50 protein-coding genes and 5 tRNA genes (2 of these 55 running past the window's edge) are annotated in these 56,426 nt (G+C 72.0%); 26 read left to right on the top strand and 29 right to left on the bottom strand.

The window, feature by feature from the left end:
- The 3 genes from ACPXBU_RS21285 to ACPXBU_RS21295 all read right to left on the bottom strand — a co-directional run.
- Positions 1-846 carry the beginning of a M36 family metallopeptidase gene (locus tag ACPXBU_RS21285; RefSeq protein WP_425759330.1) on the bottom strand. Its footprint begins 2,058 nt before the window's first position, so only the first 846 of its 2,904 coding nucleotides appear in the window; the start codon lies at positions 844-846; its stop codon lies beyond the left edge, outside the window.
- A gap of 235 nt (positions 847-1,081) precedes the next feature.
- Positions 1,082-1,663 (bottom strand): TIGR03086 family metal-binding protein, encoded by a 582-nt coding sequence (locus ACPXBU_RS21290; RefSeq protein WP_425759331.1) that lies wholly within the window; start codon positions 1,661-1,663, stop codon positions 1,082-1,084.
- Between the two features lie 80 nt (positions 1,664-1,743).
- Positions 1,744-2,346, bottom strand: a complete 603-nt coding sequence (locus ACPXBU_RS21295; protein WP_393375905.1) for a TetR/AcrR family transcriptional regulator — start codon at positions 2,344-2,346, stop codon at positions 1,744-1,746.
- 453 nt (positions 2,347-2,799) lie between these two features.
- On the opposite strand from ACPXBU_RS21295, the gene ACPXBU_RS21300 reads away from it, so the two are divergent.
- From ACPXBU_RS21300 to ACPXBU_RS21320, 5 genes are all read left to right on the top strand, one after another.
- Positions 2,800-2,872, top strand: a tRNA-Gly gene (locus ACPXBU_RS21300).
- Positions 2,873-2,906: 34 nt separating this feature from the next.
- Positions 2,907-2,977: transfer RNA gene (locus tag ACPXBU_RS21305), tRNA-Cys, on the top strand.
- Between the two features lie 13 nt (positions 2,978-2,990).
- Positions 2,991-3,062, top strand: a tRNA-Val gene (locus ACPXBU_RS21310).
- Between the two features lie 195 nt (positions 3,063-3,257).
- A complete protein-coding gene (locus ACPXBU_RS21315) occupies positions 3,258-4,229 on the top strand; it encodes a glycosyltransferase (protein WP_425759332.1) in 972 nt (323 codons plus the stop codon).
- 137 nt (positions 4,230-4,366) lie between these two features.
- Positions 4,367-4,948 carry a TetR/AcrR family transcriptional regulator gene (locus ACPXBU_RS21320; RefSeq protein WP_425759334.1) on the top strand — a complete coding sequence of 194 codons (582 nt, stop codon included), beginning with the start codon at positions 4,367-4,369 and terminating at the stop codon, positions 4,946-4,948.
- A 110-nt stretch (positions 4,949-5,058) separates the two neighbouring features.
- Here ACPXBU_RS21320 and ACPXBU_RS21325 read toward each other — a convergent pair whose 3' ends face one another.
- A complete protein-coding gene (locus tag ACPXBU_RS21325) occupies positions 5,059-5,301 on the bottom strand; it encodes a DUF6458 family protein (protein ID WP_357070106.1) in 243 nt (80 codons plus the stop codon).
- 148 nt (positions 5,302-5,449) lie between these two features.
- Between ACPXBU_RS21325 and ACPXBU_RS21330 the strand changes: the two genes are divergently transcribed.
- Positions 5,450-5,522 (top strand) — tRNA-Gly (locus ACPXBU_RS21330).
- 26 nt (positions 5,523-5,548) lie between these two features.
- Positions 5,549-5,623 (top strand) — tRNA-Val (locus ACPXBU_RS21335).
- Between the two features lie 84 nt (positions 5,624-5,707).
- Here ACPXBU_RS21335 and ACPXBU_RS21340 read toward each other — a convergent pair.
- From ACPXBU_RS21340 to ACPXBU_RS21355, 4 genes are read right to left on the bottom strand one after another with little or no spacing between them, the layout of a single operon-like run.
- Positions 5,708-8,455 (bottom strand): FtsX-like permease family protein, encoded by a 2,748-nt coding sequence (locus ACPXBU_RS21340; protein ID WP_425759335.1) that lies wholly within the window; start codon positions 8,453-8,455, stop codon positions 5,708-5,710.
- Positions 8,452-11,619 (bottom strand): permease, encoded by a 3,168-nt coding sequence (locus tag ACPXBU_RS21345; RefSeq protein ID WP_425759336.1) that lies wholly within the window; start codon positions 11,617-11,619, stop codon positions 8,452-8,454. The genes ACPXBU_RS21340 and ACPXBU_RS21345 overlap by 4 nt, the downstream gene beginning before the upstream one ends.
- Positions 11,620-11,626: 7 nt before the next feature.
- Positions 11,627-12,349, bottom strand: coding sequence for an ABC transporter ATP-binding protein (locus tag ACPXBU_RS21350; protein WP_425759337.1), 723 nt, complete (start codon positions 12,347-12,349; stop codon positions 11,627-11,629).
- Entirely contained in the window at positions 12,346-13,278 is a 933-nt protein-coding gene (locus ACPXBU_RS21355; protein WP_425759338.1) for an ABC transporter ATP-binding protein, read from the bottom strand. Before ACPXBU_RS21355 ends, ACPXBU_RS21350 begins: the two co-directional genes overlap by 4 nt.
- Before the next feature lie 307 nt (positions 13,279-13,585).
- On the opposite strand from ACPXBU_RS21355, the gene ACPXBU_RS21360 reads away from it, so the two are divergent.
- Positions 13,586-14,233 (top strand): TOPRIM nucleotidyl transferase/hydrolase domain-containing protein, encoded by a 648-nt coding sequence (locus ACPXBU_RS21360; RefSeq protein ID WP_425759339.1) that lies wholly within the window; start codon positions 13,586-13,588, stop codon positions 14,231-14,233.
- Between the two features lie 10 nt (positions 14,234-14,243).
- Here ACPXBU_RS21360 and ACPXBU_RS21365 read toward each other — a convergent pair whose 3' ends face one another.
- The 4 genes from ACPXBU_RS21365 to ACPXBU_RS21380 all read right to left on the bottom strand — a co-directional run bounded on the left by ACPXBU_RS21365 (position 14,244) and on the right by ACPXBU_RS21380 (position 19,564).
- On the bottom strand, positions 14,244-15,089 hold the full coding sequence (locus ACPXBU_RS21365) for a universal stress protein (RefSeq protein ID WP_393375926.1): 846 nt from the start codon (positions 15,087-15,089) through the stop codon (positions 14,244-14,246).
- A gap of 10 nt (positions 15,090-15,099) precedes the next feature.
- The gene (locus ACPXBU_RS21370; RefSeq protein ID WP_425759340.1) at positions 15,100-17,493 is read right to left on the bottom strand and encodes a phosphoketolase family protein; all 2,394 of its coding nucleotides are present in this window, start codon (positions 17,491-17,493) and stop codon (positions 15,100-15,102) included.
- A 61-nt stretch (positions 17,494-17,554) separates the two neighbouring features.
- Positions 17,555-18,406 (bottom strand): universal stress protein, encoded by an 852-nt coding sequence (locus ACPXBU_RS21375; RefSeq protein WP_425759341.1) that lies wholly within the window; start codon positions 18,404-18,406, stop codon positions 17,555-17,557.
- A gap of 273 nt (positions 18,407-18,679) precedes the next feature.
- A complete protein-coding gene (locus ACPXBU_RS21380) occupies positions 18,680-19,564 on the bottom strand; it encodes a DUF1963 domain-containing protein (protein WP_425759342.1) in 885 nt (294 codons plus the stop codon).
- A 171-nt stretch (positions 19,565-19,735) separates the two neighbouring features.
- On the opposite strand from ACPXBU_RS21380, the gene ACPXBU_RS21385 reads away from it, so the two are divergent.
- The 7 genes from ACPXBU_RS21385 to ACPXBU_RS21415 all read left to right on the top strand — a co-directional run bounded on the left by ACPXBU_RS21385 (position 19,736) and on the right by ACPXBU_RS21415 (position 26,141).
- Complete coding sequence (locus ACPXBU_RS21385) at positions 19,736-19,972, top strand: helix-turn-helix domain-containing protein (RefSeq protein ID WP_425759343.1); 237 nt, start codon at positions 19,736-19,738, stop codon at positions 19,970-19,972.
- Positions 19,972-20,550, top strand: a complete 579-nt coding sequence (locus tag ACPXBU_RS21390) for a Clp protease N-terminal domain-containing protein (RefSeq protein ID WP_425759487.1) — start codon at positions 19,972-19,974, stop codon at positions 20,548-20,550. The genes ACPXBU_RS21385 and ACPXBU_RS21390 overlap by 1 nt, the downstream gene beginning before the upstream one ends.
- 94 nt (positions 20,551-20,644) lie before the next feature.
- Positions 20,645-21,649, top strand: coding sequence for a diacylglycerol/lipid kinase family protein (locus ACPXBU_RS21395; RefSeq protein WP_425759345.1), 1,005 nt, complete (start codon positions 20,645-20,647; stop codon positions 21,647-21,649).
- Positions 21,642-22,643: a YihY/virulence factor BrkB family protein gene (locus ACPXBU_RS21400; protein WP_425759346.1), complete on the top strand. Its 1,002-nt coding sequence runs from the start codon at positions 21,642-21,644 to the stop codon at positions 22,641-22,643. The genes ACPXBU_RS21395 and ACPXBU_RS21400 overlap by 8 nt, the downstream gene beginning before the upstream one ends.
- Positions 22,644-22,713: 70 nt before the next feature.
- A complete protein-coding gene (locus ACPXBU_RS21405; protein WP_425759347.1) occupies positions 22,714-24,204 on the top strand; it encodes a phosphatase PAP2 family protein in 1,491 nt (496 codons plus the stop codon).
- Positions 24,205-24,223: 19 nt separating this feature from the next.
- The gene (locus ACPXBU_RS21410) at positions 24,224-25,033 is read left to right on the top strand and encodes an endonuclease/exonuclease/phosphatase family protein (RefSeq protein WP_425759348.1); all 810 of its coding nucleotides are present in this window, start codon (positions 24,224-24,226) and stop codon (positions 25,031-25,033) included.
- A 31-nt stretch (positions 25,034-25,064) separates the two neighbouring features.
- On the top strand, positions 25,065-26,141 hold the full coding sequence (locus ACPXBU_RS21415; protein WP_425759349.1) for a hypothetical protein: 1,077 nt from the start codon (positions 25,065-25,067) through the stop codon (positions 26,139-26,141).
- 178 nt (positions 26,142-26,319) lie between these two features.
- On the opposite strand, the gene ACPXBU_RS21420 is transcribed toward ACPXBU_RS21415, so the two are convergent.
- Both ACPXBU_RS21420 and ACPXBU_RS21425 read right to left on the bottom strand, forming a co-directional pair.
- The gene (locus tag ACPXBU_RS21420) at positions 26,320-27,159 is read right to left on the bottom strand and encodes an alpha/beta fold hydrolase (RefSeq protein WP_425759350.1); all 840 of its coding nucleotides are present in this window, start codon (positions 27,157-27,159) and stop codon (positions 26,320-26,322) included.
- Complete coding sequence (locus ACPXBU_RS21425) at positions 27,156-28,118, bottom strand: TIGR03557 family F420-dependent LLM class oxidoreductase (protein ID WP_425759351.1); 963 nt, start codon at positions 28,116-28,118, stop codon at positions 27,156-27,158. Before ACPXBU_RS21425 ends, ACPXBU_RS21420 begins: the two co-directional genes overlap by 4 nt.
- A gap of 377 nt (positions 28,119-28,495) precedes the next feature.
- Between ACPXBU_RS21425 and ACPXBU_RS21430 the strand changes: the two genes are divergently transcribed.
- Entirely contained in the window at positions 28,496-29,914 is a 1,419-nt protein-coding gene (locus tag ACPXBU_RS21430) for a cellulase family glycosylhydrolase (protein WP_425759352.1), read from the top strand.
- A 54-nt stretch (positions 29,915-29,968) separates the two neighbouring features.
- On the opposite strand, the gene ACPXBU_RS21435 is transcribed toward ACPXBU_RS21430, so the two are convergent.
- From ACPXBU_RS21435 to ACPXBU_RS21465, 7 genes are all read right to left on the bottom strand, one after another.
- Positions 29,969-30,289: a DMT family transporter gene (locus ACPXBU_RS21435; RefSeq protein ID WP_234581628.1), complete on the bottom strand. Its 321-nt coding sequence runs from the start codon at positions 30,287-30,289 to the stop codon at positions 29,969-29,971.
- Positions 30,290-30,654: 365 nt separating this feature from the next.
- A complete protein-coding gene (locus tag ACPXBU_RS21440; protein ID WP_425759488.1) occupies positions 30,655-31,914 on the bottom strand; it encodes an RNA polymerase sigma factor in 1,260 nt (419 codons plus the stop codon).
- A gap of 6 nt (positions 31,915-31,920) precedes the next feature.
- Positions 31,921-32,322: a YciI family protein gene (locus ACPXBU_RS21445; protein ID WP_425759353.1), complete on the bottom strand. Its 402-nt coding sequence runs from the start codon at positions 32,320-32,322 to the stop codon at positions 31,921-31,923.
- Between the two features lie 104 nt (positions 32,323-32,426).
- A complete protein-coding gene (locus tag ACPXBU_RS21450; protein ID WP_425759354.1) occupies positions 32,427-34,634 on the bottom strand; it encodes an alpha-galactosidase in 2,208 nt (735 codons plus the stop codon).
- Positions 34,631-35,512: a carbohydrate ABC transporter permease gene (locus tag ACPXBU_RS21455; RefSeq protein ID WP_425759355.1), complete on the bottom strand. Its 882-nt coding sequence runs from the start codon at positions 35,510-35,512 to the stop codon at positions 34,631-34,633. Before ACPXBU_RS21455 ends, ACPXBU_RS21450 begins: the two co-directional genes overlap by 4 nt.
- Positions 35,509-36,465 (bottom strand): carbohydrate ABC transporter permease, encoded by a 957-nt coding sequence (locus ACPXBU_RS21460; protein ID WP_425759356.1) that lies wholly within the window; start codon positions 36,463-36,465, stop codon positions 35,509-35,511. Before ACPXBU_RS21460 ends, ACPXBU_RS21455 begins: the two co-directional genes overlap by 4 nt.
- Positions 36,466-36,486: 21 nt before the next feature.
- Entirely contained in the window at positions 36,487-37,815 is a 1,329-nt protein-coding gene (locus ACPXBU_RS21465) for an ABC transporter substrate-binding protein (RefSeq protein ID WP_393374419.1), read from the bottom strand.
- Positions 37,816-38,100: 285 nt separating this feature from the next.
- Between ACPXBU_RS21465 and ACPXBU_RS21470 the strand changes: the two genes are divergently transcribed.
- Both ACPXBU_RS21470 and ACPXBU_RS21475 read left to right on the top strand, forming a co-directional pair.
- Complete coding sequence (locus ACPXBU_RS21470; RefSeq protein ID WP_425759357.1) at positions 38,101-40,104, top strand: beta-galactosidase; 2,004 nt, start codon at positions 38,101-38,103, stop codon at positions 40,102-40,104.
- Positions 40,105-40,140: 36 nt separating this feature from the next.
- A complete protein-coding gene (locus ACPXBU_RS21475; RefSeq protein ID WP_393374413.1) occupies positions 40,141-40,917 on the top strand; it encodes a DeoR/GlpR family DNA-binding transcription regulator in 777 nt (258 codons plus the stop codon).
- A 128-nt stretch (positions 40,918-41,045) separates the two neighbouring features.
- Here ACPXBU_RS21475 and ACPXBU_RS21480 read toward each other — a convergent pair whose 3' ends face one another.
- Positions 41,046-41,567, bottom strand: a complete 522-nt coding sequence (locus ACPXBU_RS21480) for a hypothetical protein (protein WP_425759358.1) — start codon at positions 41,565-41,567, stop codon at positions 41,046-41,048.
- 244 nt (positions 41,568-41,811) lie between these two features.
- Between ACPXBU_RS21480 and ACPXBU_RS21485 the strand changes: the two genes are divergently transcribed.
- Positions 41,812-42,537, top strand: coding sequence for an alpha/beta fold hydrolase (locus ACPXBU_RS21485; RefSeq protein WP_425759359.1), 726 nt, complete (start codon positions 41,812-41,814; stop codon positions 42,535-42,537).
- A 13-nt stretch (positions 42,538-42,550) separates the two neighbouring features.
- Here ACPXBU_RS21485 and ACPXBU_RS21490 read toward each other — a convergent pair whose 3' ends face one another.
- Together ACPXBU_RS21490 and ACPXBU_RS21495 are read right to left on the bottom strand one after the other, a co-directional pair.
- The gene (locus ACPXBU_RS21490; protein ID WP_425759489.1) at positions 42,551-42,787 is read right to left on the bottom strand and encodes a hypothetical protein; all 237 of its coding nucleotides are present in this window, start codon (positions 42,785-42,787) and stop codon (positions 42,551-42,553) included.
- Between the two features lie 95 nt (positions 42,788-42,882).
- Positions 42,883-43,131 (bottom strand): DivIVA domain-containing protein, encoded by a 249-nt coding sequence (locus tag ACPXBU_RS21495; RefSeq protein ID WP_425759360.1) that lies wholly within the window; start codon positions 43,129-43,131, stop codon positions 42,883-42,885.
- A gap of 328 nt (positions 43,132-43,459) precedes the next feature.
- Here ACPXBU_RS21495 and ACPXBU_RS21500 point away from each other — a divergent pair, with 328 nt between their 5' ends.
- A complete protein-coding gene (locus tag ACPXBU_RS21500) occupies positions 43,460-44,323 on the top strand; it encodes a helix-turn-helix domain-containing protein (protein WP_425759361.1) in 864 nt (287 codons plus the stop codon).
- Positions 44,320-44,529 (top strand): DUF397 domain-containing protein, encoded by a 210-nt coding sequence (locus tag ACPXBU_RS21505; RefSeq protein ID WP_425759362.1) that lies wholly within the window; start codon positions 44,320-44,322, stop codon positions 44,527-44,529. Before ACPXBU_RS21500 ends, ACPXBU_RS21505 begins: the two co-directional genes overlap by 4 nt.
- 45 nt (positions 44,530-44,574) lie before the next feature.
- Here the strand turns inward: ACPXBU_RS21505 and sigJ are convergent, their stop codons facing one another.
- The gene (gene sigJ / locus ACPXBU_RS21510) at positions 44,575-45,513 is read right to left on the bottom strand and encodes an RNA polymerase sigma factor SigJ (RefSeq protein WP_425759363.1); all 939 of its coding nucleotides are present in this window, start codon (positions 45,511-45,513) and stop codon (positions 44,575-44,577) included.
- A 151-nt stretch (positions 45,514-45,664) separates the two neighbouring features.
- On the opposite strand from sigJ, the gene ACPXBU_RS21515 reads away from it, so the two are divergent.
- From ACPXBU_RS21515 to ACPXBU_RS21525, 3 genes are all read left to right on the top strand, one after another.
- Positions 45,665-46,765: an LUD domain-containing protein gene (locus ACPXBU_RS21515; protein ID WP_425759364.1), complete on the top strand. Its 1,101-nt coding sequence runs from the start codon at positions 45,665-45,667 to the stop codon at positions 46,763-46,765.
- Positions 46,766-46,854: 89 nt separating this feature from the next.
- A complete protein-coding gene (locus ACPXBU_RS21520) occupies positions 46,855-47,895 on the top strand; it encodes a HEAT repeat domain-containing protein (RefSeq protein WP_425759365.1) in 1,041 nt (346 codons plus the stop codon).
- A 135-nt stretch (positions 47,896-48,030) separates the two neighbouring features.
- Positions 48,031-48,993 carry a sporulation protein gene (locus ACPXBU_RS21525; protein WP_393374390.1) on the top strand — a complete coding sequence of 321 codons (963 nt, stop codon included), beginning with the start codon at positions 48,031-48,033 and terminating at the stop codon, positions 48,991-48,993.
- Between the two features lie 69 nt (positions 48,994-49,062).
- On the opposite strand, the gene ACPXBU_RS21530 is transcribed toward ACPXBU_RS21525, so the two are convergent.
- On the bottom strand, positions 49,063-49,344 hold the full coding sequence (locus tag ACPXBU_RS21530; protein ID WP_393374449.1) for a hypothetical protein: 282 nt from the start codon (positions 49,342-49,344) through the stop codon (positions 49,063-49,065).
- Between the two features lie 272 nt (positions 49,345-49,616).
- Positions 49,617-51,659: a glycerophosphodiester phosphodiesterase family protein gene (locus tag ACPXBU_RS21535; RefSeq protein ID WP_425759366.1), complete on the bottom strand. Its 2,043-nt coding sequence runs from the start codon at positions 51,657-51,659 to the stop codon at positions 49,617-49,619.
- 190 nt (positions 51,660-51,849) lie between these two features.
- Between ACPXBU_RS21535 and ACPXBU_RS21540 the strand changes: the two genes are divergently transcribed.
- A complete protein-coding gene (locus ACPXBU_RS21540) occupies positions 51,850-52,269 on the top strand; it encodes a hypothetical protein (protein WP_393374448.1) in 420 nt (139 codons plus the stop codon).
- 90 nt (positions 52,270-52,359) lie between these two features.
- Here ACPXBU_RS21540 and ACPXBU_RS21545 read toward each other — a convergent pair whose 3' ends face one another.
- Positions 52,360-54,684: a HelD family protein gene (locus ACPXBU_RS21545; RefSeq protein ID WP_425759367.1), complete on the bottom strand. Its 2,325-nt coding sequence runs from the start codon at positions 54,682-54,684 to the stop codon at positions 52,360-52,362.
- A 144-nt stretch (positions 54,685-54,828) separates the two neighbouring features.
- Here ACPXBU_RS21545 and ACPXBU_RS21550 point away from each other — a divergent pair, with 144 nt between their 5' ends.
- Positions 54,829-55,455, top strand: a complete 627-nt coding sequence (locus ACPXBU_RS21550; protein ID WP_425759368.1) for an SGNH/GDSL hydrolase family protein — start codon at positions 54,829-54,831, stop codon at positions 55,453-55,455.
- Positions 55,456-55,639: 184 nt separating this feature from the next.
- On the opposite strand, the gene ACPXBU_RS21555 is transcribed toward ACPXBU_RS21550, so the two are convergent.
- On the bottom strand, positions 55,640-56,426 hold the 3' portion of the coding sequence (locus ACPXBU_RS21555) for a LolA family protein (protein ID WP_425759369.1). Its footprint extends 341 nt past the window's final position; only the last 787 of its 1,128 coding nucleotides appear in the window; its start codon lies beyond the right edge, outside the window; its stop codon occupies positions 55,640-55,642.

The raw sequence follows: 56,426 nt of genomic DNA on the forward strand, positions 1-56,426 counted from the left end.
GAGGTCGCGGGGCGGGGTGGCCGGGAAGACCGCCCAGCTCGGGTTGTCGGAGTCGAAGTCGACGAGGTCCTCACGGACCAGGACCTGCCCGGTGCCGCCGTCCACGTAGCTGGTGAACGCGGCCGGCTGGTCGGTGTCCGCGCCGATCATGGTGACCTCGTAGGCGGCCCGTGGCCCGTCCAGCGGGGTGGGTACGGCCACCTGCCGGATGGTGTGGCTGGCCACCGCGGCGGCGGTCAGCCCGGCGTCGGCGAGCGCGGCGGCGTACGCCTGCTCGGCGGTGCGGGTGGCCGGCGCGGGCGTGCCGGTGTCGCGGGTCAGCGAGGAGCTGACCGAGAGCACCGTGCCGTTGGCGACCGCGAGGGTGACGAGACCGTCCGGGCCGGCGGGCAGGTCGCCGAAGCGTTGCCGGAGGGTGACCACGGCGCCGCTGCCGATCGGCCGGACCAGCACCCGTTCCATGCTGGCCACCGCGTCGGCGTCCAGGCCGAACAGGTCGCGGTTGGCCCGCAGGTAGGCGCGGGCGGCGGCCTCCGGGTCGGCGGGCAGCCCGGTGGCGAGCGGGGTGCGGCCGGGGCCGAGGGCCTGCGGGGTGCCGAGGCGGTTCCACCTGACGTCGGGGTCGGCGGCGCGGGCCAGGCCGCGCTGGCGGGCGTCGGGTGCCGCCGTACCGGTGCGGTTGTCGGCGTCGGCGGGCTCGTGCCCCTCGCTGAACGGTCCGGACCGGCGCTCGGCGGACGCCGCGCTGCCGGTGGGGGCCGCGGTGCTCACGCCGGTGGGGAGCAACGCGGCGACCGTGGCCGTCGTCGCCAGGACGGCGATGAGCCGGCGTCGCCGCCGGCTCATCGGGGGTGACCATTCGGGTAGTGGCACAGGACCTCCTCGTGGGAGCGGAGGGCCGGTTGTCACCGGCCGTCGATGCGCGATGACGCATGTGCATTTGTGAATATCAGTCAGTTGTGGCGGCGGCAAGGCCCGGGGCCGCCCGACCCGCCTATTGATCGAAATCAGTCGACATGCGGCGACCGGCGGCGAGCGGGCGCACGCCCACTCGCACCGCCGGAGGTGCCACCGCGCCGGGTCAGTCGCCAGGCGTCCAGTCCGGGTCGCGGCCGAAGGCGGCCAGCAGGCGGTCCTGCTCGTCGGCGTCGTCGGGCACCCGTACCCCGGTCTGGACCAGGTTGTCGCGGCGGTAGTCGTCGATCTGGCCGGCGAACCACCGGGCAGCCACGTGCACCGCGTCCGGGTCGAGCCGAGGCTGCGCGCCGATCGCCACCGCCACGTCCCAGCCGTGGACGAGGTGCTCGGCGAGGAGTTGCTGGAGGTATTCCGTGGCCGGGGTCTCGCCGGCGGAGAGGTGCACGGCGCGGTCGAGCGTGCCCGGATGGGTGGCGGCGATCTCGGCCTGCGCGGCCGTCTCCCGCGCCGCCGCGATCGGGTCGTCGCCGAGCTGGTCGCCGTCGAGTCGGTCGCCGACCTCGTCGATGGTCCGGCCGGCGAGCAGCGGGACGCTCCAGCGGCCCTCACTCACCACGTGGTTGACGAGCGTGCGGACGTCCCAGTCGGAGCAGGGTGTCGGGTCGGACCACTGGCCGGGCTCGACCTGGTCCACCCGGTCGACGAATTCGGCCAGGCTCCGGCGGTACGCCTCCAGCAGATCCATGCTGCCGATTGTTCCGGTCGGCGGGGCGGGCCGAGCCGTTTTGCCCGCCCTGGTGACGGCGACCGCGTCGGCCGCCCGGCTCAGTCCAGGTCGGTGAGGTCCAGGCCGAGCTCCCGGGCGGTGACCAGCCGGACCCACTCGCCGAACTGCCGACGGGAGATCACCCGGTCGTGCACCGCGAGTTGGACGGCCAGGCCGTCCATCACCGCGCTGATCCGCCAGGCGGCCCCGTCCGGGTCGGCGCACTGGAACGTGCCGTCGGCCACCCCGGCGGAGATCACCGCGGCCAGGTCCTGTCGCCAGCGCAGGTCGAGCCGGCGGGACACCTTCTCCAACTCGGGGGTGCGCAGCGACTCGGACCAGCCGTCGATCCACATCGACCAGGAGGTCGCCCGGCCGGCCGGCGTGTAGAGCTTGAGGATCCGGCGGAGCTTGGTCAGCGGGGGGGCCGAGGAGCGGGTCACCGCGTCCAGTCGGGCCAGATCCTGCTCGACCGCGTACGCGAAGGCCTGTGCGAGCAAGCGATCCTTCGTGGCGAAGTGGTAGAAAACAAGTGCCTGACTCACGCCGGCGGCCTGCGCCACGTCGGCCGTCCGGGTGTTGGCCAGACCGCGCTCCACGATCACGTCACAGGCGGTGCGCAGCAGGGCATCCAGGCGGATCTCGGCCGCACGTCTCGTCACGACCGTTACCGTAGCCCATCCGACTGAACACGAACAGTTACCGCTGCGGCCGGATCCGCGATGCGACAGTCGGAAGCCGGACACTTCCCTGGGGTGCCGTCAGTCGTTCCTGTGCGAGCGTTCACCGAGGTCCACCGCGAGTGGATGACGTGCGAAGTGCCTGGTCGACGGCGTGCGGCGCACTGATGGCCATCATCGTCCCCGGGCTCCCGAGTGTGACGGTCGGTGGCGGCCGGCAGTACCAGGCCAGCCCCCTAGGAAGCCCAGCGGGTGGCGGCCCCGTCTCCCGCCCGCGCTGGTCTCCGACGCAGCCCGGAAGGGTCTTCGGCGCAGCCCGGGGGGTCTTCGACGTGGCCCGGAAGGGATGGGACGCGCCGGGGTGACCCCGAGTTGGCAGTCTCTCACCGGCTCGGCTAAAGTTCTCATCCGTCACCCGGGAACGTCCGGGGGCGTGCGGACGTAGCGCAGCTGGTAGCGCATCACCTTGCCAAGGTGAGGGTCGCGGGTTCGAATCCCGTCGTCCGCTCGGAGCTGCCGCCACGCGTGACGGGGGCAACCTCGGTGGGGTGGCCGAGAGGCGAGGCAACGGCCTGCAAAGCCGTCCACGCGGGTTCAAATCCCGTCCCCACCTCGGCAACAAGCACGGGCGATTGGCGCAGTGGGAGCGCGCTTCCTTGACACGGAAGAGGTCACTGGTTCAAACCCAGTATCGCCCACAGGATATTCAGGCAGTTGAGCGCCCGTTACCGGCTTTCCGGTAACGGGCTTTCTGCTGTCCAGGCCTCATCGGCCGGCACCAGCCCTGCTGGCCGAGGCGCTCGACGACCGCACGACGCGGGACAGCGCCGATGCGGCCTCGCATGGCACGCTTCCCGCGCGACGATCCATCGACCCTGGGGCGGGGGCGGACCATGGCCGGGGCGGCTGCACCATCCGACAGCGCCGGAGCGGGTCCGGCCCGCGCGCCGACGGTGTCGATCGTCGTGCCGGTGCACAACGAGGAGGAGACCATCGGGCCGTGCCTCGACGCGGCTCTCCGGCAGACGACGCCGGCAGACGAGATCATCGTGGTGGACAACGCCTCCACGGACGCGACGCGGGCCCGGCTGGCCGGGTACGCCGACCGGGTCGTGCTGCTCACCGAACCGCGGCTGGGCGTGCTGGCCGCCCGCAACCGGGGCCTGATGGCGGCCACCGGTGACGTCATCGGCCGGATCGACGCGGACACCAGGCTGCCGCCGTACTGGGTGGAGGAGGTCCGCCGGGTCTTCGCGGACGGCACGGTCGCGGCGGTGACCGGTCCGGTGACCTACTACGACATCCGCTTTCCGGTGGCCCTCAACGCGGTGGACCTGACGCTGCGCCGGGCGTGGACGCTGCCGAGCCGGCGGCGGCTCGACTGGTTGTTCGGTGCGAACATGGCGGTCCGGGCCCGGGCCTGGCACGCCATCCGGACCGACCTCTGCGACGATCGCCGCTACCACGAGGATCTCGACCTCGGCATCCACCTGCGGCGGGCCGGCCACCGGGTGGTCTTCGCCGCCGGGCTCCGGGCCAGCACCTCGGCGCGCCGTTTCCGGAACGACCCGGCCGACTTCTGGGCGTACCTGCGGATGATCGACGCCTCCTACGCCAGCCACTCGCGGGGACGGGCCGGTAGCGCCAGCTACTGGCGGGCCTGGTTGACCAGCCGGCTGATCATGCTCTTCTACCTGCCGTTCCGGGCGCTGCACCGAACCCACCCGGCCTACCGCGCCGCCGCCCCGGCCCGGAAGAACCCGATGGCGGCGGCGCCGTCGCCCGTCGCCCTGGAAGGTGAGGATGCGGAACTCGGCCACCTGCCGGAAGCCGAGGCCGCGGTAGACCGGCTCACCGATCGGTGACGAGGTGAGGGCGGCGGTGTGGGCGCCGCGCTCGCCGGCGGCCCCCTGACCGCGCTCACCTGCGCAAAGAGGTCGATTCGACGACTGTGACAGACGAAACTTTGTCGATCGTTCCAGATTGCGGGTAGCGTTCGCCCATGGCCCGTACCCGCGAATTCGACCTCGACGCCGCGGTCGACGCCGCCATGGACGTGTTCCGGCGCAAGGGTTACGAGGGCGCCTCCATGCGCGACCTCGCCGAGGCGACCGGCCTGGGCAGTGGCTCGATCTACGCCGCCTTCGGCAGCAAGGACGGCCTCTACCTGGCGGTGCTCGACCTCTACCGGCAGCGTTACGCCGCGCCGATGGTCGAGCTGCTGCGCTCCGGCAACGACGCGCGGGCGGTCATCCGCGAGGTGTTCGTCAGCGCGGTGGACGACATCACCGGCGACGGCCGGCACCTGTCCTGCCTGATCGTCGGGGCGTCGATGGAACGGGCACACCAGGATCTGCGGGTCGCCGAGCGGCTCCGCTCCACCACCCAGTCGCTGGAGTTGGCGCTCTTCGACCTGCTCGCCGAGGCGCAGTTGCGGGGCCAGATCACATCCGACCGCAGCGCCAGCGACCTGGCCGGGTTCCTGGTGACCAGCCTGCAGGGTCTACGGGTGATGGGCGCCATCAGCCCGGACCGGGCGGCGTTGACACGGTACGCCGAGGTCGCGCTCACCTGCCTGGACTGACCACCGGGCGAGGTGGACGGCCCGGCGTGCCGGGCCGGCTGCCTCGTCGAGGCGGCCGGCCCGGGCAGCATCTGGTCCGTCGACTGTGCCGGCGGTGGAGTGTGGTCGGGTCACAGCGGCGGGGCGATGTCCCGCCGCTCCTCGACCCGCTGGTATTCCACCGGCTGCTCGGTGGTGGTGACGACCTCGCGGCGGCGGCCCCAGATCAGCGTGGTCATGATCAGGCCGAGGACGCCGGCCCCCATCAGGATCCAGCCGACCACGTCGAGGTTGATGCCGCCGACGCTCGCGTCAAGTGCGAAGGTGAGGATCGCGCCGAGCGCGATCAGGAAGATGCTGGTGCCGATACCCACGACAGCCTCCTTAAGGGGGGTGTGGTGCGCTGTCGAGCCCCTCAGTACCCCGGCGGGGACCAGCGCAACCGCGACCGGGCAGGGTGCCGTGCCAAGCGATCTTGGCATCGGGTAGAGTTCACCTGTCGCCGGCGCTTGCCGGGGACGTGCGGACGTAGCGCAGCTGGTAGCGCATCACCTTGCCAAGGTGAGGGTCGCGGGTTCGAATCCCGTCGTCCGCTCGCGATGCGCCCCACGGGGCCGCCACGGGCGATTGGCGCAGTGGGAGCGCGCTTCCTTGACACGGAAGAGGTCACTGGTTCAAACCCAGTATCGCCCACCAGCTATACAAGCGGTTCGATGACCCGTTGCCGGAAATCCGGTGACGGGTCTCGGCGTTTCTGCTCCCCGCAGGGGAGTCGGTCGACTACTCGCCGGCGCGGAGCACCTCGCTCAGCCGGTCGCGTCGCCGCAGCGCCGACTCCACGGGTACGACAGTGGCGGCCGCCGCGATCAGCGCCACGCCCAGCAGACCCAGCAGCCACCACGGCAGGACCGCCGCCGGATCGGCGGCCTGGCCGGTGAGCAGCCGCAGGTCGAGCGGGCCGAGCGTCAGGCGCGCGAGCAGGGCCCCGAGCAGTGGGCCGCACACCGCGACGACCACGACCGGCGGCAGCAGCTCACCGGCGGCGACCCAGCGAGCGTCGCGTGGCCGCAGACCGAGGGTCCGTAGCCGGGTCAGGGTCTGCCACCGCTGGGCCGCACCGGAGGCGGCGGCGAGCGCGAGGCCGAGCAACCCCAGCGCCAGCAGTACCGCGGCGGCCGTCCACGCCAGCCGGAGCAGGCCCGTGGTCAACGGAGCCGCCCGCTGCGCCCGCAGGACGTCCGTGCGCAGCACGACGTCGGCGGGGACGCCGGTGTTCGCCACGGCCCGCGCCGCGCCGGGGCCGGTCACCCAGACGGTGTTCGGAACGGCGGGCAGCCCGGCGTCGGCGAGGGCCGCGGCGTCCACGATGACGACGTCGTCGGCGCCGCCGACGGAGGGAGCGGTACCGACCACGGTGAGACCGATCGCCGGGGCGCGTTCCCGGGGTAGCTGCAGCCGCGTGCCGGTCGGCAGCTTGCCGTCGCTCGATCGGACCAGCGCGGGGACGCTCCCGGGACCGGACGCCGTGAGCCGGGCCAGCGCCGGCGCGTCGGGCAGCGGAGTGGTAGCCAGCAGGCGTTGGAACGCGGCGGCGTCCACGATGACCAGGCGTGGGGTGAGCAGCCCCGATTCGGTGGAGAGGCGTGCCGAGTCGGTCACCTGCGCGACGACGACCTGCCCCACCCCGGGTGCGGCGGCGATGCGCTCGGCGAGTGCGGGTGTGGCGGCCTCGGCGCCGACGTCGAGGCGGGCGTCCGCCCCGACGGTGCTCCACGCGCCGTCGGCCAGACCCCGGGTGACGGTCGCGCCGAGGATGAGCGCGAACGACGCGAGCGCCGTGGTGCTGACCAGCACCAGCAGCGGCAGCGCTCGCCCGGCGGTTGTGGCCGCCTGGGAGGCGCCGAACACGGCCAGCGGGCGGCGCGAGCGCAGGGCCCCTCGGAGCGCGAACCGCGCCCCGAGGGGCAGGAGCCGCAGCAGGACGAGCGCGCCGACGAGCGCGCCCAGGGCGAGGGCGCTGATCGGCAGGATCAGGTCGCCGGTCAGCTCACCGGCGTCGCCGTCGGAGGCGACGGACAGCAGCCCGCGCTGGTGCAGTGTGACGAAGGCGGCGACCGCGGCGATCAGGACGGCGGCCTCCACGGCGGCGCGGCGCAGCTGGCCGGTGGCCCGGATCCAGCGTCGGGCGGCCCGGTTGGCGGGTTGGCGTCGGTCGCGGCTGGCGCGGGCGGCGGCGAGGGTGCCGAACGCCGGCCCGGCGACGGCACCGGCCAGCACCACGGGCACGGCCCAGGTCCAGGAGACGCCCGGGGCGGCCGCGCGGGCGAGCGCGAGCCCGACGGCGGCGGCCGACAGGGACACGACCGTGGACTCGAGGACCAGTTCCGCACCGAGGTCGGGTAGCGCCGCACCGCGGTGCCGGGCGGCGCTCAGCGCCGGGGTACGGCGGCGGACCAGCAGGTCGGCGGCGAGGAGCAGGACCAGCACCGTGGCGGTCAGGACCCCGGTGAGCAGGACGGAGGCCTGTGCGGCAACCGCGCTGTTGCGGGCGCGGGCGTCGCGCAATGCCGTGTCCAGCTGCGATTCCCACTTCAGCGACTCGTCGCGGGCGATCGACGAGCCGGAGGTTGCCTTGAGCTTGACCACCTTGCCGGCGAGCGCGGCGGTGTCGTCCCAGGTGAGCGCGTCGGGAACGGGTGCGAAGTGGACGGTGCGCCGCAGTTGGTCCTCGTCGACGGCGAGCCGGGCGTCCGGTAACGACTCGCGCGACAGCAGGCCGCCGAACCGGGTGGTCCCCACGCCGTCGGCGCCGGGCACGGGGCGCAGTAGTGACGGGGCGAGTCGCCAGGCGGGGTCGGCGCTGTCCGCGGGTCGGTAGATCCCGCTGATCCGGACGTTCGGGCTGCGACCCTGGCCGTCCGTGACCGGGATGCGGTCGCCGGGCCCGAGGTGGAGTGCGGCGGAGTCCACCTCGGAGAGGCCGACCTGCACCGGCCAGGGCGGTCCGTCGTACGGGGTCTCGACGTAGTCGTCGGCGACGGCGGCGCCGGGCGGGTTGCCGGCGATCCAGGTCACGGCCGGGCCGCCGAGGTCACCGGCCAGGTAGGTGAACTGGAAGGTACGCGGCACGCTGCCGTCGGTGATGGTGAGGATCGGGCCGTTGACGACGGCGACGGGCGGGAGCAGCGCGGCGTCCAGTTCGGGTCCGAGCGCGTTCTCCGTCCGGGTGCGGAAGCTGTCGATCTCCTTGGCGAGGCGGGGCATCCGGACCCGCCCGCCGGTCGGCCCGTCGTCGCGTTCCCAGTTGGCGTGCACGAGGACGTTCGCGTCGGGTCCGGCGCGGCGGACGGTGTCCTGGACGGCGTCGTCGGCGGCGGCTCCGAGCAGCGCCGGCACGGCCCCGGCGAGGAGCGCGACGGCCGCGATGACGGCGGCGGTGAGCAGCAGCGGTCCGGCGTCGGTACGGCCACGGCCGCGGACGCTGGGCCAGTGCGGCGCCGGCCACCGGCGGGTCAGCCACCGGTTCACGGCGCCACCCGCAGGTGCGCGGCGTCGGCCCGGCGGACCTGGACGGTGACCACGACGGTGACCGCCAGCAGGCATCCGGCCAGCAGCACGGCGAGCAGTGCGGCCTCGGCCGGCCACGGCCAGTGGGGCTGGGTGGCCGGGACGGGTGCGGCGCCGGTGTCGGAGCGGACGAGCAGGGGAGCGACGACGCGGGTGGCGAGCGCGCCGACTGCCGCGCCCGCCGCGAGCAGGGGCAGCAGAACGCCGGCGTGCTGGCCGAGCAGCACGGCCCGGATGCCGCGCCGGGACATCCCCAGGCCGCGCAGCCGCGTCACCTCGACGGCGCGGACCTGTAGGTCACAGGTGACGTGCAGGACGACGCCGGCGAGCAGCAGCAGGGCCGCGGCCGGGACGAGGAGCCGCAGCGCGGCCGGCAGCCCGGCGCGCAGCGGGCCGCTGGTGAGGCGGGCGGTCTCCGCCTCGCGGGACGCGACGGTGCCCAGGTGCAGGGCGGTGGCCCGCTCGGCGGCACCGGGGTCGGCTGGGTGGCCGACCCACCAGGCGTCGACCGGGAAGGTCAGGTCGCCGGTGACGGCGCGTGCGCGCGACAGCGTGTCCACGTCCGCCAGGACGGCGACGGCGCCGGGGGCGGACGGTACGGTCGGCACGACCTCGGCGACGACGATCGGGACGGGCGTGATGCCGACCGTGACGCTGAGCTTGCTGCCGTTCTCGGCGCCGACCTCGCTGGCGAAGCGGGCGGAGACGGCGACGGGCACCGGGCCGGGGTCCGGGAAGGCGGTGGCGACGAGGGTCCGGGCCGCGTCCTCGGCGGCGCCGAGGTCGACGGTCGCGGCCATCCGCAGCGCGGTTCCCGCCGGCGTGGCGGACACCCCGACGGTCAGGTCGCTCAGCTTGCTCGGGATCGGCGGCGCGGAGGTGGCGGTCCAGTCCGATCCGTCCGTGGCCCTCTCCACCGACCCGGTGGGCGGCACGGTGAGCGTGACGGCGACGGCGACGGGTCCGCCGACCTCGTCGGTGGTGACCGGCAGGGCGACGGCGACGAGGCGCTGCCCGTCGGCCGTCGCGCAGGCGGGCAGCCGAAACTCCCGGCCGTCGAGCGCTACGGCGGGGCCGGTGCAGGACGTGCGCAGGCCGCTGGCGTCCTGCAGCAGCAGCCGGGGCGTCACGGTGAGCGGGGTGCCGCCGGTGGTGGTCCCGCTCAGGACCAGCGGGGCGCCGGTCGGGATGGCGAGGCCGGTGACCCGGGTGCGTGGTGCCAGCGTGGCGCCGACGTCCGCCCAACCGCGGTCGCCGTCCAGCCGCCCGCGCAGCAGCGCGTCGGCGCGGGTGGTGTCGACGGCGACCAGGCGCGGCGCGACGCCCGCGGTGCCGAGCCACTGACCGACCGTGGTGCCACGGTCGAGGACCGGACTCACGGTGCCCGCGGTGGCCGCGCCGACGACCGCGCCCTCACCGGCCACCGGCGCCGTGCCGAGGGTGAGAGCCAGGTCGGTGCCGACGGAGAGCGCGGCCTGGTCGCGCTGCGACTGGTGCCAGGTGTTGTCGAAGGCGAGGCCGAAGGTTCCGGCCGCGCAGGCCAGTCCGACGAGCAGCCCGGCGGCGACCGCTTGTGGCCGGCGGGCGGCCTCGGCGACCGCGAGCGGAAGCGCCAGCCCGCGGGCGCGGTACGCCAGCCGGTCGGCGCCGCGGAGGGCGGGCAGTACCACCCGGAGGGCCAGGGCGGCGCCCGCGGTGAGTAGCAGCGCCGGTGCGAGCACCCGGACCACGTCGGCGCGTGCGCTGGCGGCGGTGGGCTGCGCGTACAGCTGCCACCAGCCGGCGGCGGCGAATACCGCGAGCATCAGGTCGGCGCCGGATCGGGCCAGCAGTTCGCGGCGGGTGCGCTGGCCGCCGGCCGCCGGGACGGGCCGGATCGCCAGGACGGTGAGGACAGCGGCGAGCACCAGCGCGCCGCCGGTGACCGCGAGGACCTGGGCGCCGGCGATGGCCGGGCGGACGGTCAGGCCGGCGCCGTCCAGCGGCGGCAGGTGGGTCAGGCCGGCGTGCAGGGCCGACGAGGCCGGTATCGCGAGCGCGGCGGCGACGGCGGCGACGAGCCCGGCCTCGAGTGTCGCGGTGGCGGCGAGTTGGCGGCGGCTGGTGCCCAGGGCGGACCGCAGGGCGGTCTCGTCGGCGCGGATGCCCGTGGTGAGCCGGCCGGCGAGGACGAGCGCCGTCGCGGCCAGGACACCGCCGAGGACGGCGATGGCGAGTACGACGGCGGCGGTGACGTGCTGTTGGTCGTCGGCGGACCGCAGGGTCAGCGGGAGTTCGGAGGAGACACGTGCGAGCCGGACGCGGTCGCCGAGGGTGCCCGCCAGCCGGTCGTCGGCATCGCGGACGGCCCCGGCCGCGGTCTCCAGGTCGTGGCGGTTGGGGTGGGACAGGTCCGGGTGGGCGGTGACCTCCATCCGGTCGACGGTGGCGCCGGTGGTGACCAGGTCGGCGAGGTCGACGAGGAACGGGCCGTAGGCGTTGACCGGCTGCAGGAAGCGGCCGTCCAGGTAGCCGGTGGCGGAGCCGGCCGCGGCCAGCGGGTCGCGGTCCCAGCCGCGTCCCGGCAGCGGGCGGACCACACCGACGACGATCACGTCGATGGCCGGGACGGGCGCGTGGGCCAGCTCGGTGCCGAGGCGCACCCGGCTGCCGGGGGTGAGGCCGAGCAGGTGGGCGGTGGACTCCAGCAGCACCGCGTCGCCAGGGTGCTGTGGCCAGCGCCCGGTGAGCAGTTCGGCTCGGGTCGGCAGGTCATCCAGCCCCGACAGGTACGCCTGGGCTCCGACGCTTGTGCCCTTGACGAGCGTGGGCGGCAGTGCCCGCAGCACCGTCGACGCCCGCGCGGTTGTCGTCACCGGGAACGGCGCCAGTGCGGAGGCCACCACGGTACGGGTGTCGGTGGCGACGGACGACGTGTCCGGGCCCTCGATGGCGCCGGTGTAGACGGTCACGTCGACGGCGGCGGGGGCGGCGCGGGTCACGGCGACCTCCAGCGCCCGCTCGGCGGTGCGGGTGATCAGCAGGGTGCAGGTGCCCAGCAGGGTGGCACCGATCGTGACGACCCCGAGGAGGGCTGCCAGTAGCGGCCACTGCGCGCGGGCGCGCCGGCTGACCAGCCTCAGCATCGTCGCGTCACCCGGCGTCCGGCGCGGGCGCGTACGGCTGCCCGGCGGCCTGGTCGTCGAGGTGCCCGTCGTGGATGCGGATCACCCGGTCGGCGAGGGCCATCATCACCGCGTCGTGCGTCGACACCAGCACGGTGACGCCCTCGGATTCCACTATCCCGCGCAGCAGGGCCATCACCGAGAGGCCTGTCTCGGCGTCCAGTTGCCCGGTGGGCTCGTCGGCGAGCAGAAGCTGGGGCGAGGCGGCCAGCGCGCGGGCGATCGCCACCCGCTGCTGCTGGCCGCCGGACAGCTCGGCCGGCCGCTGCCGGGCGTGGTCGGACAGGCCGATCAGGTCCAGCAGCAACTCGACCCGCCGCTCGCGCTCGGCGGGGGCGACGCGGGCCATCCGCAGCGGGGCCGCGACGTTTTCCGCGGCCGACAGCACCGGGATCAACCCGAAGCTCTGGAAGACGTACGACACCTTCTCGCGCCGCAGCCGGGACAGGCCGTCCTCGTCGAGCGCGGTGACGTCGGTGCCGTCGACGTGGACGGTGCCGGCGTCCGGGCGGTCCAGGCCGCCGATGACGTTGAGCAGGGTGGTCTTGCCCGAGCCGGACCGGCCGACGAGCGCCACCATCGAACCGGCGGCCACGTCGAACGACACGCCGCGCAGGGCGTGTACGACGGTCGGCCCGGTGCGGAAGCGCCGCTCGACGCCGCGCACGCGCAGCAGCGGCTCGCCGCTCATTCGTCGCTCCCCGAGTCGGGGTGGATCGTGATGTGGTCGGGTTCCAGGGCCAGCCGGACCCGTCGGGTCAGCGCCAGCGCCTCGCGGAACTCGCGGGGCACCTGGACCCGCCCGGCCCGGTCCATCACGGCGTACTCCTCGGCGGTCACGTGGGTGTCACCCTCCGCGTCGGTGGTGGCGCGGCGCAGCACCTCGCTGCTGGTACGCCCGTCCCGGATCGCGACGGTCCGTTCGACCTGGCCACTGACCTCCGGATCGTGGGTCACCACGACAACCGTGACGCCGTAGCGCCGGTTGACGTCCCGCAGCACGCCGAAGACCTCCGCGGACGTGGCGGCGTCCAGCTCGCCGGTCGGCTCGTCGGCGAACAGGACCCGCGGCTGGTTGGCAAGCGCCACCGCGATCGCGACCCGCATCTGTTGCCCTCCGGAGAGTTGCCCGGGGCGGCGGTCGGCGCAGTCGGCGACACCGAGGCTGTCCAGCAGCTCGGCGGCGCGCTCCCGGCGCTCCTCCTTCGGGGTACGGGCCGCCGTCATCGGCAGGTCCACCATCTCCCGTGCGGTCAGGTAGGGGATCAGGTTGCTCGCCGTCTGCTGCCGTACGAACCCGACGGTGCGCCGCCGGTAGTCCACCCGGTCCGCGCGGGACATCGTCAGCAGGTTCCACCTGTCGACCCGGACCCGCCCGGCGGTGGGGGCGTCGATGCCGGCCAGGATGGAGAGCAGTGTCGACTTGCCGGACCCGGAGGCGCCGACGATGGCGACCAGCTCACCGCTCTCCACGGCCAGGTCCAGCCCCTGTAGCGCCTGCACCTCGATCGAACCGGTCTGGTAGATCCGTACCAGGTTCTCGCAGACGATGAGCGCGTCCCGGCCGAACTCGGGCGCCCGCGCGGATGGCTGCGGCAGGGACAGCGGTGTGCGGGGCATCCCCTTCTCCGTCCGGTTCGTGCCGACGTCGAGCCAGCCTCGGGTAGCGGTCGGGCCCACCGGTCGGGCGCGTGCTGTCACCCGGTCGGCACGCACGGTCACGCAGGCGTCGCGCGCCTCGATTGCCCGTGCTGACGCAGATTGAAGCAGATTCGCGGTAGGCGGCTTCGTCGACCATGCCCGGGCCCGTTTTTCCGGGTGCGGGACGAGGGTCCGCCGGTGCACGTCCGGCGTAGGGGTCGGTGACGAGCCGGTCCCGCGCCCAATCCGGTGGCGGTCGCCAGCGCAGGTTGCGAGACTCTGGCGTGTGCGAGAGGCGGACCGTTTCCGAGGTGCCGTGCAGGTGTGGGCGGCCGGCGGTGCGGACGCCGCGGCAGCCGCCACAGTGGCCCGTGCGGTGGCCGGCGACCTGAGCACCGTCGTGCTCGTCGAGGGCTTCAGCGATCGGTGCGCGGTGGAGACGCTGGCCGAGCGGCGGGGCCGCGACCTGGCCGGCGAGGGCGTGCTCGTCCTGCCGATCGGCGGCGCGATGAGTGTCGCCCGCTACCTGCGGCTCTTCGGCGCGCAGGGGTTGGCGGTGACCGTACGGGGGCTCTGCGACGAGGCCGAGGAGGGTTTCTTCCGGCGGGGGTTGGAGCAGGCCGGCTTCGGCGGCGACCTGACCCGCTCGGCCATGGAGGCGCTCGGCTTCCAGGTGTGCGTGACCGACCTGGAGGACGAGCTGATCCGCGCGCTCGGTAGTGCCGGTGTCGAGCGGGTCATCGACGCCGAGGGGGATCTGGCCCGGTTCCGGGTCTTCCAGAACCAGCCCGCGCAGCGCGGGCGGACGATCGAGCGGCAACTGCGCCGCTTCATGGGCACGATGAGCGGCCGCAAGGCGCGCTACGCCCGCGCGCTCGTCCGCGCCCTCGATCCGGACGCCATCCCACGACCACTGGATCGGCTGCTCGGCTGAATCCGCGCGGTCAGCGTTCCCGGACCACCGCGACCGGGCAGCCGGCGTGCTGGATCACCTGCTGGCTGACCGAGCCGAGCAGCATCCCGGCCAGTCCACCGCGACCCCGGCTGCCGACCACCACCGCCTGCGCGGACCGGCTCGCCTCGATCAGCATCGCCGCCGGGCTGCCCGAGATCAGGTCGACCGTCACGTTCAGCTGGGGATAGGTACGCCGCCACGGCTCCAGCGCCTGCTCCACCGCGGCCCGCTCGTCGGGCACCCCGGCCGCCCCGCCGGGGCCCGGGGTCCAGGCGTGCAGCACGCGCAACGGCACCTGCCGTCGCGCCGCCCGTTCGACCGCGAAGCCGAGCGCCACGAGCGACGGCGCCGAACCGTCCACCCCGACCGCCACCGGGTCGTCCGGTCCGCCGGCCGTCCCGTCCCGGACCACGACCACCGGGCAGTGTGCGTGGGCGGCCACCGACACGGCCGTGGACCCGGCCAGCAGGCCACCGAACCCGCCGTGGCCCCGGCTGCCGAGCACCAGCATGCCGGCCTCGGCCGAGCGTTCCTGCAACACCAGGGCGGGTGGTCCGTCGTACACCTCGCCGGTGATCGTCAGCCCGGGGTGGGCGGCGGCGGCCTCCGCCGCGGCCTTGCGGACCAGGTCCTCGACCTGCCGGCGGGCGGTCTCGTCCGGCCAGACCCCGGGCGCCACGCCCGGACCGACCCAACCGGCCACGGTGAGCCATTCGAAGACGTACGCCAGCCGCACCGGTTGGCCGCTGTGCCGAGCCTCCTCCAGCGCCCACTCCAGCGCCGTCGAGGCGTCGGTGGAGCCGTCGTAGCCGACCAGGATCTCCGCGTCGCGCACGTCGTCCTCCTCAGGGGTTCGTCGGGTCGGTTTCGCGGACCCAGCGCCACTCGGCGACCTCGGGGTCGTCCTCGCCGTAGCGGCGGGTGTAGTCGCGGGCCGCCTGCCGGGCGTCGACCATCCGCTGCCGCAGGTGCGCGGCGCGGGCGGCCAGCCCGGGTACCCGGTCGATGACGTCGATGACCAGGTGGAAGCGGTCCAGGTCGTTGAGCATCACCATGTCGAACGGGGTGGTGGTGGTGCCCTCCTCCTTGTAACCGCGGACGTGCAGGTTCTCGTGGTTGTTGCGGCGGTAGGTCAGCCGGTGGATCAACCAGGGATAACCGTGGTACGCGAAGATGACGGGCCGGTCCTGGGTGAAGATGGTGTCGAACTCGTTGTCGGTCAGACCGTGCGGGTGCTCGGTGTCCGTCTGCAGGCGCATCAGGTCGACCACGTTCACCAGTCTCACCCGCAGGTCCGGGAGGTGCTGGCGGAGCAGCTCGACGGCGGCCAACGTCTCCAGGGTGGGCACGTCCCCGCAGCAGGCCAGCACCACGTCCGGTTCGATGCCCCCGTCGTTGCTGGCCCACTCCCAGATCCCCAGGCCGCGTCGGGTGTGCTGGATCGCCTCGGTCATCGTCAACCAGTTCGGTGCCGGCTGCTTGCCGGCCACCACCACGTTTATGTAGTGCCGGCTGCGCAGGCAGTGGTCCATCGTGGCGAGCAGGGTGTTGGCGTCCGGCGGCAGGTAGACCCGGACCACCTCGGCCTTCTTGTTGACCACGTGGTCGATGAAGCCGGGGTCCTGGTGGGAGAAGCCGTTGTGGTCCTGCCGCCAGACGTGGCTGGACAGCAGGTAGTTCAACGAGGCGATCGGCTGCCGCCAGGGGATGGCCTGGGTCACCTTGAGCCACTTGGCGTGCTGGTTGAGCATCGAGTCGACGATGTGGATGAACGCCTCGTAGCTGGTGAAGACCCCGTGCCGGCCGGTCAGGAGGTAGCCCTCCAGCCAGCCCTGGCACAGGTGCTCGGAGAGCACCTCCATGACCCGGCCGTCGGGGGAGAGGTGGTCGTCGCCGGGAACGGTGGCGGCGACCCAGGCCCGGCCGGTCACCTCGAACGCCGCGCCCAACCGGTTGGAGGCGACCTCGTCCGGGCCGAACAGTCGGAACGTCTCCGGGTTGGCGCTGATGACGTCACGGATCCACGGGCCGAGCACCCCCGTCGCACCGGCCATCGGCTGGCCCGGTTCTTCGACGTCCACGCCGTAGTCGCGGAAGTCGGGCAGGGCCAGGTCGCGCAGCACCACGCCACCGTTGGTGACCGGGTTGGCGCTCATCCGCCGGTCTCCGCGCGGCGGCAGCGTCCGCAACTCGTCCACCGGGGCGCCGGTGGCGTCGAACAGCTCCTCGGGCCGGTAGCTGCGCAGCCAGCGCTCCAACTCGGCCAGGTGGGCCGGGTTGTCGCGGACCCCCGACAGCGGCACCTGGTGGGCGCGGTACGTGCCCTCCACCTGGATGCCGTCCACCTCGTTCGGGCCGGTCCAACCCTTCGGTGTCCGCAGGATGATCATCGGCCAGCGGGGACGTTCGACGGCGCCGCCGGAACGGGCCCGCCGCTGGATCTCGGCGATCTCGTCGAGCGCCCGGTCCATCGTCGCGGCGAGCGTACGGTGCACCACTGCCGGGTCGTCGCCGGCCACCACGTACGGCTGGTAGCCCGACCCGCGCATCAGGTCGAGCAGGTCGGCCTCGGGGATCCGGGCCAGCACGGTCGGGTTGGCGATCTTGTAGCCGTTGAGGTGCAGGATGGGCAGCACCGCGCCGTCGCGCGCCGGGTTGAGGAACACGTTGGAGAGCCAGCTGCCGGCAAGTGGCCCGGTTTCCGCCTCGCCGTCGCCGACCACGCAGGCCACCACGAGATCCGGGTGGTCGAACGCGGCGCCGTAGGCGTGGCTCAGCGCGTACCCCAGCTCGCCGCCCTCGTGGATCGAGCCCGGCACGTCCGCCGCCACGTGGCTGGGGATGCCGCCCGGGAAGGAGAACTGGCGGAACAGCTTGGCCATCCCGACCTCGTCGCGCGCCACGTCGTGGTAGCGCTCGGACCAGGTGCCCTCCAACCAGGTGTTGGCCACGATGGCCGGGCCGCCGTGCCCGGGGCCGGTGACCAGCATGGCGTCGAGGTCACGCGCCACGATCACCCGGTTGAGGTGGGCGTAGACGAGGTTGAGCCCGGGGCTGGTGCCCCAGTGCCCGAGCAGCCGGGGCTTGATGTCGTCGGTGGTCAGCGGCTCCCGCAGCAGCGGGTTGCCCAGCAGGTAGATCTGCCCGACGGTGAGGTAGTTCGCGGCGCGCCAGTAGGCGTCCAGCCGGCGCAGCTCGTCGTCGGTGAGGGCGTGTCGCACGTCGAGAGCGGTGTCCATCAGGCTGCCTCTCGCGGGTAGGAGTGGGGCGTTCGGCTGCGCCGCCGCGCAACCCCGGGGTTCAGGGCCGTTGGCGTCGGGGGTCCGGGCCGGTCAGCGGCGCCTCGGTCAGGCCACGGACGACGACCACCGGTGCGGGGGAGTGGTAGAGCAGGGACTGGGCGACCGCGCCCAGCATTGCTCGCCCCGGTTCGTCGCCCCGGGCGGCGACGAGCGCCAGCTGCGACGTGCGGGACGTGTCGACAAGCACCTCACCGGGATCGCCGCGCACGACGCGGCACTCGGTGGGCACCGAACCGTTGTGGCCGGCATGCCGGGCCAGCGCCTCGCCGAGCTGCTCGGCGACCGCGTCGGTGTCCTCGTCCTGCTCGACCACCCGCAGCGCGAGCAGTCGGGCGTCCCGCCGTGCCGCGCACTCCACCGCCCACTGCAGCGCGAGGTGCGAGCTGGGCGAGCCGTCCACCCCGACCAGCACCGGGCCCTGCGGTGGCGGCTCGCGGCGGACCACCAGCAGCGGGCAACCGGCCCGCGCGGCCAACTGCACGGCGAGCGTCTCGGCCGGGACGCACTGGCCGCTGCCGGCCATCCCGCTGTCGCCGACCGCCAGCAGGAAGGCCGTCTCCGAGCGTCGGATGAGGGTGGCCAGCGTGGCGCTCTCGACGATCTCGCTGCCCACGGTCAGGCCGGGTTCGGCCTGGTGGGCGAGTTGCGCGGCCCGGATGAGCAGTTCCTCGGCCCGGTCGCGGGGCGCGGCGACGCTGTCGGCGGCGAACGCCGCGTGCCAGTCGAAGGTGTGCAGTAGGTGCAGGGCACGGCCGTGCCCGGCGGCTTCCTGCGCGGCCTGTTCGACGACCGGAAGGTCGAGATCCGAGCCGAGGCCGACGAGCACCGCCGCGTCGGTGGCTGCGGCCATCGGTATCACCTCCCGGCGGCGCGCCCGGCAGGACCACGCTGTCTCTAGCCGAGGGTAGTCGGATGGTCACGGTGATGGGCCGATTGTGGTTTCTCGGCGAAGTCCGAGGAGCCGTAACGACCCGATCACCACGCCGCACGGCGAGCGCCTGGTCCGATCACTGACCCAGCCCGTACAGCACGGGTGCGCTCATCGGCGCTGGCGGATGCCCGGCATCTGGCGTCGGCGCCGCCGGCACCGCAGCTCGTGGCCGTGTCCGGTGCCGCAGGTGTGCTACGGGGTCAACTCGGCCATGGCGAGCGCCTCGTCAAGCCGGCCGGCGGCAAGGTCGTCGTGACGGATCACGAAACGGCCATCACTGCGGTAGTAGCGCTCGTTGTCTACCGGAAAGTGGGCGAGCGACACCCATTCGGTCGTCAGGCGGTGCGTCTCCTCCTCGACCCGGGAATACCATTTCGCGACTGGGATGACGATCTCGCCGGTCTTCTCGCGCCACGCGAGGGTCTGCTCCGCGATATCCTTGATCACCTCCTGGCCGGCGTACCCGCCGACAAAGGCGCTGGCGTACCCGTTGTCGGGCGGCCAGAGGTCGTTGGCCAGGGCGCAGAGCTCGTCGAGGTGCGGCAGGTCACGCTCGAGGTCACCGGCCACCTGCTGCTGGAAGGGCGACAGGTCGTCCTCGTCCTCGTCGACCTCGTCGTCCATCCCGAACCAGTCGGGGAACTCCGCGCGCAGCGTGGCACTGACGTCGTACTGCTCGCCGACCAACGCGTGGTCGGTGGATCCTGCCGCCACCTCGGTGTCGGTGCCGGCCGGCACGTGCACAACTCGCCCGAACCTTCGGTCCCCGGTGGCAGCGGCCTGCTCGTGGTTCAGGAAGAACAGCAGCGAGCCGTCTGCCGGCAGGCCGAAGCCGTCGACTGCCGGCAGCGCCGCACAGTCGACCGAGAAGACGAACGGCAGCGGATCGACCCCGTCGGACGGCCAGTCCATGTCCACCGGCAGCCGGGGCAACCCACCGAACTGCCCGACCGGAACACCGCTGGATCCTCCGCTCAACCGGATCGACAGGCGAAGGTGTTGGCTGAGTCGGCTGACCTCGTCGTCCGGGATGCCCAACGCGAGCGCTGCACGACGAAACCGTCCCTCATGATCCATAGCGCAACATGGTGCCAGGTGGGCGCGACGACCCGGCCGGCGGCACTCGGCCGGGTTCGGAGCAAGCTCCGCGAGAACGGATCAACTCCGCTGTGAACCCACAACCGGTGCCGATCGGGGGAACGTCAACCAGGGTTGACACGAGGTGCGGTGTCAACGTATGTTGACGACATGAGTCAGGCGACAGAACTCGCGGCGGCAGCCGGCAGCACCGACCCCCGGGTCGGGCTGCGCGCCGTCCGCGCACTGCGCCGGCTGCTCGAGCGGCTCGAGGTGGTCCAGGTCGACAACGCCCGTCGACAGGGCTGGTCCTGGCAGGACATCGCGGGCGCGCTCGAGGTCAGCCGGCAGGCGGTGCACAAGAAGCACGCCGGGCGACCGGCGGTCAACTCATCCTGGGAGGCGTGATGTTCGAACGGTTCACCGACCGGGCGCGCGGCGTGGTGCGCCGGGCGCTGGAGGAGGCGCGGGCCGAGGGTCAGCGGCCGGTCGGCACCGAGCACCTGCTGCTCGCCCTGCTCGACGACGACGCCGGCCTGGCCAGCCGGGTGCTCGCCGACGCCGGCGTCCGCGCCGACGACCTGCGCGAGCGCGTCCGCCGGCACACCGCCAGCGGCGGCGCCGGACTCGGCGACGCGGACGCGGCGGCCCTGCGGGAGATCGGCATCGACCTGGCCGCGATCGTCGCCCGCATCGAGGAGTCCTTCGGCCCGGACGCGCTGCGCGAGGCCGTGCCGGCGCCGCGTCGCCGGTGGAGGCGCAGGCGCTACCTCGGCGGGCCGTTCTCACCCCGGTCCAAGAAGGCGCTGGAGTTGTCCCTGCGCGAGGCGCTGCGCCTGCGTCACAAACACATCGGCACCGAGCACATCCTGCTCGGGGTGCTCCGGGAGGGGCACGGGCTGGGCGCGCTGGTGCTCACCGAGGCCGGCATCGACCTCGACGATCTGCGCCGACGGGTGGAGAGCGCGCTACGGGCGGCGGCCTGACGGGGGCGCTCGCGTTGAAACGTGTCTGTGGCACTTTCGACGCGAGACCCCCGCTGGGTCGCTGAAGGTGCCCCGGTGCTGCACACTGGCGCCCGTGGATGCTGGACAGGACAGGCGACCCTCGGGCGGCGACGGTGGGCTGCGCTCCGCCGTGGTCGTCAACCCGGTGAAGGTCGACGATCTCGACGAGCTGCGCCGTACCGTGAACGACGCCCTCAGCGCGGCGGGCTGGCCCGAGCCGCAGTGGTACGAAACGACAGTTGACGACCCGGGCCGCGGTCAGGCCGAGCAGGCCGTCAAGTCCGGCGTCGACCTGGTCTTCGCCTGCGGTGGCGACGGCACCGTGATGTCCTGCGTCAGCGCGCTCGTCGGCACCGACGTGGCCCTCGCCGTGCTGCCGCAGGGCACCGGCAACCTGCTCGCCGCCAACCTCGGTCTCTCCACCGACCTGGCCGCCGGGCTGCAGGTCGCCGTCGAACGGGGCCGGCGGCTGCTGGACGTCGGCGCCGTCGAGGACCGGTACTTCACCGTGATGGCCGGCATGGGCTTCGACGCCCAGATGCTCGACGCCACCTCCGAGACCACCAAGGCCCGCATCGGCTGGCCGGCGTACGTCATGGGCGCCGCCCGCCACCTGCGGGACCGGCCGATGCGGGTGAAGATCCGCATCGACGACCGCCCGCCGGTACGCCGCCGGGCCCGCTCGGTCCTGATCGCCAACGTCGGCCGGCTCCAGGGCGGGGTGACCCTGCTCACCGAGGCCGAGCCGGACGACGGCTGGCTCGACGTCGCCGTTCTCACCCCCCGCAACCTGCGGCACTGGCTGGCGCTCGGCTGGGCGGTGGTCCGCCGCAGCGGCCAGGTGCCGCGGATGGAGGTCCTCCGGGGCCGACGCGTGGTGGTCAGCAGCAACCGGGCCCAGCCCAGGGAACTGGACGGCGACCTCATCGCCCCGGGCCGACAGCTACGGGCGGACATCCGCACCCAGGCGCTGTGGCTCTGCGTCCCCCAACCCGAGGACGCCCCCGACCTGGCCGTCGACGCGCAGGGCGCCGGAGAGCGGGGCGAGCAGCTGATCGAGGACGCGCGCCGTGAGTAGCACCCGGATCGTGCCGGAGACCCGGCTGATGGCCGACGAGGAGCTGTCCGCCGACGACGCCTGGCACACCCTGCGCCGGCAGAACACCTGGCACCTGCTGCGCGACGCCTTCATCCGGTTCCGCTACGGCGACGGGTTCAGCCACTCCCGTGCGTTCGCCCTGCAACTCTGCCTCGCCGTGGTGCCGTTCCTGATCGCCCTCACCGGCCTGATCAGCGAGCTGGGCGTCGAGGAGGGCGGTCAGGTCGTCGCCGACACCGTCCTGGCGCTCACCCCCGGCCAGAGCGCGCAGATGGTCGGCGAGCTGCTGGGCGAGGGCGAACGTGTCGAGGACGCGGGCGAACTCGCCCTCGCCCTCGGCCTGCTCACCGGCCTGTTCGCGCTGACCACCACCATGGCCCAGATCGAACGGGGCGCCAACCGCATCTACGGCGTCGAACGGGACCGGCCCGCGCTGCGGAAGTACCTCCGCGCCGCGGTGCTGGCGATCACCGCCGGCCTGCCCGCGCTCGCCGGTTTCCTGATCCTGGTCGGTGGCGGCGCGATGGGCGACTCGGTACGCGAGCACTACGAGTGGGGTGCGCTCGCCAACGGCATCTGGGACGTGGTCCGCTTCCCCCTGAGCCTCGGCCTGACCGTCCTCGCCGTCGCCGTGCTGTTCCGGCACGCGCCACGACGCAACCAGCCCGGCCTGTCCTGGCTGTTCTTCGGCGCCGGCATCGCCACGGTCCTCTGGTGGCTGGCCAGCCTGCTGCTCGCCGCGTACGTGCGGTTCAGCGACGGCTTCGGGCAGACCTACGGCGCGTTGACCGGCATGATGGCGCTGCTGCTCTGGGCCAACCTGACCGGGATGGCGCTCTTCGGCGGGCTGTCCTTCGCCGCCCAGTTGGAGGCGCTGCGCATCGGCGCCCGGGAGCCGGCCCAACCCGACCTGTGGGAACCCGACACCGACCGTGCCGAGCTGCTCGACACCGGGGACATGACGGCGCTGTAGGGCACCGGCGTGTACGGCGAACGCGGATCGGGTAATGCGGCCCCGCCAGAGCCGAACAAGGAGGTGCGGGGTGACCGCGGTCAAGGAGATGGCGCGACGTCCGATCGGCCACTTCGCCGAGCGGAGCATCGCGGGTCTGGCGGCCGTCACCGGCGCCGGGGTGGCCTTCGGGCTGCTGTTGCTGCTCGTCCGGGTGCGGTGGAGCCCGTTGCAGGACGCCGACCACGCCGCCGCCGAGTGGTTCAACGGGCTCGTCGCCCCGCACCACGCCCTCGTCACCGTTTTGGAGGCGGTGACCGACCTGGGTGGCCGACCGATCTACATCTGGCTGGTCAGCGTCGCCGTGATCGGGCTGCTGATCCGGAAACAGCCACGGCTGGCCGTCTACCTGATCGTCACCGGGGTCGGCGGCCTGATCCTCGACCCGTCGCTGAAGACGCTCGTCGGTCGGCTCCGCCCGGTGGTGGACGTGCCGATCGCCAGCGCACCGGGCAACAGCTTCCCGAGCGGGCACGCGCTGGGCTCGATCGTCGCGTACGGGGCTCTGCTGCTGGTGTTCCTGCCGGCCATGGCACCGCGCTGGCGCAAGCCGGCGATCGTCGGCTTCAGCCTGCTGGTGGCGGTGATCGGCCTGACCCGCATCGCGTTGGGCGTGCACTACATCTCCGACGTGCTGGCCGGCTGGCTGCTCGGCGCGGCCTGGTTGGGCGTCACCGCGTACGCCTTCCGGCTGTGGCGTCGTGAGCGTGGGCGGCCGGTGCCGTCGCTGAGTGAGGGACTGGAGCCGGAGGCCGGGCACGACATCGCCGCCGCCCCGGCCGAGGAGCACGTGCTGGCGCACCCCCGCTCGGCGGTGGCCGAGCTGCTGGTCGGGTGGGTGCTCGTGTTCGGGGCGCTCTACGGCTTCGGCACGTACGTCAGCTATCACGCCAAGGGCACCGTCTTCGACACTCTCGACACCGATGTGCCGCAGTGGTTCGCCGCCCGGCACACCGACGTGTTGACCGACGTGAGCTGGTGGTGGAGCAAGTTCGGTGACACCCACGCCATCCTGATCATCTCGCTGGTGTTCTGCCCACTGGTGCTGGCGGTCTGGCGGCGTTGGCGTCCGGTGCTCTTCCTGGCGTTGGCGATGGTGGGTGAGCTGACCCTGTTCCTCGCCTCGGCTCGCGCCGTCGACCGACCGCGCCCGGCGGTGGAGAACCTCGACGGGCAGATGCCCACCTCGTCGTTCCCGTCGGGGCACATCGCGGCCACCATCTGCGTCTGGCTGGCCATCACGGTCATCGTGTTCCCGCGTACCGACAGGTGGTGGCGTTGGATCTTCGTGGCGCTGGCCGTGATCATGCCGGTCGGGGTCGCCACCTCCCGGATGTACCGGGGCATGCACCACCCGACCGACTTCATGGGCGCGATCGTGCTCTCCGCGCTCTGGATCGGGCTGCTCTACCTCGTCATCCGCCCGAACGCCGACCTGAAGGAGGGCAACCAGCCGGCCATCGAGTCGGAGGACGTGGACACCCTCGACGACGAGCTGGCGCGCGCCGGCCGAGCCGACTGAGCGCCACGTGCTGCGGTTGATGACCTGGAACATCCGTACCGGCGGTCGGGATCGCGGCGGCGCCGACCGGCTGGACCAGGTGGTCCGGGTCATCGACGAGCAGACGCCGGACGTGCTGGCCCTCCAGGAGCTGCGCGGCTTCGACCGCGACGGGCTGATGGCCACCGTGGCGGGTCGGGTGGGCATGACGCCGCACCTGGCCCGCTCCTGCGTCGGTCAGCCGGTGGCGGTGCTGGTCCGGCCGCCGTACCAGGTCGTCGAGGCGGGGACGCTGCGCCGGCCGTTCCACCACGCCGCCGCCCGCGTCGTGGTGGCGACCACCGCCGGCCCGCTCACCGTGCTCGGCGCCCACCTCTACCCGTACTCCGGTGGGCGGCGGCGGATGGAGGCCGACTGGCTGGCCCGGGCGGTGCGACGGGCCCGGGGACCGTTGACTGTCGTCACCGGCGACCTCAACTCGCTCGACCCGAGCGTCGACCACACCGAGCGGCTGGCCGGAATGCCCGCTCTCTACCGGCGGCGGCATCTGCGCCGTTTCGGTGGCGACGTGGACACCCGGGCGATCGCCCGGCTGCTCGCCGCCGACCTGGTCGATCTCTGGCCGTCGTGCAACGGCGGGGCGCCCGAGGCCGACGGCCACACCGTGCCCACAGGCTTCGGCGGAGCCGAGTTCGCCGGAATGCGGCTCGACTACCTGCTCGGCACGCGCGACGTGGCGCGGCGGACGCGGGAGTGCCGGGTGCTGCGGGGCGGAGCGGCCGACCGGGCCTCGGATCACTATCCGCTGCTCACCACACTCGACCTCGGCCCGGTCGCGACCGGCGGCTGAGGCCTGGCGCGGGCCGGTTACCGTGCCCACCGTGACCGACCGTCGGCCTGACCGCTCGCCGCTGCCCGGCCCGCCGACCGGGCACCCCGGCCCACCGTCGGCGGCGCGTCCGGCACCGTCGACCGCGGACCCGGCAGAGCCGGCCGCCGTCGCGCTCCCGCTCGTCGCGGCCGTCGCGCGCGGTGTGGCGTTGGTCGTGGTGCTGCCGGTACGCCTGCTCTGGGAGCTGATCGCGGCTGCCGGCCGGCTGACGTACCGAAGCCTGCTCAGCCCCGCCGGCCGGTTCCTGCGTCGCTGGGTGCTGTCCCCGCTGTCCTGGGCGCTGCACCGACTCCTCTGGCTCCCGCTGGTCTGGTGCGCCCGCAACCTGCTCTGGGTGCCGCTGGTGTGGCTGGGGAGGGGCCTCGGGTGGGTGGGCCGCACGCTGATCCGACGCCCGCTGATCTGGCTGGCGTACGGCATCGTCTGGGTTGTCCGCACGGTGCTCTGGACGCCGCTGGTCTGGTGCGGTGGCGTGCTGGCCGCGATGGGATCGGCAGTGGGGCGGGCGGTTCGGCGGCTGCTCTGGGCACCGCTTGTCTGGTTGGCCCGCCACGGGCTGCGTCCACCTCTCGTCGCGCTGGGACGCGCGCTGGTGTGGCTCGCCGAGCACCTGGTCGTGCGGCCGCTGCGCTGGCTGGGCCCGGCGGTCACCCCCGCGGGGCGGCTGCTGTGGCGTGGCGTCGGCGCGCTCGCCGGGGCGGTGCGCGCCGCGATCGTCGGGTCGGCCCGGGGGATCTGGTGGGTCGTCGTGAGGTTCGTCCGGCTGCTCGTCGCCGTGGTGGTCGGCGCGTGGTGGGCGGCCGGATGGGTGCTGCGGCTGCTCTACCGCCTGCTGCTGCGCCCGCTCGGGCACGGGCTGCGCTGGGTGTGGCGGCACGCCGTGCGCCCGCTGCTGCGGGGAGCCCGGTGGGTCTGGTCGGTGACTGTCGTGCCGGTCGCGCACGGCGTCCGGGCGGCCTGGCGGACCACCGTCACGCCCGCGGCCCGGTGGACCCGCCGGTCGGTGCTCGACCCGGCCCGGCTGGCCTCCCGTGAGGTGCTCAGCGTCCTGGGCCTACGCCGCTGACCGGAGCGGGCGGATCGCGGTAGCGGTCGCCGCCGAAGGCGGATGACGCTGCCGTCACAGCACCAGGTTGAGCAGGACGGTGAGCACCACCGAGGCGAGGACCGAGAAGAGGATCATCAGGAGGCAGCCGAGGCCACCGCCGAGCGGGCGGATCTCCGTGTTGCCGAAGCGCATGGCGTCACCTGTCCGAGAGCGCGGGTTGCGGGGCGAGCAGGCGGCGGCACGCGTCCGCGACCTGCGTCGGGGCGGTCGTGACCACGTTGTGCGCGACGCCGGGGACGACCACCAGGCTCGCGTCCGGCACGAGCCGGGTCGCCTCGTCGCGCCAGGGCGCCGGTACGACCGGGTCACGACCACCTGTCACGACGAGGGTCGGCGCGCTGACGCGGACGAGGTCCCGCTCGATCGGGTTGCGCACCGAGTGCGACACCGTCGCGAAGACCCGCCAGGGCCGGGCGTTCCAGACGTCGCGGACCAGGATCGGGGCCTGCAACGGCGCTTCACGCAGGCAGTCCACGAGCCACCTGCCGAACAGGCCCCGGCGCGACCGGGCGGACGGGTCACTTGTCGGCCCCGCCAGCACCAGCGCGCGTACCGCGTCCGGGTGGTTCGCGGCGAGCGCGGCGGCCACCTCCGCGCCGAACGAGTGTCCGAGCAGGCAGACCGGCGGCAGCCGGTACGCGGCCAGCCAGGCGGCCAGGTGCGCGGCGTGCCGGTGGACGTCGTACGCGCCGTCGGGGTGTTCGGTCAGCCCGAAGCCGGGCAGGTCCGGCACGTACACCGGGTGGGTGGTGGCGAGCGCGACGGCCAGCGGGGTGAGGTAGCGGTGGGAGACGGCCAGGCCGTGCACCAGCACCACGGGCGGCGCCCCGGTCCCCGGGGTCGTACTGCGCCGGGTGTGGGTGCGCAGCCCGTCGACGAGCCGCCACTCGCTCGTCAGCCCGGCGGCCGGCCGGGGCGCGGCCATGGCGAGCCGTAGCTCGGCCGGACCGAAGTGGCCGCCGGGCAGTGGCCTCACAACGCCCGCAACCGGGGCAGTAGCTGCTCCTGCGCCCAGTCCAGGAACATCGGCTGGGTCTCCCCGCCGACCTGGATGATCGCCACGTGGGTGAAGCCGGCGTCGACGAACTTGCGGAACGCCTCGACGTGCGCGTCGATGTCCGGGCCGCAGGGGACGCCCTCGGCGACGTCCTCCTCCCGGACGAACTGGGTGGCGGCGGCGAAGGACTCCGGGCCGGGAAGGTCGGCGTTCACCTTCCAACCCATGCCGAACCAGCGGAACTGGTCGTGCACGATCTTGCGGCACTCGGCCTCGTCGGGGCCGTAGCAGATGGCCACCTGCCCGTACCGGGGCTGGCCGGCGCCGCCGGCGTCGTCGTACATCTCGATGATGTGCCGGTCGGGTTCGGTGGAGATGATGCCGTTGCCGTACTCGGCGGCCAACGTCGCGGACTGCCGGCCGGACGCGGCGACGGCCATCGGCACCGGCCGTTCCGGGCGGTCCCAGACATAGGCGTCGGGCACGTCGAAGTGGTTGCCGGAGAAGGTGAGCGTCTCCCCGTTGAGCAGCGGCCGGATGATCTGCAGCGCCTCCTCGAACATCTCGTGCCGCTGCTGCACGTGTGGCCAGCCACCGACCACGTGTTCGTTCAGGTTCTCCCCGGCGCCCAGACCGAGGGTGAACCGGCCGTCCGAGAGCGCTCCGATGGTGCTGGCCTTCTGCGCGACCACGGCCGGGTGGTAGCGGCGGATCGGGCAGGTCACGAACGACATCAGCTCCGCGCGGGAGGTGGCGTGGGCGACCGCGCCGAGCACCGACCAGGCGTACGGCGAGTGGCCCTGGGAGTCCAGCCAGGGGTAGTAGTGGTCGGACATCACCAGTTGGTCGAAGCCGGCCGCCTCGGCCCGGACCGCATGGTCGACCAACTGCTTGGGACCTGCCTGTTCGCCCATCAGGGTGTAGCCGACGCTGACCATCCTGGTATCCCCTCTCACTGACCGATCGTTCCCCGGATACCCCGCTCGGCCGCCGTCAACCCTCTCGTCCGGTTCTCAGATGGCAGTGCTTGACGGATGGCCGGTGACCTGCCTACCGTCGGTCTTAACCGGTTAAGACCCGGAGGCGGCGCACATCCTGTGGTGGGGATGATCGCCCCGTGACGGCCCGCGTTCGCGTGGGCCGTTGCGGCTGTCCGGGGTGTGCGTCTGCCAACTGAACCGGTTGCGAGGGCCAATCCATCGCCCTACGCTGATGCGTGCGCGCCGGAGTCGGGCGCGGCTGCCGGGCTGCAGCCGCCTTCCCCCTGTCACGTCCCACCCCTGTCGGGCATCGGGGGTCCTCCCTGAGGAAGGCCATGAAGACTCGACTCACCGCCGCCGGCGCGGCTCTGCTCGCGTTGCTCGTCGCCGTGCTGGCGTTCGGTCAGCCGGCGCGGGCCGCGGCTGGTTTCTCCGTTGCGGGCGGCAAGCTGTACGACGCCAACGGCACCGAATTCGTTCTGCGCGGGGTGAACCACGCGCACACCTGGTACCCGCAGCAGACCAACTCCTTCGCCGACGTCAAGGCGCTCGGCGCGAACACCGTGCGGGTGGTGCTCTCCAGTGGAGACCGGTGGACCCGCAACACGAACGCCGACGTCGCCACCGTCATCTCGACGTGCAAGGCCAACCGGCTGATCTGCGTACTCGAGGTGCACGACACCACCGGGTACGGCGAGCAGAGCGGGGCCATCACCCTCGACCGGGCCGTCGACTACTGGCTCAGCCTCGCCGACGTCCTCGTCGGGCAGGAAAGATACGTCATCGTCAACATTGGCAACGAGCCGTACGGCAACCAGAACTACGGCTCGTGGGCCACCGACAACGCCAACGCGATCGCACGCCTACGCAACGGCGGGCTGACCCACACGATCATGGTGGACGCGCCGAACTGGGGTCAGGACTGGTCCTTCACCATGCGGGACAACGCCGCATCGGTATTCGCCGCCGACCCGGCCCGCAACACCGTCTTCTCCGTCCACATGTACGGGGTCTTCGACACCGCCGCCGAGATCAGCGATTATCTGGGTCGGTTCCGTGCCGCCGGGCTGCCGATCGTGGTCGGTGAGTTCGGCTTCAACCACTCCGACGGCAACCCGGACGAGGACACCATCCTCGCGTACAGCCAGGCCAACGGGATCGGCTGGTTGGGCTGGTCGTGGAGCGGTAACGGCGGAGGGGTGGAATACCTCGACCTCGCCACCAACTTCAACCCGGCCAGCCTGACCACCTGGGGTCAGCGGCTCTTCAACGGCGCCAACGGCATCCGGCAGACCGCGCGGGAGGCCAGCGTCTTCGGTGGTACCCAGCCCACGACGCCCCCGCCGACCACGCCCCCGCCGACCACGCCTCCGCCGACCACGCCTCCGCCGACCACGCCTCCGCCGACCACGCCTCCGCCCACGACGCCCCCGCCGACCACCCCGCCGCCCGTAGGCGGTTGCACGGCGTCGTACACGGTGACAAGCCAGTGGCAGGGCGGCTTCCAGGGCGAGATCCGCGTGACGGCCGGCGCGACGGCGATCGCCGGCTGGACCGCCCGGTGGACCCTCGCCAACGGCCAGAGCGTCACCCAGTCCTGGAACGCGACGGTGACCAGCAGCGGATCCACGGTGACCGCGCGCAACGTGGACTACAACGGCCGACTGGCGGCCGGTGCCAGCGTCAGCTTCGGCTTCCTCGGCGGCTGGACCGGCAGCAACCCCACGCCGGAGGTGAGCTGCACGGCAGGCTGACCGACGCCAGGTGGCCGGGCCCGCACCGGGCCCGGCCACCGCGCCGGGCTGCGGTCAGTGCTCCCCGGTCAGGTTCACGATGACCACCCCCGCGATGATCAGAGCGATGCCGGCGAGCTTGACCAGCCCGACCGACTCGCCCAGGAACACCGCGCCGATCGCCACGATCGCCGCGGTGCCCAGACCCGACCAGAGGGCGTACGCGACACCGACCGGAATCTCCTTCACGGCCTGGGCCAGCAGGAGGAACGCCAGCGCGTAGCCGGTGAGGCAACCAAGCGTCGGCCAGAGACGGCTGAACCCGGCGGTGCTCTTGATCAGGCTGGTCGCCAGAACCTCGGCGAGGATGGCGATCCCCAGCAGCACGTACGCCATACGGCTCCCTGGTGTTCGATGCTCGATGAACGCGTCGCTGCTGAGGTTAGTGCCGGCGGTGTCCGCGACCAGCCGACCAACCGGCACGACGGCCGCCCCGGTGCGGGCTGACCGGCTAGATCTTGGACACTTTCCGTTCCGCGCTAACAGTTCCGCGCTAACGGAAAGTGTCCAAGATTGCCAACTCTGGTGGCGAACCGCGCCGGGCCGCGCCGCGCCGGGCCGCGCCGCGCCGGGCCGCGCCGGGCCGGGCCGCGCCGCGCCGGGCCGTGCCGGGCTTGGTGGACGGTGGCGCCGCGCCGGGCCGCGCCGGGCCGCGCCGGGCCGTGGACCGCGCCGCGCCGGGCTTGGTGGAGGGCGCCGCGTCAGGGGAGGTCGACGGGCTCGGCGGCGAGTCGCGCTGCCCGCATCGTCAGGTACCGCTGTTCGGGCAGGCTGCTCGTGCGCGCGGCGGCGGCCCGGTAGTCGATGATCGCCTGCTCCCGGTCGCCGGCCATCTCGTGCAGGTGGGCGCGGGCGGCGGGCAGCCGGTGGTGCCCGGCCAGTCGGGGGTCGTCGAGCAGCGCGTCGAGGGCGGCGAGGCCGGCCGCCGGTCCGTGCACCATGGCGGTCGCCACGGCGCGGTTGAGCGCCACCACCGGGCTGCCGACGAGCCGTTCCAGCACCTCGTAGAGCGCCAGGATCTGCGGCCAGTCGGTCTGCGAGGTGTTCGGCGCCTCGTCGTGCAGGGCGGCGATGGCGGCCTGCACCTGGTACGGGCCGACGGGCCCACGCGGCAGCGCACGGGTGACGAGTGCGATGCCCTCGGCGATCGCTGCCGTGTCCCAGCGGCTGCGGTCCTGGTCGGCAAGTGAGATCAGCTCGCCGGAGGGCCCGGTCCGCGCCGGGCCGCGCGCCTCGGTCAGCAGCATCAACGCCAGCAGCCCTGTCGATTCGCTGTCGTCGGGCAGCAGCGTGTGCAGTGCGCGGGTCAGCCGGATCGCCTCCGCCGCGAGGTCGATCCGGCGCAGGTCCGGGCCGGCGGTGCTGGTGTGGCCCTCGGTGAAGACCAGGTACAGCACCTGCCGCACGTTGGCCAGCCGGTCGGCCCGCTCGGCCTCCGCCGGCATCCGGAACGGCAGCCCGGACGCGCGGATGCGCTGCTTGGCCCGGCTGATCCGTTGCGCCATTGTCGCCTCGGGCACCAGGAACGCGCGGGCGATCTCGGCGGTGCTCAGCCCGCCGACGGCGCGCAGGGTCAGCGCCACGGCCGACGTCGGGGCGAGCGCCGGATGGCAGCAGAGCATCAGCAGGACCAGTGTGTCGTCCCGCTCGGCGGTCAACTCCTCGTCCGCGGCCGGTGCGTGCTGCCGGTCGTCGGGGTCGCGGCGGGCGACCAGGTCCTCCCGGCGACGCCGGGCCTGCTCACCGCGGACCAGCTCGATCATCCGGCGGTAACCGACCTGGATCAGCCAGCCGCGTGGGTTCGTCGGCAACCCCTCGGTCGGCCACTGGGTGGCGGCGGCCAGCAGCGCCTCCTGCACCGCGTCCTCGGCGGTGGCGAAGTCACCGAAACGACGGGCGAGCACGCCGAGGACCTGCGGCGCCAACTCGCGCAGCAGGTCCTCGATGCGGGGGTCGGTGATCAGCCGTCACAGCTCCTGGGGTGGGGCGGACATCACCGGGTGCACCTCGATCGGCATGTTCAGCGGACGGCCGCCGGGGCCGGGTGCGGTGGAGATGTACGCGGCCAGCTCCACCGCGCGCTCCGGGCTGTCACAGTCGACGATCCAGTAGCCGGCCAGGAACTCCTTCGTCTCCGCGAACGGCCCCTCGGTGACCACCGGCGCTCCGCCCTCGCCGGCGCGGACGATCCGGGCCTGCTGCGGGCCGCCGAGGCCCTGCGCGTCGACCCACTCTCCGGCGGCGGTGAGCTTGCCGTTGACCTCGCCCATGAACGCGATGTGCGCCCGGACCTCCTGCGGGGTCCAGGTGTCGATGCTCGGGAAGTCGGTCCCGGCGGCGCTGAACTGCATCAGCAGCATGTATTTCATGATTGGCCCCTCACGCCTGCGCACCCTCGTCGGTGCTCTCACCCTGAGGTAGAAACAGGCGAAGCCCTCCTCGACACCCCGACCGAAGATTTCGGAGAATCTTGTCAGACAACGGCGTCGACCTCCAGCACCAGGCTCTGCTCCGGGTGCAGGGCCGGCAGTTGCACGCCCACCCGGGCCAGCGCCGCCCCGCTGAGGGTGACACCGTTCGCCAGCCAGGCCGGCGCGGACCGCTGGATTGTCGCCGGGGCCGGCACGTCCGCCACCTGTCGCACCCGGTAACGCCGCCCGGGGTCGAGGCCGGGCAGTCGTACCGCGCCCGGAGTCTGCGTCACCGAGGTGCTCAGCCGCGCCACCGCGTACACCGCCCGGGTGTTGTCGTGATCGACCACGCCGTGCGCCCAGACGGCCGGGTCCGGGTGGTCGACCCGGACCACCCGCCCGGCGTGCAGCAGCGGGCGTAGCCGCTTGTGCAGTGCCACCCAGGCGGCCAACTCGGTCTGGTCGGCGGCGCTGATCGAGGTGATGTCCCACTCGATGCCGTGGTGGCCGAACAGCGCGGTCGCCGCCCGGAAGCCCAGGTCGTGGACGCGGTTCGTGGTGTGTGAGCGGTGCGGGCCGATGTGCGTGCCCATCAGCTCCGGCGGCAGCAGCAACCCGGTCCAGCGCTGGACGCCGAGCCGTTCCAGGGCGTCGTTGCAGTCGCTGGCCCAGACCCGGTCGGTGCGGGCCAGGATGGCCAGGTCCACCCGGGCGCCGCCGGACGAGCAGCTCTCGATCTCCACGCCGGGATGCCGGCGGCGCACCTCGTCGAGCAGCCGGTAGACCGCGAGGGTCTGGCCGTGCACGCCGGGGCGGCCGTGGTGCCCGGCCTCGGTGAGGTCGCGGTTCTGGTCCCACTTGAGGTAGCTGATGCCGGGATGGTCGCGTAGCAGCGCGTCGAGGCGTTCCAGCAGGTAGTCGTAGGTTTCCGGGCGGCCCAGGTCGAGCGCCTGCTGGTTGCGCCACGCCGGGGGCAGCCGGCCCGGCACGGCGAGCAGCCAGTCCGGGTGCGCGCGGAACAGGTCGGAGTCCGGGTTGACCATCTCCGGCTCGACCCACAGACCGAACTCCAGGCCCCGGCCGGTCACGTGGTCGATGAGCGGTTGCAGGCCGTCGGGCCAGACGAACTCGTCGACGTACCAGTCACCGAGGCCGGCGGTGTCGTCGCGCCGGCCGCGGAACCAACCGTCGTCGAGCACGAACCGCTCCACGCCGATCTGCGCGGCCCGGTCGGCGAGGGCCCGCAGCCGGTCCAGGTCGTGGTCGAAGTAGACCGCCTCCCAGACGTTGAGGGTCACCGGTCGGGGGGAGCGCGGGTGCGCGGGTCGAGCCCGCAGGTGGGTGTGCAGCACGTCGCTGAGCCCGTCCAGCCCGGCGTCGGACCAGACCGCGTAGAGCAGGGGAGTGTCGTACGACTCGCCGGGGTCGAGCCGGATCTCGCCGGGGGCCAGCAGCTCGCCGCCGCCGAGGGTGGACTCGCCGGTGGGTCGACGCTCGGCGACTGTGACGTGGTCGCCGCTCCACGCGGTGTGCACCGCCCACACCTCGCCGTGGCCGAAGCCGAACCCGGCGGTGCCGGCCACCAGCAGCAACGTGGCGTCGTGCCCGGTCCGGCCGTGCCGGCCCTCGCGGACCCAGGCGCCGTGCGGCCACGGGTGCCGCTGCGGGGACCGTTCCCGGCACCACCGGCCGGTCAGGTCGAGCAGTTCGGTGGCGACCGCCGGCACCGGCAGCACCGGCGTCAGCTCCCGCAGCTCGTACGCCGTGTCGCCGTCGTTGCGCAGCCGGTGCCGGACGGTCAGCAGGCCGTGCGGGTCGAGCACGATCTCGCTGGTCAGGGTCAGCCCGGCGGCCGGGTCCGACGCCCGCACGGTCAGCCGCGCCGCGCCGGATCCGCCGTGCCCACCGTCGGCCGGGAGTACGCCCACCGCCTCACCGCCCGCACCCGGGTGGCCCGGGTCGGTGCCGAGGTCCCGCACGTCGAACCCGTCGAGGCGGAACGCGGTGGACCAGTCTCGTCCGTCGCGGTGCCCGGCCAGCCCCGGCCGGCCGCTCCACCCCGCGCTCGCTTCCGGCAGGAGGGACAGCGGAGGCGGCTGGTCGAAGCTGCTCGGCACGACCGGCGGCACCGTCGCCTCGGCGAGGTGGCGCAGGGCGTCGTCGTCGAGGTCGCCGACGTCGCCGCCCCAGTGCACGATCCGGGGCAGCCCCGGGCCGCGCGCGTCGAGCACCAGGCTGGTCCGCGCGCGGCGCAGGTGCAGGATTGTCATCCTTTGGAGGCTCCCAAGGTCAGGCCCCGGACGAAGTGCCGCTGGAGCATGAAGAAGATCACCAGGGTGGGGATCGCGACGAGCACACTGCCCGCCGAGACCAGGTTGTTGTCGGTGAAGAACTCGCCGCGCAGGTTGTTGAGTGAGCTGGTGACCGGGAACTTGTCCCCGGTGCGCATCAGGACGGTGGCCCAGAAGAACTCGTTGTAGATCCAGGTCACCTCCAGGGTCGCCAGCGCCGCCAGGGCCGGTCGGCACAGTGGCATGGTGACCTGCCAGTACTGCCGCCAGATGCTGGCTCCGTCGACCATCGCCGCCTCGTACAGGTCGCGGGGCAGCGCCTTCATGTAGTTGCTGAGCACGAAGACGCAGAACCCGCACTGGAAGGCCACGTTGATCAGGATCAGCCCCCAGTAGCTGTCGTAGAGCAGCTCCGAGTCGCTCATGAACTCCGGCAGCGGCACCTCGGTGAACAGCCGGAACAGCGGGATGAGCAACGCCTGCTGGGGCAGCAGGTTGGCGGCGGTGAACACCCCGAGCAGGACGATGTTGAGCTTCCAGCTGAACCTGGCGATGACGAACGCCACGCAGGAGGCGAGGAAGAGCGTGAGCAGCACCGCCGGCACGGTGATGTACACCGAGTTGAGGAAGTGTTTGCCGAACTCCGCGGTCCGCCAGGCGGTGACGTAGTTGTCGAGGGTCCAGCCGCCGAACGACACGTACCCGTTTGCGGCGGTGTAGTCGTACGAGCGCAGCGAGGTCAGCACCGCCCAGGCGATCGGGAAGAGCCAGGCCAGCGAGACGACGATGAGGAAGCCGTGCAGCAGCAGCCGTAACGGGGTCAGCGTGCGCCGACGAACCGGAGTCTCCACGCTCATTCCCGGTTCTCCCTCATCACGGTCGCCAGGTAGATGGTGATGAAGACGAGCGAGACGACAAGCATGATCGTGGCCAGTGCCGAGCCGAAGCCGATCCGGCTCGCCTCACCCACCACGTTCTGGGTGACCAGCGCGGAGATCAGCTCCAGCCCGTTGCGGCCCTTGTTGACCACCCAGACCAGGTCGAACGCGCGCAGCGACTCGATCACCGTCACCACCAGCACGATGATGTTGATGGGCCGCATCACCGGGAACACCACCCGGAAGAACGCCCGGCTCTCCGAGGCGCCGTCGACCGCCGCCGCCTCCCGCAGCGAAGGGTCGACGCCCTTCAGCCCGGCCAGGTAGAGCAGCATGATGTACCCGACGTGCCGCCACCCGGAGGCGACCAGGACCGCCCAGATGTTGACGCTCGAATCGCCGTACCAGTCGATGCTGCTGCCGAACACGGCGTTGATCAGGCCCTGGTCGCGGGAGTAGAGCAGTTGCCAGACGAAGCCGATGAGCGCCAGCGAGAGCACCACCGGCAGGTAGAGCGCGGTCTGGTAGAAGCGGCTGCCGCGCAGCTCCTTGTCGAGTAGGACGGCCAGGAACATGCCGAACGGGGTGGCGATGACGAACAGGGCGGCCAGCCAGAGCAGGTTGTGCTGGATGGCCGGCACGAACGGCGGGTAGATGTTCACCACGTCGCTGTAGTTGCGCGCGCCGACGAACTCGATCTCGTTGAGGGGGCCGATGCCGTCCCAGTTGGTGCCGGACAGCAGCACGGTGGCCGCGGCCGGCATCCAGACGAGCCCGGTGACGAGCAGCAGCGGGACGAGCACCATCAGCGTGATGACCACGCGGTCGGTGCGGGACAGGAGCCGTAGCCGCCGGCGACGACCACCCGTGGGGGTGGTCGAGGCCGGCGGCGGCACGGCGCGATCCGCTTGGATCAGGGGCAGGTCGGACACGATGTCCTTCCCCTTCCGCCGTCAGTCGGTGAAGATCGACTTCTTCTGGTTCTCGATGGACGAGGTGAGACCGTCGATGTCCTTGGGGTTCTTGATGAACTGCTGGATCGCCGGGATCATCACTGTGGACGCGAAGTCCGGTCGGGTGTCCCGGTCCAGGAACTGGGCGATCTCGGTGGCCGAGCCGACCAACTCGGCGGCCTTCTTCTGCAACGCCGTGTAGCCGCTGGTGTCCGCGCTGGTGTTGGCGACCAGGGTGGTCGGGTCGCTCTTGACCGTGATGTCCCCGGCGGTCTTGCCGCCGAAATACTCCATCAGCTTGCGGGCGTTGTCCTCGTTCTTGGGCTTGCGGGCCATCATGTAGCCGTCGATGGGTGCGTCCAGGGCCTTCGCGCCGATCGACGGGTCGATCTCGGGGAAGGTGAAGAAGTCGAGGTCGCTCTGCTCCTCGTTGCTGAACTGCTGGCCGACGAAGAGGCCGAGCAGGTACATGCCGCTCTTCTTCTGCTGCAACGACTGCGCGGCCTCCTGCCAGGTGCGGCCGAGGCTGTCCGGCTGGTGCAGGGGGAGCAGGCCGGCCCAGGTGTCGAACACCTTCTTGACCTTGTCGGAGGTCCAGGCCTCCTTGCCGGCCATCAGGTCCACGTGGAACTGGTAGCCGTTGATCCGCAGGTTGAGGATGTCGAAGGTGCCCATCGCGGGCCAGCCGTCCTTGTCGGCGAAGGCGATGGGGGTGAGGCCGTCCTTCTTCATCTGCGCGCCGAGCGCGGTGAACTGATCCAGGGTGGTCGGCACCTGGTAGCCGTGCTGTTGCCAGACCGACTTGCGGTAGAACACCGCCCAGGGGTAGTAGGACGCGGGCACGAAGTACTGCTTGCCGTCGTCGCCGGTGGAGGCCTTCTTGAAGGCGTCGGAGTAGCCGGAGATCTTGCCCCACACGTCGCTGATGTCGCTGGCCAGGCCCTTCTGGGCGAAGAAGCGCATCCGGTAGCCGGCGAACCAGGTGAAGACGTCGTCCGGCTTGCCCTGTAGGTAGTTGTTGATGTTCTCCTGGAACGTGTTGTGGTCGACGGTGTTCACCGCGACCTGCACGCCGGACGCGGTCTTGAACCCGTCGGTGACCTTGACGAGGACGTCCTTCGGCTTCGGGTCGGACTGGTTGGAGCCGAGCGACACGTCCTTGCTGGACCCGCCGGAGCCGGAGTCGTCGCCGCATCCGGCGAGGAGGCCGGTGCCGAGCAGGGCGCCCGTGCCAGCTGCTCCGGCCAGCAGGGATCGTCGGTTGATGCCGGCGACGGAGGGTGGTACGAGCCGAGCGAGGTACTCGGCCTGGGATCGGGGACGGGACATCTGTGCCTCCTGCGGATGAAGAGGTGCTACGCCAGGGCCGTCAGAGGTGGGGGTGGTGGGAGGTGCGTCGACGTGACCGACCACTGGGATCCACCGAGAATCCACATTGGTCAACACGATCGGCCAGTGGGGCCTCAAGTTACCCCTCAGTCAGGCGCTGTCAAGGGGGCAGTTCACCTTCGATAACCCAGTTGTGATACGCGGGTAACCCGGTAAACGTTGGAAAACGGATCGATGTTGGAACCTGTTGACTTCGACACCGCGCGAGGTGCACCCTCTGCTCTCATGCGGCGATGGCAGGGTGACAGCATCTATTTCGGCGGCGACTACAACCCCGAGCAGTGGCCTGAGGAGACCTGGCCCGAGGACGTCGAGTTGATGTGGCGGGCCGGGGTCAACCTGGTCTCGGTCGGCATCTTCTCCTGGGCCCTGCTGGAGCCCACCCCCGGCCGTTTCGAGTTCGGTTGGCTGGACCGGGCGCTGGACCTCCTGCACGACGGCGGGATCCAGGTCGACCTGGCCACCGCCACCGCCAGCCCGCCGCCGTGGCTGGCCCGGGCGCACCCGGAGACGCTGCCCCGACAGGCCGACGGCACGATCCTCTGGCCGGGTGGCCGCCAGGCGTACTGCCCCAGCTCGCCCATCTTCCGCGAGCGGTCGCTGGAGGTGGTGCGGGCGGTCGCCGGCCGGTACGCCGAACACCCCGCCGTGGTGATGTGGCACGTCTCCAACGAGCTGGGCTGCCACAACGCGCACTGCTACTGCGACGTCAGCGCCGAGGCGTTCCGCCGGTGGCTGCGGGAACGCTACGGCGACCTGGCCCGGCTCAACGACGCCTGGGGCACCGCGTTCTGGAGTCAGCACTACGGCGACTGGGCCGAGATCAACCCCCCGCGCACGGTGACGGCCTTCGCCAACCCCACGCAGCAGCTCGACTTCCTGCGCTTCTCCTCCGACGAGCTGCGCGCCCAACTGCGCGCCGAACGCGAGGTCCTGAAGACACTGGTCCGCCAGCCGATCACCACCAACTTCATGATCGGCATGGGCGTCAAGCACATGGACTACCAGTCCTGGGCCGACGACGTGGACCTGGTGTCCAACGACCACTACCTGACCGCCGCCGACCCGCAGGCGCACCTCGGTCTGTCGCTGGCCGCCGACCACACCCGGGGCGTCGCCGGCGGCGATCCGTGGCTGCTGATGGAGCACTCCACAAGTGCGGTCCAGTGGCAGCCCCGCAACGTGGCCAAGCTGCCCGGCCAACTGCGCCGCAACAGTCTGGCGCACGTCGCCCGCGGCGCCGACGGCGTGCTGTTCTTCCAGTGGCGGGCCTCCCGGGCCGGCGCCGAGAAGTTCCACTCCGCGCTGGTGCCGCACGCCGGGCCGGACACCAAGGTGTTCCGCGAGGTCTGCCAACTCGGCGCCGACCTCAAGGCCCTCGCCGAGGTACGCGGCAGTCGGGTGGACGCCGACGTGGCCATCCTGTTCGACTGGGAGGCGTGGTGGGGAGTCGAGCTGGATTCCCACCCCAGCGCCGACATCACCTACGACGACCGACTGAACGCCCTCTACCGGGCCCTGTGGCGGGCCGGCGTGACCGCCGACGTCGTCCACCCGTCGGCCGACCTCAGCGGCTACCGGCTTGTCGTGGTGCCAACCCTCTACCTGGTCCGGGACGCCGACGTCGCCGCACTGCACCGCCACGTCGAGGGTGGCGGCACCGCGGCGGTCACCTACTTCAGCGGCATCGTCGACTCCAACGACCACATCCGCCTCGGTGGCTACCCCGGCGCGTTCCGGGAGCTGCTCGGCGTACGGACCGAGGAGTTCTTCCCCCTGCGCGAGGGCGAGCAGGTCCGCCTCGACGACGGCAGCACCGCCGACGTGTGGACCGAGTGGCTGCACCCGGACGGCGCGGAGGTGCTCGCGTCGTACACCGACGGGCCCTTGCCGGGCGTGCCGGCGCTGACCCGGCACCGCGTCGGCGACGGCGCCGCCTGGTATGTCGGCACCAGGTTGGACGACGCGGCCACCGACCGGCTGGTCGCCCGGCTCCTCGACGAGGCCGGCGTGCGCCCGCCGGTGCCGGCGCCGCCCGGCGTGGAGGTGGTACGCCGGCGCGACGGCGAGCGCACCTGGCTGTTCGTCCTCAACCACACCGAGGCGGAGATCCGGCTCCCGGCGCGCGGCACCGATCTGTTGACCGGTGCGCGATGCTCCGGTGAGCTGATGGTGCCGGCCGGTGCGGTGGCGGTCGTCCGTGAGGATCGGACCGACGATCCGGCCTGAACCTCGGCGACGGTACGCACGAAGGAGAATCCCCAGATGCTCGCCCAACAGCGGCAGACCGCCATCCTCGATCTGATCCGCCAACGCGGCGGCGTACGGGTGAGCCACCTGGTCAGCCGGTTCGGCGTGTCCGACATGACGATCCGCCGCGACCTGGAGGCGCTGGCCGAGCGCGGCCTGGTGGACAAGGTGCACGGCGGCGCGACACTCGCCGGGCCGGGTTCGGCCGAGGAGCCCGGCTTCGCCGCGAAGTCGATCCGCCAGCAGGCGGAGAAGCGTGCGATCGCCGAGCGGGCGGCGACGATGGTGGAGCCGGGGATGGCGATCGCGCTCTCCGCCGGCACCACCACCGCCGCGCTTGCCACCCTGCTCTCCGACGTGCGGGGGCTGACCGTGGTGACCAACTCGATCCCGGTGGCCGACGCGCTCTACCAGGACCCGCGCGGCGACCAGACGGTCGTGTTGACCGGCGGCATCCGCACTCCGTCGGACGCGTTGACCGGGCCGGTGGCCGAAGCGGCGATCAGCGCACTCAACGTCGACCTGCTCTTCCTCGGCGTGCACGGGATCAGCCCGCGTACCGGATTCACCACCCCCAACCTGCTGGAGGCCGGTGTCAACAGGTGCCTGATCGGCGCCGCCCGCCGGCTCGTGGTGCTCGCCGACCACACCAAGTGGGAGACCATCGGCATCGCCACCATCGCCCCACTGGAGGCCGCCGACGTCCTCATCACCGACCGTGGGCTGCCACCCGAGGCACGCACCACGATCGGCGAACAGGTGGGCGAGCTGGTCATCGTCGAGCCCGACTAGACGTCCAACGTCGCGCGTGCCCCAACCTTGATCGACTCGGCCTCCCGAAAACCGGGGTGTCCCGGCCACCCGGACACCGCACTATCCAGAAACCCGAGTCGACCATGCGGCGGCGCGCGAGGCGTGGCTCAGAGCATGAACAGCAGCGTCTGGTGTTCCACGTCCAGGAACACCACCCGCCCGCCTGGCGACGGCGGGGTCTCGTCGTAGGCCTGGCTGTGCAGCCACCGGGGCTCGGTCGGAAGGAATGATACGAGGCTCGGCCAAACACCCGCAGGTGTGCGCGAGTGCGGCAACTCAGCCGGCTTGTCGGCAGCGAACGGCACGAACTCGAACTGCGCTGCCAACGTGCGCGCATCCTGGGGACGCAGGACGGCGACGCCCTGATGCTCCCAGTCCGTTGGGCCGGGGACCAGGGAACACGGGTTGCCCAATGCGCGCGCCTGCCAGTGAATCTCCGAATATTCACCGATGTTTGGCAGGTCCTCCGGCGGATCCCACCGGCTGACCCGGACCTTCGCCTCGTCGGCCTTCAGTGACTCCCGGCATCCACGCGTCTCGACCACGACTGTCGTGACGCATCCGATTACCACCAGCAGCCCGACCGCCGCAGCGAGCATGGCTGCCCGTGCCCGTCGCCTCGTCTTCATCGTCCACGATGGTAGAAGTCGATCTAGGGATCGTCTACGGGCGAGCAGGCTTCGTCGTGGTCGGCCCGCCGCAGACAGCGGCGGCGCCGGGCATTACGTGGCCGCCTATCGGTAGTGGGCCACCTGTGGATCCGGCGAGACTACCTTCAAGCGGGTGGTTCTCGGCCGCGCACAGCGCCCGACCGAACCGCCTGACGTCGGGGCGGCGTGCCTCGACGCCTCGGCTTGAGACATGGAGAAACACATGGCGACGTTTGTCCTCGTGCCCGGCGCCTGGAAGGGCTCCTGGGCGTTCGAGGCGGTGATTCCGCTGTTGGAGCGTGCCGGTCATGCCGTTCACGCCCTGACCCTGACCGGTCTGCGGCCGGACGACGACAAGGAGACGGTCGCGACCGCCAACCTCGACACCCACGCCGACGACGTGTTGCGGCTGCTCGATCGCGCCCACCTCACGAACGTGACCCTGGTCGGCCACAGCTACGCCGGGATGGTGATCACCGCCGCCGCGGACCGCGCCGGTGGCCGGATCTCCCGGCTGGTTCATCTCGACGCCTACGTCCCGCGCGACGGCGAGTCGTGCTGGTCGTCGACCAGCGAGCACTTCCGGGGCGTGTTCGTTGCCGGTGCCGCATCCACCGGCTACGCCGTCCACCCGCCGGGTGACGGCGACCCCCGCCGCCGTCCCCACCCTCTCGGCTCGTTCCTGCAAACGGTTCGGCTCACGGGCACGCTCGCCCAGGTCCCGCGCCGCGAGTTCGTCTACTGCTCCGGATGGGAGGACCGCACGCCGTTCGCGCACCTCCGTGCCCGACTCGAAGGCGATCCCGACTGGCAGATCCACGATGTCCCGACCGGCCACGACGCCATGCACGAGGCGCCGGAGACCGTCGCTGCGGTGCTGCTCGACGAGCACGTCGCGACTGAGTCGGCGCACAGCAAACGGCAGGCTCGTGAGGCTGGGGCGGAATGACGGACCCGCCGCGCTAGGAGTCGTCGTTGGGCAGGCAGACTCCGCTGTGGTCGGCCGGCCGCGCACACCGGCGTCGATCGGGCATGATCCGGTCGCAGAAAACCCAATGTCGTACGTCCTGCGCGTCTTCGGCCGAGACGGTGGTACCGACGACGTCGACCTGTGGCATCGGTGCCAGCGACCGGGCGAGGGTACGGGCCATCTCCAGCGCTCCGGCCAGGTCCGGAACCGCCACCGGCAGGTGGATCACGTGTCGGGGCGGCGGTTCGGACGACTCGGTGAACGCCAGCACGGCGGCCCGAGGCAGCGGCACGAAGATCCCACCGGGCGGCTCGTACGGCGGGATCACGGCCGACGCCTCTCGGGCCCGGCGCCGTGCCAGGCACGCAGTGCCCGCTTCACCCGGGCGTTCTCCGCGCTGAGCAGCGCCAGATCCTGGTGCAGCACGGTCAGGTCGAGCGCGACCCGGTGCAGGAACCTCCGTACCTCTGCGGGATCGAGGCCCCGCCGGCCGAAGCCGACGGTGGCGAACTGACGGTCGCGGACGTGCCGCGGATGCAGCCGGCCGCCGTCGTAGAGCGAGCTTCTGGTCATCGTTCACCTCTCGTCGTCGTCGACGGGTGAGTCAGGGTCGCGAGGGCGCCCAATTTCGTGGTAGGTATTCGTTCAAGTCGGTTCGGAGCCGGGATTCGCACATCCCGACGCTCTAGTGGAGACCCGACGAGAGCTCGGTATGCGACTGCCACTCGCGAGGCCGTCTCTCGTCACCTTCTCGGCTGTTGGCGCAGCCGCGGTTGCCGTGTTTGCACCGGGCTTCCCCGGGGGCCGGCGATCACCCTCACCCGAAGGCCACGTTTCCAGTCGCCAAGAACTGGAGCAATGGTTCCTACGCGGGCCTCGCCAACGATTTGAGAGGTGGATCATGCCGCACAAGCCCTTCATCCGGACCCTCCGTGCCCAATGGCTGGGTCAGCAGTTACGGACTCTGCGGGAGGAGCGGGGGATGACGTTGAAGTTGGTCGCCGAGCATCTTCAACGCGACATGTCCGCGCTTGGTCGGTACGAGCGGGCGGACTGGCCGATTCGCAAGGGTGATGTGATCGCGTTGCTGGATCTCTACGGATTTCACCACGCGGCCGAACGGGCCCGCCTGCTGGCGCTTGCCGAGGAAGTTTGGCGCACCGATCGGTGGGACGAGGACTATGGCGACGTCGTGGACGCCTCCTTCATCGAATACCCCTGGCTCGAAGGTCGCGCGGAGCAGGTCTGCTGCTTCCATCTCACCCTGGTTCCAGGGTTGCTTCAGATCCGGGACTACGCCGAGGCCGTGATTCGTAACGCGGCGGAACCGGGGGTCAATGAAGCGACGATCAACCGCTGGGTCGAACTCCGGATGACCCGTCAAGAGGTCCTGCGGCGACGTCGCCCACTCACGATTTCTACTGTGATCGACGAAGCTGCGCTGCGGCGGATGGTCGGCGGCCCGGAGGTGTTGCGGCGACAACTGCACCACCTTGCGCAGGCGCAGCGGCGGGGCAACGTGGCAATCAGAGTCATGCCGCGCGGCGTGGCCCTGCACCAAGGACTGGACGGCACGTTCTGGATATTCCGTCTACCGGAGCCGTATCCTGCGGTTGCCTACGTGGAGTCTTTGGGAGGGCGACTCTACCTGGAGTCGCCGAAGGCTGAGCGCTTTGTTCGCACCTACGCTCGTCTGCTGGATTCCGCGCTCAGCGAGAGCGAGTCAACGAAATTGATCACGAGCATTGCGGAGGAGTTGTCATGAGCGAGAGCATGTCCGAGGTCGCCTGGCACATCAGCAGCAAGAGTGACAGCAACGGCGGCAGTTGTGTCGAGGCAGGGCCCGTCCTGGACGGTTCTGGTCGAGTGGCGGTACGGGACAGCAAGGATCGCGCTGCGGCAACCCTCGTCTATCCCTCCGCTGGATGGACCGCGTTCGTCCTCGGTGTCAAGGACGGCGAGTTCGGCTAGGTTCCGTCTCGTAGATCTTGGTGCTGGTCGCGATCCGATCGCACCTCAGCTGAGCCGCCAGGCTCGGAGCTTCTCGGGGTTACGCACCGCCCAGATGTGCCTGATCCGGTCGTGCGTGATCTCGAACGCGAACACGGTCGCGACGGTGCCGTCCTGCTGCGCCAACAGGCCGGGCAAGCCGTTGACCATGCACTCCACGAAAGTCGTGCGATCGCCCGCCACACGCGCGATCTCGGCGTAGGCGCGGGCGATCTGCTCCCCGCCCACGATCGGCTGCAGGTGGGTGACGGCGAGCCCGCCGCCGTCGGCGGTCGCGGTGGCGTGGGGGTCGAGCAGACTGATCAGGGCGTCGATGTCCTTGGCCTCCCACGCCGTCTTGAACTGCCTGACGATGCTGGCCTGCCCGGCACTCGGGCCCGTCGGGGTCGGCACGGTGCGGACGCGACGGCGGGCGGACGAGGCCAGTTGGCGGCACGCCGCCGGAGTGCGGCCGACGATCTCGGCGACCTCGCCGAAGGGGTAGCGGAAGACGTCGTGCAGGACGAACGCGACGCGTTCGGCCGGGGTCATCGAGTCGAGGACGACCAGGAAGGCCATCGTCACTGACTCGTCGAGGGTGACCCGATCGGCCGGATCGTTCCCGTCGACGTCGGAGCGCCCGGTGATCCACTCCGAGGGCTCGGGCAGCGGTTCCGGGATCCAGTCGCCCACGTACGTCTCCCGCCTCGCACGCGCCGAGCCGAGCAGGTTCAGGCAGATGCGGCTGGCGACCGTCACCAGCCAGGCGCCGGGCGACTCGATGGCCTGCTGCTCCCGTGCGGACATGGCGTACCAGCGGGCGTAGGTCTCCTGCACGACGTCCTCGGCGTCGGCAAGGGACCCGACGAGTCGATAGGCGAGGTTGATCAACTGGCGCCGCTCGCTCATGATCGCGCTGAGGCCCGGATCGCTGTGCTCGTCGCCGGGCTCGACTCTGGTGGTCATGGTCTGGCCGTCTCCCTCGCTCGCTTCGGTGCCTCTCCCTGTTACGACAAGACAGCGCACCGGAAGGTGAGGCCGACGCGCCACCTCACATTCCGAAGGGCTGCGTTGTCGTACCGGTGAGGCCGACAACATGGCGGAAGAGGGGACTCTGATGAACGAATTCCAGGCCATCGCGGACCGGGTCGAGATCGAGGCACTGCGCGGCGAGTTCACCGACTCGGCGATGATGCGCGACCGGCCCCGCCTGGCGTCGCTGTTCACCCTGGACGGTGCCCTGCGCATGCCCAACATCCCCGTCGAGCTGGTCGGCCGTGCGGCGATCCGTGCCGGGGGTGAGCGGCTGCAGAGCCAGTGGGACTTCTTCGTTCAGACCACACACCCCGGCACGATCCTGCTGGACGGCGACACCGCGACCGGCCGCGCCTACATCCAAGAACTCGCGCGCACCCTCGACGGGCGGCAGGGTCTGAACTACGCCGTCTACCACGACCGCTACCAGCGCACCGTGGAGGGCTGGAAGTTCGCCGAGCGGGTGTACGAGGTCAGGTACCTCGACACCTCCCCGCTGGCGGGCTCGGCACCCCACACGGCGCAGGACTCCGGGACCGACGTGGCAGATGCCACGGCCACCACGGCTCCGACCTTGTCCTTCGTCGACCCGGCATCGGCCGAACGACTGGAGCGGGTGGCCGCGGCGCTGCGTGCCAACGGCTTCGCCGCCGAGATCCTCGACGATGCCGCCGCCGCGCGCGCCCGCGTCAAGGACCTGGTCCCCGAGGGCGCCAGCGTGCTCACCGGATCCAGCGAAACCCTCCGACTGTCCGGCATCGACGAGGACATCAACGCCCACGGCCGGTACGACGCCATCAGGCCGTGCGTCCTGGCCATCGACCGTGCCACCGGCGCCGACGAGATCCGAAGGCTTGTCGCTACCCCGGACTTCGTCGTCAACAGCGTCGCCGCGGTCACCGAGACCGGTTCGCTCGTCCTTGCCTCGGGCAGTGGCAGTCAACTTCCCGCCAACGCGGGCGGTGCCACCCACGCGGTGTGGATCGTCGGCGCGCAGAAGGTGGTTCCTGACCTGAGCGCAGCGCTGCGCCGCGTCGAGGAGCACGCCTTCCCGCTGGAGAACGTCCGCGCCCAGGCGGCGTACGGGGTGCCCAGCGCCATCAACCGGCTGCTCATCCTCAACGCGGAACCTCGCCCTGGGCGCGGTACCGTGCTGCTTCTCCGCGAGGCCATCGGATACTGACCGAGCCCAAGCGCCACTCGCCAGCAGCGGTGCGAGCACTGCCCACTCGTGCTGGTGCGGCCCACCGACCCGCGTGACACCATTCGCCGGTGGAATCACACGAGGCGGCGGAGTTGTTCGACCAAGCGGTGGAACAGCTCCGCCGCGTCGTGGAGTCGGGCACCTCGGACGACCTCGACGACGGGTCCGATCTGCTTCGACACGCGGCCGGGTCGGGCGCTGTCGCCGTGCGGTTGGCGCTCGCGCACCTGGCCGACGCCGACCGTGTGGTGCGCGCGGCGGCGTGCGACCTGCTCGGCTTCGCGAGTGACGTGCACGGGGACGACCTGCGCAGCGACGCCGCGACCGCCCTGATCGCGGTGGCCGACACCGAGGTCGATCCTGAGGTGCACTGGTCGATCGCCCGCGCCCTGGGCGCCACCTGCGATCCCCGTGCCCTGCCCACCCTGGTCGCCCTCGCCGGCAGCCCCGACAAGGATGTGCGGTTCCAGGTCGCGGCCGCGCTGCCGATGGTGCTGATCGACGATCACCCTCCCGAGGACGGTGTGGCTGCGCTGATCGTCCTGAGCGCCGACGCCGACCCCGAGGTGCGCGAGTGGGCGACCTTCGGCCTCGGCTGGATGAGCACCGCGGACGGGGACGCCGTCCGGCGGGCGCTGTGGGACCGTACCCGCGACATGAACGACGAGGTCCGCGCGGAGGGCGCCCGAGGGTTGGCGCGGCGGCGGGACGCGCGGGCAGTTCCCCTGGTACGCGACCTGCTCGCGCGGGAGGAAGTGCACACGTTCACCTTCCAGGCCGCCGCGTACCTGGCGGACGCGTCGCTGTTGCCGCTGCTGGACGGGTTCGATCCCACCGCGGACGGTGTCGTCGATGCCCTGCGGGAGTGTGACCCGGTGCGCCGTGGCGAGCGCGACGAGTCGGCGTGGCAGGTCCTGGACACCGTGCACCAGCTCCGCCCCGATCTGCGGGTCGCGATCTTCGGCGAGCGGTGCGACCTCGGCCTGTACCTCGACATCGACGACGCGTCCGACATCTCCGGCCACTGGTTCCTGGACGGGTTGCTCAACCGGGCGGGGAACGATCCGGCCCGTGCGGCCGAGCTGGCGATCGCCGATCTCCAGCGCTGACCGACCCCGGGCTCACGGAACTCGGGGCGTCCTCGCGGGCGCTTCACAGCCATCTCACAGGGGTGCTGGATAAGGTGCCGCTCGAGTCAACGTCCGACTCCAGCCTGGAGCGGTCGGCGTCGCACAGGAGTTCCGATGGTCTTCAAGAAGATGTTGAGCGCGTTCGGTGTGGGTGGTCCCAGTGTGGACACGGTGCTGACCAACCCCAACACCCGGCCCGGCCTGACCCTCGACGGGCAGGTGAACCTCGTCGGTGGCGACGCTGAGGCGGCCATCGAGCAGGTGGTGATCGGTCTGGTGACCCGGGTCGAGGTCGAGGGGCACGACGCCGAATACTCCGGCACCCTGGAGTTTCACCGGATGGCGGTCAGCGGCGCGTTCCTGCTCGCCCCCAAGCAGCAGCTCTCGATCCCGTTCCAGCTCCCGGTGCCGTGGGAGACCCCGATCACCGACGTGTACGGCCAGCGCCTGCACGGCATGACGATGGGCCTGCGCACCGAGCTCTCGATCGCCCGCGCGGTCGACAAGAGCGACCTGGACCAAGTGGCGGTGCACCCGCTGCCGGTGCACGAGCGGATCCTGGAGGCGTTCCAGCGGCTCGGTTTCCGGTTCAAGCACGCCGACCTGGAGCGCGGTCACATCCGGGGCGTCCAGCAGACGCTGCCGTTCTACCAGGAGATCGAGTTCTTCGCCGCTCCGCAGTACGCGGGCACGATCAACGAGGTCGAGCTGACCTTCGTGACCAGCCAGCGCGGCGTCGAGGTCATCCTGGAGTGCGACAAGCGGGGTGGCTTCCTCAGCGCCGGGCACGACGCGTTCGGTCGCTTCCAGGTGGCGCACACCGACGTCGACCGGGTGGACTGGGCGCAGGTCGTCGACGGCTGGTTGCGCGAGACCACGTCCCGCTACGGCAACCTGCGGTCCCAGTACGGCCCGAGCCACGGTCACGGTCGTGGCCGTGGGCACGGGATGGGCGGCATGGTGGCCGGGGCGGCGCTCGGTGTCGCGGGCGGCATGGTCGCCGGCGAGATGATCGAGGACGCGTTCGAGGGTGATTTCGGCGGCGACTTCGGTGGTGACTTCGGCGGCGACGAGTAGCCCTGCCCCACACGACGACAGTGGCCTCCGGGAGATGCTCCCGGAGGCCACTGCTTCACGCGTGAGTCGTCAGTGCTTCTTGCGCTCGCGGCCGGAACGACGTGCGGAGCCGGCCTTCGACAAACCACGGCTGACCAGGTATCCACCGGTCAGGATGGTCAGGAACAGCCACGCCTGGTTCGGGTTGTTGATGTTCAGCCCGTTGGCGGTGGTGCCCTTCCAGAACGCGGCGATCACCACGAGCGCGACCGCGGCGGCGTAGACCCAGAATTCCGTCGTCAGGAACGCCTGTTTGGTCTCCGTGCCCGGCGACGGCATCGGGTCTCGATGCCCGTCCCGCATGGACGGCATCTGCTGGGTCGGCATGTCCCGCATCGACGCGGGATTCTGCGGGTCGTTCATGGGCCGGTTCATCGGCCGGGTGGAAGCAGCCTGCGTGCTCATCTGGTCCTCCTCAGGATGCGATGAGTCGTACCTGCATTCCCTCGCCCCGCTACCGCGTTTCGGCCACGGCACGGTTCGCTTTCGTGGCGGGGACACCCCCCGACTACCCGAGGCCCCCGAGCAGGTAACACCGATCGCCGGCCGGAAAAATCCGGCCGGCGATCGGGTGGACGACCGGGTCAGCGCAGGCCGTTGCGCCTGGCCACGCTCACCAGAAGGTCCGGGTCGTCGGTGATCATGCCGTCGACACCGAGGTCGATGACCCGCTGCATCACCGTCGCGTCATCGACGGTGTAGGGGATCACCTTCAGCCCGTCGCGCTTCTGGAGGGTCCGTACGTCCGGTCCGTGGAAGTATGCCGGGTTCTCCCGCAGGTACCAGTCCGCCGAGGCGACGGTGCCCTGCGTCGGGTCGTGCACCTGCCAGTTGGCCGACACCGTGCCCGCGCCGGCGGCCCGGGTCAGCTTGCCGAGATCCTGGTACTTCCACCAGTCCAGTCCACCGGTCCACGGGCTCTTCACCGACGGGTTGCCGTAGACCGCTTCCAGCGAGCACTCGTCGGCGAGGGTCGCGCACTCGGCAGGGCCGTACTGCCAGACCAGCGCGACCGTGCCGATGCGGCGGTCGAGCTGCCGCGCGTAGGTGATGGTGCGCCAGTCGAACGACTGGATGGTGGCCCGGTTGGTGAAGCCGGCCCGCTGGATCGCGTCGACCAGCTTGCGGGTGAAGCCGCGGTACGGCTCGGTGTCGTTCACCACCGGGCTGATCTTCGTCTCGATGTTCATCCCGATGTCGGTGCGGCCACTCGCCTTCACCAGGGCGAAGACCTCGTCCAGGGTCGGGATCCGGGCACCCGGCGCGGGCACCTGGGCGGGCAGCTCGGGCAGCGTCTTCGTGCCGCAGTCGACGGTCTTGAGCTGCGCCAGGGTCAGCTCGTGCACCGGCTTGCCCACGTACGGGAACTTCGGGTCGCCACGGCGCACCGGGCGGGTGTCGACGCAGTGCGACCCGTTGACGGTGCGGTCGTGCAGCACCACGAGCGCGCCGTCGGCGGTCACGCCGGTGTCCAGCTCCAGCGTGGAGATGGCGCGGTTGGACAGCGCGTTGGAGAAGGCCGGCAGGGTGTTCTCCGGCCGGGTGGCCCGGCCGCCCCGGTGCGCCTGGATGTCGAACGGCGCCGCGTACGCCTTGGGCAGCCGGTAGCCGCGCTGCGCCAGCACACCCCGCAGCCGGTCCGGGTAGTCGGTGATCATGCCGTCCACGCCGTCGTCGATCAGCTTGGTCATGGTCGGCACGTCGTCGACGGTCCACGGGATCACCTTGATCCCGTAGCGGTGCGCCCGGGCGACCATCTCCTTCGTGACGTACGGCTGGTAGCCCGGGTCGGTGACCGTGCCGTTCTGCGGCATGCCGTGCACCGGCGAGAAGGCGCTGGCGCCGAAGCTGCGGATCGCCCTGATCGGGTCGCCACCGAAGTCGTCGATGTCCAGCCCGCCCAGCCACGGCGAGGCGCCCGGCTGTCCGGTCTGCAGGAAGTCGTAGTTGGTCAGGGCGACAAGCGGGAGCTTCGGCTCGACCTGGCGCATGCGCATCAGCGCACCCCAGTCGAAACTCTGGATGCTGACCTGCTTGAGCAGCCCGGCGGCACGGACCTCGGCCGCGGTGACCCGGACGAACTGGTCGCGGGGCGCGGTCTCGGTCGGCGCGCCGGCCTCCACCTTGGTCTCGACGTTGAGCGTCACGTCCTTCGCCCGGTAACGGTTGACCAGGGCGAAGACCTCACGCAGCAGCGGCATCCGGGCGCCCGGGACGGCGAGCTGGCCGGGCTTGTCCGGCAGCGTCTTCGTGCCGCAGTCGAGCGAGCGCACCTGGGCCACGCTCAGCGTGTTGACGTACTTGCCGACGTACGGGAACTCCGGGTCGCCGGGCGTCACCGGGGCGGTGTCGACGCACTTGGCGCCACTGATCTTCCGATCGTGGGTGACGACGGCCTGCCCGTCCTCGGTGATCTGCACGTCCAGTTCGAGGGTGCTCACCCCGAGTTGGAGGGCGTTGCCGAAGGACGCGAGGGTGTTCTCCACCCGCAACCCGAGGCCGCCGCGGTGGGCCTGCACGTCGAATGTCCGGTCCGGTCGCGGCTTCGCCTGGGCGGGCACCGCGAGCCCGGTCGTCACCGTCGCGGCTACCAGGGCCGCGACGGCGGTACGGCGTACTGTGCGCACGCTGTCATCCCCTCTGCCGGTGGGCATCTCCCTCCGGTCGCCGGACAGCATGGACATCTCGGGCGGCGGGCAGGCGGCCAGCGGGCGGCGCGACGGTGAACCACCGTGGACGACCTCCCGGTCACCCCGGGTTTGGTCGGCCGGTGGTCGGGCACCCAGTCGGTTCCACAGCTTCTGCGAGGTGATGATCGTGCGTGAGGACGACATGCGGCAGGACGCCGCCCGCCAGGCCGAGGATCGGATCGCCGGAGGTGTGTACGGCAAGGGTGCCATCGACGAGGTGACGCTTCCCCGTACCGATGTGCAGAGTCAGATCCAGCGCGACGACCCGTTCGATCCGGCGAAGGAACGGATCGACCCGCAGGTGCTGCGCGACGGTGGCCCGGTCGGTGGGCAGGGCGCGGTGACGACCACCGGTGGCACCGCCGGTCCGGCGAGCGTGCGCCGGGTGGCGCGGCAGCCGGAGCGGCACCCGGGCAAGGTCGCACCGACCACGACCGGCGATGCCACCACCGGCGGCCTGAGCACGCCGACCAGCGGTAACACCAGCGACGCGTCCACGTCGGCGCCAGAACCAGCAAAGTCCATCAGGGACAAATCCACCGACTGACCCCACCCACCCACCCGCCCCCCTGGCGGCGTGATCATGAGGTTGACGTGGCTGACGGAGATCAGAGTCCACGTCAACCTCATGATCGACTCAGCGGGTGGGGGTGGGGGTGGGGGTGGGGGTGGGGGTGGGGCGGAGGACACCCAGGCGTTGGGTCGCACGGGTGAGGGCCACGTACAGGTCGCTGCGCCCGCGCGGCGACTCAGCCACCATCCGGTCCGGGTCGACGACGAGCACCGAGTCGAACTCCAGCCCCTTGGCCTGCGCGACTGTCAACACCACCACCCGGCTCTCCAACTCCGGGTGCTCACCCACGGCCGCCTCCGGCAGCGCGGCCGCCACCGCGGCGCCCAACTCGCCGACCCGGCCGGCCGGCACGAGCACGCCGAGCCGACCCTCGGTCAGCGCGGTCGCCTCCCGGGTGGCCTCCGCGACGAGTTCCGCCGCCAGCCGCTCGCCGGGCACCGTCCGGTCCCACGGGGGTACGCCGCTCTCCCGCACCGAGCGCGGTGGACGCAACGCCGGGTCGATCTCCGCCAGGACGTCGGCGGCGACCGCCATGATCTCGGCCGGCGTGCGGTAGCTGACCGTCAACTCGGTCAACCGCCACCGCTGGGCCACGTACGGGGCGAGGGCGTCCGCCCAGGAGGGCGTGCCGCTGAGCGCGCCGGTCTGCGCGACGTCCCCGACGATCGTCATCGAGCGGCTCGGGCAGCGGCGCATCAGCAGCCGCCACGCCATGGGGCTCAGCTCCTGCGCCTCGTCCACGATCACGTGGCCGAACGCCCAGGTCCGGTCGGCGGCGGCCCGCTGCGCGGTGGTCAACCGGTCGGCCTCCTCCTGCCGTTCCAGCAGCCGATCCGCGTCGATTAGGTCGGTCACGCCGAGGATCTCACCGCCCTCGGCCTCGTCCTCGACGTCGATCGAACGCGAACCCCGGGCGATCTCCAGCACGCCCTCGGCGTACTCCCGTTCCAACATCCGGAGGCGGTCCCGGCGGGCGGCGGCGGCGCGCTCGTCCTCGCCGAGCAGCTCGGCGGCCTCGTCCAGCAGCGGTACGTCGGCAGGCGTCCAACCGCCCGGCTCACGGTGCAGCAGCGCCCGCTCGTCGTCGGTGAGCATCGGCGCGGCGGCGGCGATGCGGTCCGGGTCGGCGTACAGGTCGGCGAGCAGGCGTTGCGGGGTCAGCACCGGCCACAGCCGGTCGAGGGCGGCCTGGATCTCCGACTCCTCGCGCAGCTCGCGGCGGATCTCGGCGCGGTCGGCCTCGTCGAGCAGGTTGTCGCCGCCCAGCGGGTCGGCGCCGATCCGTTCGGCCACCTGGTCGGCGAGCGCGTGCACGATCTCCGTGGCGAACAACGCGCGGGCCAGGTTGTGCGGCCGGTCGACCCGGCGGACCCGGTCCCGGGCGGTGCGCACGGTCTCCGGGTCGAGACTCAGCGCCTCCCGCTCGACCTCGATCTCCAGCGGCTCGTCCGGCACCCACTGCCGGTCCCGGACGGCGAGCGCCAGGACCTCGGCCAACACGGCCCGGCCCTTGAGCGCCGCGGTCTCGGCCGGTTCGGCCCGTTGGGCGCTCACCCCGGGAAAGAGATCAGCCTGGGTACGCAGCAGCACGCCGGTCTCGGCCAGCGTCGGCAGCACCTGGGAGATGTAGCGCAGGAACGTCGCGTTCGGGCCGACCAGCAGCACGCCCCGGCTGGAGAGTTCGCGGCGGTGTGTGTAGAGCAGGTACGCCGCCCGGTGCAGCGCGACGGCGGTCTTGCCGGTGCCGGGGCCGCCCTGGACCACCATGACGCCCGGCAGTTCGGCGCGGATGACCTCGTCCTGTTCGGCCTGGATGGTCTCGACGATGTCGCGCATCCGGCCGGTGCGGCCCGCGTTGAGCGCCGCGAGCAGCGACGCCTCACCGGTCAGCTCCTCGTGGCCGCCGGGGGCGGCGGAGTCGATGTCCAGGACCTCGTCGTTGAGCCCGGTCACCTTGCGCTGGCGGGTACGCAGGTGCCGGCGGCGGCGTACGCCCTGCGGGTTGGCGGCGGTGGCGAGATAGAAGGCGCGGGCGGCGGGGGCCCGCCAGTCCATCAGCAGCGGGTCGTAGTCACCCGTGGTGTCGAAGATGCCGATCCTGCCGATGTAGTGGCGGGAGTCGTCGTCACCGTCGAGACGGCCAAAGCAGAGCCCGTTCTCCACGGCGGAGAACTGCTCGACCTGATCGGCGTACATCGCTACCGAGCTGTCGCGCTGCGAGCGGTCCTGGAGGGTGCCGCCGGTGTTGCGCAGCTCGGCGGTGAGCCGGTGGGCGGCCTGCTCACGCAGCCCGTCCAGCCGGTCGTAGAGCATCGAGACGTACTCCTGCTCGCGACCGATCTCGTCGTCGAGCGGCAATTCGCCGGAACCGCCGGAGTGCCTTGACAAGCCGTCTCCCTAAAGATTAGAATCCTTTGCAGGAACGGCTATTAGCCGTTCTTTTTTGTGTCCTCGAACTGTTGAAGATAGCGCGTTCCGCCGGTTCGCACCAAGCCCGGCGGGTCGGCGCCGGTGATCGCGAGGTGGCGTCGGATGATCCTGCGGGCCGGGCAACGCGTGGTCTTCATCGGCGACAGCATCACCGATTGTGGTCGGCGCGACGTCGCCGCGCCCTACGGCTCCGGTTACGTCAGCCTCGTCCGCGCGTTCGTCGACGCCCGGCACCCGGAGTTGGAGCTGACCTGGATCAACCGGGGTGTGGGCGGCGACACGGTACGGGACCTGGCCGCCCGCTGGGACGACGACGCCATCGCCGAGCGCCCCGACTGGCTCGCGGTGCTGATCGGCATCAACGACATCTGGCGGCACTACGGCGACCGCCCGCACGAGGCCGTCGGCATCGAGGAGTACGAGCGCACCCTGCGCGACCTGCTGCGTCGGGCGGTCACCGCCACCGGCTGCCGGCTGATCCTCGGCGACCCGTTCCTCATCGAGGCGGACCGCGGCGTTCCACAACGCGCCGACACCGACAGGTACGCGGCGGTGGTGGCGGGGCTGGCCGCCGAGTTCGACGCCGTGCACGTGCCCAACCAGGCGGCGTTCGACCGGGTCCTCGCGGTCAGCCCGTCGGCGCGCTGGGCCGACGACCGCGTGCACCCGTACCTGCCCGGTCACGCGGTTCTCGCCGACGCCTACCTCAGCGCCCTCGGCGCCGCCTGACCCGCGCACGACCGACCGCCGACTCGGCGCCCGCCGGCACCGCTGGCTGTCGCCCGCGCGCGGGTCGGACGCGCCCAGCCGGCCTCACGACCCGGGCTGCCCTTCGCCGCCGCCCGCGCGCGGGTCGGACACGATGACGCGCCGGGCCAACCGCGAGGGTCGACCCGGCGCGGACACCGGAGGATCAGCCGCGAGCGGCCTGGTAGAGCCGTTCGGGAGTGACCGCGCCGGCGAGAACCCGGCCGTCGTCGGTGAGCAGCACACTGAACAGCTTGCCGGTGAGCAGACGACCGCTACCCCAGTCGCCCTTGACCGCCGCGAGCCCGCCGAGCAGCTTCGACAGATCCATTCCGGGTGCGGCGCCCGCCGGTGGCACGGCCGGCTTCGCGTCGGCCGGCTTGCCGCCGAGGGCCCCGTCGAGGCGGGCGACGAGCACGGTCGTCCATCCGGTGCCCACCGCGCGTACCTGCGGATCGGCGGCCGGCTCGACGTGGCCGGGCTTACCCGCGGCCGGCCGCTCGGCCTTCTCCTCGGTGACGGTCACGCCGGGCGGCGGGTTGAAGGTGAACTGGTCCGCATCGGGCCGGCGGTAGTCGATCTGGGTGAAGGCCATCTCGAACGCCGGCTGGTCGCTGCCCTTCGCGAGCACCTCGAAGCGCAGCGGCACGTGCTGCTTGGCGTCGATGGCGATCCGTAGCTGGTGCACCAGGGAGCCCTGGTCGCGCGGCTGGAGCACCAGCTCGTACGCGTCCTGACCGGCGACTGTCGCCGACCGGCCGACGCTCACCTGGGTGCTCGGGTCGATCGCGGCCAACGCCAGGTCGGCGGCCTGCTGCGGCGTGGCCGGCAGGCTCGGCCGCGCCTCGGGCGCCGCCTGGCCGGTCCCGGTGTCGCCGAGTGTGCGGTGCTGGGCGGTGTTGGTCCGACTCTCCCAGGTCCACACGTCCCGGCCGTTGCGGATCACGTCCTGC

This window comes from Micromonospora sp. DT231 (assembly GCF_049847025.1).
GTDB lineage: Bacteria > Actinomycetota > Actinomycetes > Mycobacteriales > Micromonosporaceae > Micromonospora.

Excerpts from the sequence above, each read along its gene's own strand:
- ACPXBU_RS21290 (WP_425759331.1), bottom strand. The coding sequence starts at position 1,663 with ATGGATCTGCTGGAGGCGTACCGCCGGAGCCTGGCCGAATTCGTCGAC.
- ACPXBU_RS21525 (WP_393374390.1), top strand. The coding sequence starts at position 48,031 with ATGGTCTTCAAGAAGATGTTGAGCGCGTTCGGTGTGGGTGGTCCCAGT.
- ACPXBU_RS21465 (WP_393374419.1), bottom strand. The coding sequence starts at position 37,815 with ATGTCCCGTCCCCGATCCCAGGCCGAGTACCTCGCTCGGCTCGTACCA.
- ACPXBU_RS21475 (WP_393374413.1), top strand. The coding sequence starts at position 40,141 with ATGCTCGCCCAACAGCGGCAGACCGCCATCCTCGATCTGATCCGCCAA.
- ACPXBU_RS21455 (WP_425759355.1), bottom strand. The coding sequence starts at position 35,512 with ATGAGCGTGGAGACTCCGGTTCGTCGGCGCACGCTGACCCCGTTACGG.
- ACPXBU_RS21375 (WP_425759341.1), bottom strand. The coding sequence starts at position 18,406 with ATGGCCGCAGCCACCGACGCGGCGGTGCTCGTCGGCCTCGGCTCGGAT.
- ACPXBU_RS21480 (WP_425759358.1), bottom strand. The coding sequence starts at position 41,567 with ATGAAGACGAGGCGACGGGCACGGGCAGCCATGCTCGCTGCGGCGGTC.
- ACPXBU_RS21430 (WP_425759352.1), top strand. The coding sequence starts at position 28,496 with ATGAAGACTCGACTCACCGCCGCCGGCGCGGCTCTGCTCGCGTTGCTC.
- ACPXBU_RS21500 (WP_425759361.1), top strand. The coding sequence starts at position 43,460 with ATGCCGCACAAGCCCTTCATCCGGACCCTCCGTGCCCAATGGCTGGGT.
- ACPXBU_RS21345 (WP_425759336.1), bottom strand. The coding sequence starts at position 11,619 with ATGCTGAGGCTGGTCAGCCGGCGCGCCCGCGCGCAGTGGCCGCTACTG.
- ACPXBU_RS21410 (WP_425759348.1), top strand. The coding sequence starts at position 24,224 with ATGACCTGGAACATCCGTACCGGCGGTCGGGATCGCGGCGGCGCCGAC.
- ACPXBU_RS21390 (WP_425759487.1), top strand. The coding sequence starts at position 19,972 with ATGTTCGAACGGTTCACCGACCGGGCGCGCGGCGTGGTGCGCCGGGCG.
- ACPXBU_RS21550 (WP_425759368.1), top strand. The coding sequence starts at position 54,829 with ATGATCCTGCGGGCCGGGCAACGCGTGGTCTTCATCGGCGACAGCATC.
- ACPXBU_RS21350 (WP_425759337.1), bottom strand. The coding sequence starts at position 12,349 with ATGAGCGGCGAGCCGCTGCTGCGCGTGCGCGGCGTCGAGCGGCGCTTC.
- ACPXBU_RS21530 (WP_393374449.1), bottom strand. The coding sequence starts at position 49,344 with ATGCCGTCCATGCGGGACGGGCATCGAGACCCGATGCCGTCGCCGGGC.
- ACPXBU_RS21450 (WP_425759354.1), bottom strand. The coding sequence starts at position 34,634 with ATGACAATCCTGCACCTGCGCCGCGCGCGGACCAGCCTGGTGCTCGAC.
- ACPXBU_RS21320 (WP_425759334.1), top strand. The coding sequence starts at position 4,367 with ATGGCCCGTACCCGCGAATTCGACCTCGACGCCGCGGTCGACGCCGCC.
- ACPXBU_RS21445 (WP_425759353.1), bottom strand. The coding sequence starts at position 32,322 with ATGAAATACATGCTGCTGATGCAGTTCAGCGCCGCCGGGACCGACTTC.
- ACPXBU_RS21470 (WP_425759357.1), top strand. The coding sequence starts at position 38,101 with ATGCGGCGATGGCAGGGTGACAGCATCTATTTCGGCGGCGACTACAAC.
- ACPXBU_RS21315 (WP_425759332.1), top strand. The coding sequence starts at position 3,258 with ATGGCCGGGGCGGCTGCACCATCCGACAGCGCCGGAGCGGGTCCGGCC.
- ACPXBU_RS21505 (WP_425759362.1), top strand. The coding sequence starts at position 44,320 with ATGAGCGAGAGCATGTCCGAGGTCGCCTGGCACATCAGCAGCAAGAGT.
- ACPXBU_RS21425 (WP_425759351.1), bottom strand. The coding sequence starts at position 28,118 with ATGGTCAGCGTCGGCTACACCCTGATGGGCGAACAGGCAGGTCCCAAG.
- ACPXBU_RS21515 (WP_425759364.1), top strand. The coding sequence starts at position 45,665 with ATGAACGAATTCCAGGCCATCGCGGACCGGGTCGAGATCGAGGCACTG.
- ACPXBU_RS21495 (WP_425759360.1), bottom strand. The coding sequence starts at position 43,131 with ATGACCAGAAGCTCGCTCTACGACGGCGGCCGGCTGCATCCGCGGCAC.
- ACPXBU_RS21385 (WP_425759343.1), top strand. The coding sequence starts at position 19,736 with ATGAGTCAGGCGACAGAACTCGCGGCGGCAGCCGGCAGCACCGACCCC.
- ACPXBU_RS21380 (WP_425759342.1), bottom strand. The coding sequence starts at position 19,564 with ATGGATCATGAGGGACGGTTTCGTCGTGCAGCGCTCGCGTTGGGCATC.
- ACPXBU_RS21370 (WP_425759340.1), bottom strand. The coding sequence starts at position 17,493 with ATGGACACCGCTCTCGACGTGCGACACGCCCTCACCGACGACGAGCTG.
- sigJ (WP_425759363.1), bottom strand. The coding sequence starts at position 45,513 with ATGACCACCAGAGTCGAGCCCGGCGACGAGCACAGCGATCCGGGCCTC.
- ACPXBU_RS21485 (WP_425759359.1), top strand. The coding sequence starts at position 41,812 with ATGGCGACGTTTGTCCTCGTGCCCGGCGCCTGGAAGGGCTCCTGGGCG.
- ACPXBU_RS21355 (WP_425759338.1), bottom strand. The coding sequence starts at position 13,278 with ATGCCCCGCACACCGCTGTCCCTGCCGCAGCCATCCGCGCGGGCGCCC.
- ACPXBU_RS21435 (WP_234581628.1), bottom strand. The coding sequence starts at position 30,289 with ATGGCGTACGTGCTGCTGGGGATCGCCATCCTCGCCGAGGTTCTGGCG.